The following is a 57,387-nucleotide window of genomic DNA, read 5'->3' on the forward strand; positions in this document are numbered from 1 at the left end:
AAGTTTTGATAAAAACAACTACTTTAGTGTCATTCCCATGCTACGACATGGGAATCTATTGTAAAATTCTAATAGATTATCAACCGAGTTTCTTTTAGAAACATCGCAGAATCTAGCCCGATAATGACATTAAATTATAAAATCGAATTTCAGACAGTTCAAAGCATTCTATAAGAAATTAAACAAGCTTGAATTTCTGCTCAACATAAGGCTCGCGGACAACCATTACAGAACAGTGCGCACTTCCAATTATTTCGCTGTCTTGAGAAGAAATCACATCGCGTGAAAGTGAAGAAAGATGGTCAAGGTTTTTTGCGCCGCCCAAAAGAATGAGATCAGCTTTAAATTCATCTGCGGCTGTAATAATTTCAGACCAAACTGCGCCTTTGCGGATTTCAGTTTCAATCTTTACACCTTTTGATTTTGCAAGGTCAGTCACGTAATCCAAATTTTTTTCGCTGTCAGATTCCAGGCTTTTTGCAATAGACTCGCCTTCCTGCGAAACCATAAATTTCTGCAAAGTAAGATACTTTATGGAAGCAGTGTCTACAACGCTCACAACTTTTACCGCGCACTTGTAAACTTTTGCCATAAGAATTGCGTACAAAACTGTATGAAGAGAAGAGCGGGAGCCATTGTAGCCAACCACAACCCGCTGAAAAAGAGGTTTTATCATTTTTCACCCTGCCTTTTTTTTAAAGACTTCATAACGAAAACATTGTCACGTTCCCGTTCCTCAAGAACACCTTCAATATACTTCACAGTTTCCTTGTCCTGCGGAATAACCGTTTTATCCAAAGCATTTACGCGCCGCTGGGTTTTCTTGACTTCAAGAGCAAGTCTCCAGGCGACAGTTCTTATGCTCGCCATTTTTGTAAGAAGTGTCAAAAGCTCAAAAAAATCCGCCATGACTTCATCACTGTCTGCAAAAGTTCCCATAAAAGAAGAAAACAATCTTCTCTGCGGAAGATTCACATCGATTGTTGTAAAAGACATTCCTGCAATGACAGCTGGCTTTTTTGTAATTTCAAAGTTGTAGTCAATTCCGTGCGCAATCCGCTCAACGCGGTCGCCGCCAACAGATACAAGCATTTTTTTCAGCGCAGGATAGGCTTTCTGAATGCACTTGTCAATCTGATTTTCCAGAAGCTTAACCTGCTCAACAATTCGCATAAGCTCCATTACAAGAATCTCACGCTTTTGCTCAAGCAAGTCATAGCCTTCAGTACTGATTGCCAGCTGCTCTTTTATTGCGAGAAGATTCGATTTTGTCGGAGCAATATTCAGTTTCGCCATAGTCAGTTCTCTAAAGCTTTCGGAAGATACTTATCAATCATCTCATTCTTGATTCTGTAAAGTTCTTCGCGCGGAAGAATACTTAGCATTTTCCAGCCCAAGTCAAGAGTCTGATCTATTGAGCGGTCTTCGTATTCGCCTTGGGTAAAGAATTTCGCTTCAAGCTCGTTTCCGAATTTCAAATAGCACTGGTCAAGCTCAGAAAGTTCCTCTTCACCAATAATTGAAGCAAGGTTTCGGATTGATTTTACTTTGCTGTAAGCGGCAAAAAGCTGGCTTGAAACAGGAGCGTGGTCTTCGCGGGTCATGCCTTCTCCAATTCCGTCCTTCATAAGGCGGCTTAAGCTAGGAAGCCCTGATACCGGCGGATACATTCCCTTCTGGCTCATTTCGCGGTCAAGAACAATCTGGCCTTCCGTAATATATCCTGTAAGGTCAGGAATCGGATGCGAAATATCATCATTCGGCATAGAAAGAATAGGAATCTGCGTAATTGAACCTGTGCTTCCCTGAATTTTTCCTGCGCGCTCATAAAGCTCAGCCAAATTTGAGTAAAGATAGCCCGGATAGCCTTTTCTTCCAGGAACTTCACCGCGTGTTGTTGAAATTTCACGCAAGGCTTCGCAATAGTTCGTCATGTCTGTCATAACAACAAGAACGTGCATATTGCATTCGTAAGCAAGATATTCAGCGGCAGTAAGAGCGCATCTCGGCGTAATAATACGTTCAATAGAAGGAGCATCAGCCAAAGACTGGAACATTACAACTTTTGACAAAACTCCAGATTCTTCAAAAGTATGCTTAAAGAACTGCGCAACATCGTATTTTATTCCCATTCCGGCAAAAACCATAACAAATTCTTCATTGCTATTAAGAATTTTAGCCTGGCGAATAATCTGTGCGGCAAGCTTGTTGTGTGGAAGTCCGTTTCCAGAGAAAATCGGAAGCTTTTGTCCGCGGATAAGCGTGTTCATTCCGTCAATTGAAGAAATTCCAGTCTGAATAAAATCGCGCGGATAAACACGGGCATAAGGATTTATCGGGTTTCCATTTACATTTACTTTTTTGTCTGAAATAATCTGCGGATAGCCGTCTATAGGCTCGCCAAGTCCGTTGAAAATGCGTCCAAGAAGTCCTTTTCCAACACGCAGCTCCATCGGCTCTTCAAGGAATTCCACAGTTGTATTTTCCAAGTCAAGACCAGTCGTGCTTCCGAAAATCTGAACAATCGCAGTTTTTTCATTCAAATCGATAATGCGTCCAGTCTTTTTTTCACCGTTTTTATCGCGGACATAAACAACTTCGTCATAAGATGAATTTTCACTGCGTTTTACAGCTACAATCGGTCCGTCAACAGAAGTCAATCCTGTATATTCAATTCCTTTCATAGTGCAACATCCTTGCGGTACATTCTTTCAAGTTCCGCCATCTGGTCATCAAGGTGATTTTGAATAGTTGTAAGCTCATCAAGCTTGTCGTTTGGAATTTCGCTTTTTGCCCTGATTATTTCATTGCGGACAGGAAGCTCGGTAACTTTCAAAAGCGGACATCCAGATTTTATAACTTTTAATGCTTTTTCATAGAAAGTCATCATAAGCAAAAGTATATTCACTTGTTTTTCCGGAACTGCATAAGCATCGATTGAATCAAACGCATTCTGCTGCAAAAATCCGTTTTTAATCATTTCACAGACAGTAAGAATAAGACGGTCGCTGTCCGGCAAAGCATCAGCTCCAATCAAGCGGACAATCTGCTGAAGACGCTGTTCACGTTTAAGCAAATCCAAAGCCTGAACACGGATTGCAGACCATCGAGGATCAAATTTGTCCCACCAGCCTTTAATTTCCGCGGCATATTCTGAATATGAATCAATCCAGCCAATAGCAGGATAATGGCGCGCATTTGCAAGTTCCCGATCCAATGCCCAGAAACAGCGGATAAAACGCTTTGTGTGCTGGGTTACAGGTTCAGAAAAGTCGCCGCCCGCAGGAGAAACAGCTCCAATAACAGAAACGGAGCCTTCCTTTCCGCAAAGAGAATTAACACGGCCGGCACGCTCGTAGAATTCAGCAAGGCGAGTTGGAAGATATGCAGGATAACCTTCTTCCGCAGGCATTTCCTCCATACGGCCAGAAAGCTCACGCAAAGCCTCCGCCCATCTTGAAGTCGAGTCCGCCATGATTGCAACGTGCATTCCCATGTCGCGGTAATATTCAGCAAGAGTGATTCCCGAATAAAGAGAAACTTCGCGCGCCGCAACCGGCATATTTGAAGTATTTGCAATCAAAATCGTGCGTTCCATAAGAGAACGTCCAGTACGCGGGTCAATCAAAGTCGGAAATTCTGTTAGAACGTCTGTCATTTCGTTTCCGCGCTCACCGCAGCCAATGTAGACAATCAAGTCGGCATCGCACCATTTTGCAATCGCGTGCTGGGTCATTGTTTTTCCAGTACCGAATCCGCCTGGAATCGCAGCAGTTCCACCCTTTGAAAGCGGAAAGAAAACGTCAATTACACGAAGACCTGTAACAAGCGGCTGGCTTACTTCAAGTTTTTGTGCAAAAGGGCGAGGCTTGCGCAAAGGCCAGTACTGGCTCATAGAAATATTTTCACCAAGCTCTGTAGTAGCAATTGTCTCATCAATTGTATAAGAGCCTTTTCCGGCAAAAGTCTTTAAAACACGTCCGCGGATTGTCGGAGGAACCATTATCTTGTGGACAATAGAACCAGTTTCCTGAACAGTTCCTAAAACCATTCCCGGAGCAATGGAAAGTCCTTCGCACATTTCTTTTCCGTCGGAAGGATGAACGGCAGGAATAAATTCCCATTTCTTTTTATTGTCGATAGGTTCTGTGCGCTGGCCAGGAAGCAGGAAAACTCCGCCGTCTTCATACATTTCTTTTAAAGGACGCTGAATTCCATCGTAAATTGTGCCTACAAGTCCAGGACCAAGCTTAAGTGAAAGAGGACGCTCGCTAGAAACAACCTGTTCGCCAACGTGCATTCCAGTAACGTCTTCGTAAACCTGAATTGTCGCTTTTCCTTCACTCTGACGGATTATTTCACCAATAAGCTTCTTTTCGCCAACATCAACAACATCGTAAAGTCCGCATTTTTCAAGACCTTCAGCATAGACTATAGGACCTGAAATTCGGGTTATTTTTCCAGTAATCATTCAGGCAACCTCCCGCCAAAAAGAGTCTGTGCAAGAACTCCTCTTTTTTCGTCCAAAATTTTCTTTATTTTTTCATCAAGCGTCAAACGGCAAGTAACAGAACCGTCCAAAGCCTTCAGTATAATTCCCTCTTTTAAATTGAATCCTTCAAGACTTTCGCGGGAAACAAGCTGAACATCTCCTGCCTCGCAAGAAGAAATATTCTGCGGAAAAACTTCTTTCAGCATAGATTCAGCGTCAGAAAGATTGAATCCAACAACAACCGCTGAAATTTTCTTTTCCTGAATTGCTTTTTTTGCACGCTCGCAAAGGCTTTTTATAACAAGAAGACGTTTTTTGTCTCCGATAGATTCAAAATATTTATCCATAGCTTCTATAATAGAGCCGTAAATATAAGAAACCAGATAACGCTGCTTTTCAAGAGGAAGCGACGCATTTATATTTTTTTCATAAACAGCAATTCCTTCCGCGGAGATTTTTTCTGCGTCTGACTTCGCCTTTTCAACGCGGTCTTGAACTCCGTCAATGAGCTGCTTTGCGCTTTCGTCTGCTTTTGCAAGAATTTTTTCTGCTTTTTTTACACTGTCAGAACGAATTTCTTTGTCCAGAACTTCCGTTGAACGTAATTCTTCCATAAAAAGTCTTCCTTGTATGGTTTCGGTATGAACCTTCCGCACAAAATGTTTAGTTTTATAAGCCCTAAAATTCAGAACAACTAGCAATTTTTCTGCTTTCTCAAAACCTTGCCTCTGGATTTTTTAGGTTTGCTTAAAATCCTAAATTGATGAATAAAAATTAAACTTGAATTCCAACAGCTTCCCGGATTGAATCAGTAAGAGTTTTTCTTCCCTGAATATGTCCCTGAAGCCCAGGAATTTCCACAATAAGAGGAGCCTTTCCGTGCATCTGCCAAGACTGAATTTCCTTGGACAGCATATCGGCTATGTCTTCCGTAAGAATGAGAACCTTTGGTATGTCGCCAACGGAGCCTACGGAAGAATTTTGTCCGGTTGCCTTGTTAAAAGCATCCAAAGCTTCCTGTCTGTTAGAAACAGCCTTGCCTTTTACGCCCGCAAGCATAAAGCCAAGAATCAGTTCCCGTTCTCCAATTACAAAATATTCCATGACTTTGCTTTTATGCCAGACTGAATTTTAAGCAGAAAGAACCTCCCAAAATTCAGCCTTTAGCAAAAAATTTTATTACATTATCATAATGAACAAAGCAACAAGGAATCCCCAAAGACAAATACCTTCAGCAAGACCTACGAAAGGAAGCGCCTTTCCTGAAAGCTCTGCGTTTTCGCTCATTGCGCCCATAGCAGCTGAACCAATTTTTCCAACAGCAGAACCGCCGCCAATACAAGCGATTCCAACAGCAAGTGCAGCAGCTACATATTTTATAGCTCCAGCATTAGAAGACGCCTGTTCTACAGCCTGCTCTTCAGGAACAGAAGAAGCCTGCGCAAAAACACCTGCAACAGCAACCAAAAGCATCATTGAGAGAGCAACCAAAAATTTCTTGTTCATAATAAAAACCTCTTGTTCTAAAAATTCTATAAATAAACTGCCAAAAGCAGCTGTCTACAAACTAAACTGTCTCTTTATAAACAAAAGAGAACGGCTTGAATTCCCGTCCTGTCTCGCTAAAGAATTTCGAGAAGAACTCGTAATACTGAAGGCGCACAACCTGAATTGCAACAATCATTCCTTCAAGAACTACAACAATAGCATTTCCCAGAACGGCTACAGCAATTCCGCCTGCGCCAGGGGCAAGCTCAACAAAAGTGTTGATAATGTATCCCAAAACTGCGTGGGCAAGAGCAAATGCGCCTACACGAACAAAGCTAACTGTATTTGAAAGATATGAAGAAATAACTTCGATAATTTCAACAACCGCGCCAATAACCGCGCTAAAAAGACCGTTTTCCAAAATAGGACGCTCACCGTCAACAAGTCTTTGGAATATTTCGGAGCAAGCAGTCAAAAACAGCGAAACAGATATTACAATCCAGTCATAAGCGGCAGGAGTATGCTTAAACAGCGCAACTCTAACCGCAAAGACAATCACGTACCAGAAGAAAACCGCGCCTGAAATTCCAGTTTTTCCAAACAACGCCTTTCCAATCCGGCGCAAAGAAAACTGGTTTATTATATTTATTACAAGTCCGCAGCTATTGATTATAAATCCTATTGAAATCGTAAAGCCAAAGAACGTAAACATTCTTGTTATAGAAGCCGGATCGCTTGAAGGCATCATGTGCAGAATTGGAGCGCGCGGAGTTCCAAAAAGTCCCGTAACCCACAAAGCAAACGGACGCAGCAAAGTTTCATTTGCAAAAAACTCGCCGGTAAGAAGTCCCATAATCGTGCTGCTCACTCCTATGCAACAGAAAATTCCACCGAATTTTTCCCATCCTGAAATCTTGATTTTTTTAAGGCAGCAAAGAATTCCTATTATAAGGAAGCACAATCCCTGGCCTGCGTCTCCAAACATAATTCCAAAAAGAACCGTAAAGAACAAAGCCACAAACGGAGTCGGGTCAACAGTTCCGTACAAAGGCGAACCGTAACTGAAAATCATGCGCTCAAAGTTAGAAACAATTTTTCCATGCTTAACCTGAACTGGAACTTTTTCCTGCCCAGAAACAACAGAAGGAACTTCGGTTGGCAAAAATTCACGGATTCCAGCGCGGCTTTGTGTAAGCTCGTCCAAATCCTTCATTACTTTTCTAATAAGATAAGCCGGAATCCAACCTGTTATTCTGTATACAAATTCCGTGGATTCAAGAGAATTTTCCACAGAATAAATTTGGCTTCCAATTGAATAAATCTGCAAAAGCCTGTAAAGCTCATCCTTATGAGTTTCCGCAAAATTACGGCGTTCAGTCTGAATTTCCTCAAGGGCAGCGGCGGCTTCAGTTTTATTCCGCTCCAAAGTAAGCAGAACTTCATCTGGAATTCCCTTAAAATCTTTTGGAACCTGAAGCTCTGTAAATCCTGCCTCCTTAAGCTCCCCGTCCAATGCAAAGCGGGCTTTTTTTGACGAAGCCGCAAGAATTCTTGAATCATCATCGCCAAGCCTTACAATAATTCCACGTGAGCCAAGCCGGGCCTTTAAATCATCAATTTTTTCAGGATCTATTTTTCCGATTCGCAAAGTAAGAAAAGAAAGCGACTCAAGGTCCGAATAAGAAACTTTCAAATTTGCAAAAGCCAAAGCTTCTCTATATGCGGAAACAGCTCTTTTTTCCTCGTCAACGGCAGTAAGCTCTTTTTTGTGAATATCTTCAACTGAATCAATAATTTTTGTCGCGCTTTCAAAATCTGCGTCAGAAGGAAGCGGAACAGAACCTTTGTATCCGTCCAAGTCAGGCAAATCCAAAGCCGCCCTAACCTGCTGAAGCCGCTCAAAAACGGAAGCGTCAGGATTAAGCCTTTTTGCAGAATCGGAAGAATCAGAGGCAAATTCCTGCTGGAACTGAAATTCGCCCAGCTCGCCAAGGTATTTAAGAACAGAATGTATGTCTTCCCGCAAAACCATAAGCTCAATAAGACGCATTGTGGTTGTTCTAGCCATTTATTACCTCCAAGGCTCCAGTCATCTGCATAGCCTGCGATGAGTCAATGCTAAGCCGCAGACTTTCAGAAGCCGTGCGGATATTGTCAAGTTCGTTTCTTTTTATGATAAACCAGCAGACAATCGAGCAAGCCGTAAACGGATATTTATGGAAAAGTTTGTACGCTTTTTTTACATAAAGACTTTTATATGAGTTTGAAATCCATCTAGGATCTATTGTCCATATAACGCCTTCTTCATGCGGATTCAAAAGCCTGCTATATTTCCAGTTTTTCCAGGCATCGTAATTGTCCAGTTCCCAGTCCAGCGTTCTTATAGCTTCATAGGCAAGCGGATCTGAACTTTCCTTTTTTTCTGATGAATATGCCAAAAGCGGAATAATTTCTTCTTTTTGCATTTTATAGTAAAAACGAAGCCGGATTGCCCAGACAATATTGTCTATTCTGATTTTTTCACCAATCAGCTTAAGAATTTCTTCCCTGCAAGACGAATGAACCTGCTTAGCGGCATTCCAAATCGACATAATATAATGGCAGTCAAGCTTGTAATTCGCCAAATGCTGCTCGGAAACAGGAGGAATATTATTGTACCAAGAAAGCGGTCCGCCAAAAGTAATCGAAGCAATGTCCGGCCATTTATCGTAATTTATTATATTGAAAGGAGTTATTTTTTGAATATCAGGAATTTTCTTTTCTCCAAGTGAAAGAGAAGCTGAAATGTCCTTTAAATTCTCATAGTCAAAACTTCTAAGCAAAGTTAAAACAATGCCGTCCGGCTCTGAATAGTTTCCGACAAGTTTTTTGTAATCGTAAATAAAACGTTCAAAGGCTTCCTGCTCCAAGGCATGGGCTAAAAGAGTTTCTGGAACAACAGGAACTTCTTTCTTGAACAAAAAAGCCCATAATTCCTGCAATGTGTGAAAAGAAAACAACTGCCTTGCGCGTTCCCCGACATAAGAGCGGGCAAGCATACCGCTGGCTTTTGCATAAACATAAGAATCAGCGGCGGACTTATCCATTGCCATATCGCTCTCCTATGAAAAAAGAATTTTATCCATAAGAGCGTTAAAAGACGAATAATCCTTTTCGCTTGAATTCAAATTCTGTTTATAAGATTCTAGGTCTGCGGAATGCTTTTTTTCTATAGCGGATTTTGTATCTTTTTCTTTCTGCTCAATTTCTGAAACGACAGAGGAATACTTGGTCTTGAATTCAGATTCAGCCTGAGCGCGTGCAGCTGCAATTTTTTCATCTGCCCTTTTTTGCGCGTCAAGCACTGTTGTAGAAGCTTCTTTTTCTACATCAAGAAGATGTGTAATAATATCAATTTCTTCAGCAGCCATTATGTACTCCAAACAAAAGTTTTACACTTACTCTATTGAGATTCAGCCTCACACAAAGCATCGAAGACTTCCTGCGGTGAAGTTTTTTCAAAAAGTTTTGTTATAAACAGAGGATCTTGCAGAACAACGGCAAGCTCTTTTAAAATCTCAAGAAGAAGATTGTTGTCATTCGGACCGCACAAAAGCATAAATACAAGGTTTACAGGAGAACCGTCCAAAGCGTCATAATCAATACCTTTGCGGCTTATTCCTATTGCTCCGACACAGCCTTTTACAGAACTGCAAATTCCATGCGGAACAGCAACACCATGCATTATGCCAGTGCTCATCTGAGCTTCACGTGCATGAAGAACTGCAAGCGCATCGTCCCTGCCTACTTCCGGATGTTCAGAATGGATAACTTGCACCATTTCCTCAAAAAGCTCGTCTTTATCTTCGCTTTCAAGGTTTACAATTATGCTTTTAGGAGAGAATATTTTTGCAAAAACCATATTACCATCCTTAACAATAGAGCCGCCAAAAACAAGCAGCTTTATTTTTCAGCCGGGCTAAGCTCCTCCTGAAGCCAGCTTCCGTTATCCTCAGAAGAAGTCTTTTCTCCCTGAATTTCCTTTACAGTGGAAGACAAGTCTTCTTTTGCAGGAGCTTTGTTCAAAAGTGAAATTCCAAAAGCAGTTACAAAGAACAATGCGGCAAGAACACCAGTTGTCTTTGTAAGAACACTCGCTGAGCGGGCGCCAAAAGCTGTAGACTGTCCGCCGCCAAAAGCGCTTCCCATGCCATTATTTTCTTCATTCTGAACAAGAACAAGAAGAACTAAAAGCACACAAATAATTACAAACGCAATGAGAAGGATTGTTTTTAAAACAGCCATTTTTTACTCCAAACACCGGACATTCCCGGTAAAATTCATTTTTAGTCTCATTATAATAATGAAATATTTCCGTTAGGTCAATTAAGAATCATAAAAACAATAGATTCCACGCAGCAAGGTTGAATCAGCCATTAAAGGAAATTATTCCTAATCTAACGATTTCTTAATCAGGATTTTACAAAGTGAATTTAATTTTTTTCCAGATTAAATCAAAGAGGTTTCTATGAAAAGACAATTATTTTATGCGTTGGCTGCAACGGCCGCATTATTGCTGATTTCCTGCGCTTCAACATCAAAGGCGGGAACAACTGCAAATTCAGCGTTTGAAAAAGTCGGCTTGAACGGAAGCAAAGTTCCTTACACTGTTCTTGCAAAAACATCAGACGGCGTGGAAATTCAAAACGGAGGATACGGCTCAGATGCGTGCGCTCATCCAACAGATTCAAATCTTTTCTATTTACTTACAGACCGCGGTCCGAACATCGACTTTAAGGGAAGCAACGGAAAAGGAAAAATGTTCCCTATTCCTTCTTATGCGCCAAGAATCGGGCTTTTTAAGATGAACGAGGACGGCTCGGTTTCGCTTGTAAAAGAAATTACGCTGAAAACTCCGGACGGAAAAGACATAACAGGGCTTCCAAATCCAGATGGAAAAGGCGCGACTGGAGAAATTGCCTATGACCTTGACGGAAACATTCTTGGAACAGACGAATATGGACTGGACAGCGAAGGAATTGTTGCAATGAAAGACGGAACTTTCTGGATTTCTGATGAATACGGTCCTCACATTGTTCATTACGATGCGGACGGAAAGCAGATTGAAAGAATAAGCCCGTTTGGAATGGACACAGGAAAAAGACACCTTCCGGCAGTTCTTGCGCGCCGCCGTGCAAACCGCGGAATGGAAGGTCTTTCAGTAACACCGGACGGAACAACTTTGGTTGGAATTATGCAGTCAACATTGTTCAATCCTTCAAAAAAAGAAATCAAAAACAATCAGCTTGTGCGCATTGTAACTTTTGACATTAAAACTGGCAGCACAAAGCAGTACGCATATATTCAGAACAAGGAGACAGATTCCACCTGCGGAATTACGGCTCTTTCAAGCACAGAATTTGTTGTAATTGAACGCGACGGAAAGTTTTCTGGCGAGAAGGAAGCGCATAAGTATCTTTTCAAAATCGACATTAAAGACGCGACCGACATAACAGGAGAAAATCCTGAATCGAAAGAAGGACTTTTGATAAACGGAAAAACTCTTGAGCAGTGCAGCACAGATGAAATCGAGGCCGCTGGAATCAAGCCTGTAAAAAAAGAATTCCTTGTTGACCTTGTGGAATATCTTCCGAACAAATATCCCCACGACAAGCTTGAAGGCCTTTGGATTTTGGACAGCAGCACAATCGCCGTGGCGAACGACAATGACTTTGCAATCAATGTTGAAAACAACCAGCTTGTGCAGAAAATACTTCCAGGCACAACAAGCATTGATGACGATGTGATTTATGTAATAAAGATTCCAAAAAGTCTAAAATAGAAAAGTTTGCAACAAAAAAGGAGCTAGCTATAAAAAATAGTTCAGTTCCTTTTTATTAGATTAGAAGATTTTTAGGAACAATTTATTTCTGCAACGTTAAACACATTAAAGAAATTTTTCAGCACGCAATTTTCAAGTTCTTCCATATTCATGCTGCGGAATTCGCAAGTCTTTTCGTAAACCTGCTTGATTTGAAGCGGGGAAGTTTTTTCTTCTCCTTTTAAAGTCTGATACGGAGCGTCGGTTTCTAAAAGAATTCTTTCTAGCGGAAGTTCTTTTACACAGCCAATTGATTTTTTGTTTCCGTTGAGCAAAGGCTTTCCAAAAGAAAAATATGCGTTTATTCTGTGGTTCAAAATTGAAACGGCATCTCTTGCAGTAAAAGCGAATGAATGGAAAACAACCGAAGCGCATTTTTTTAGAGCAGAAGAATAATAAAACGCAAGATCCAATGCCTTTCTGTCGTGAATTACAAGAGGTACTTTATGCTCCGTGGCAAGTTCAAGGCACACTTCAAATGCTTTTTTCTGCTGAGCTGCGCAAGATTTTAGTTCCGGCGTAAAAAAATCAAAACCTGTTTCTCCAACTGCAACAATTCTTTTTTTAATCAAAAGGCTTTCTAAAAAATCAACATTTTCAAGCAAAGGCTTCTGCGGATGAAGACCAAATGCGCATAAAACTTTTCCGCTGCTTTTTGAAGCAATTTCTTCCTGAATAAAAAATTCTTCTTTTGAATGAGCGCATGAACAGCAAAAATGCGCCGGAACAAAATTTTCACATTCAGCAATATGCAAATGGGAATCGCAAAGCATTAAAGCCTCCAGATAAATAAAAAGCTAAACACATTCATTAAAAAACCGAAAATATAATAAGGCTAAGGAATTTTTCCATATTCAAGCAGCATTGCTTATAATACTAAAGCGAGGTGCAATTTATGGCATACTACACACTTAAAACCATAGCAAAGACAAATGACTACATGGCAGTTCTAAGAGAAACAGAAGACGGATACGTTGTGCGCATTGTAAGAGACAAAGACGGCTACGATGAAATAACAACAGACTTCATTTCCCGCACATTGTTCGAATCCTGCCTTAGAACCGGCTATCTTACAAAAATTGAAGAGCCAGCCGTAAAGATGGCAGTAAACGCCTAAGCTTCCGGCACATACTTTTCAATCAATTCAACAGCAGCCAAATACCTAGCTTCCTTGCTTGTTTCGCGGGGAAGCCAATGTATTTTTACGCCTTTACGCTCCATTCCGCGGAACCAAGTTTCTTGACGTTTTGCAAAATGACGTATAGAAGCGCACAGCTGTTTTTCCATTTCTTCTTTTGAACTAATTTTTCCTTCCAAATAGAAACTTACAAATCTGTACTCAAGCCCAAGTTTTTCAAGGCGTTCCCAAGAAAACTGCTTGTGAAGATTTTCAACTTCCTCAATCATGCCTTCTTGAATTCTTTGGCGCAGGCGGATTTCAATATTTTTGTAAAGCTCATCTCTGTCCAATGTTGTGCCAAGTACAAGAGGCTCAATTTTTGGGCGGCTCAAAAGTTCGCTTCTTGCCTTTATTCCTTCAGGGCTTGTCTTAAAAAGCTCAATCTGCAAAGCCTTTACCACACGTTCCTTTATAGCAAGATCGCTTTTGTTGTGCAGTTCAGGCTTAAGAGACAAAAGCATAGCTCCAAGTTCTTCAAGTGATTTTTTTTCAAGCTCTTCTTTCTGCTCAAGATTTTCTGGAACTGTAAGAAGATCATAGCCACGCACAACAGAGTCAAGATACATTCCTGTTCCGCCCGCCACAAATGCAAACTTTCCCTGTGCCTTAAGAGAATTGAATGTTCTATAAAAATCCTGCTGAAAACAAAACACGTTGTATTCAGAGTCCAAAGTTGCAATGTCTATAAGATGATATGGAATCTGCCTTCCGTTTATAGAATATTCAGATAAATCTTTTCCGCTTCCAAGATCAAGACCTTTATACACTTGCCTTGAATCCGCGGAAATTATGTCCCAGCCGAATCTGTCTGCAAGGCGCACCGCAATGGCAGTTTTTCCCACGGCGGTAGGTCCAAGCAGAACAACGCAGTTTACATTTTTTTCCTGCATCAAATTAAATCACCCGGCACACGGCGCACTTAAGATATTCACTCTTAGGATAGCCCAAAAGAATTGGATGGTCAGGAGCTGCTCCAAGTTTTTCCAAAACCTGAACACGCTTGTGGCTGTCCATCGCTGAATGCATGAGCATTGAATAAAATGTATTTTCATCAAAATAATGGGAGCAAGAGCATGAAACAAGGATTCCGCCTTCATTAAGAATTCTCATGGCGCGCAAATTTATTTCCTTGTATCCGCCGTAAGCCTTTTCAATTTTTCCAGCTTTCTTGGTAAATGCCGGAGGATCAAGAATAATCACATCGAACTTTTCGCCGCTAGATTCATACTGCTTAAGAAGATCAAACACATCAGCGCAAACAGCCTTCATCTTGTCTTCAGCACCATTAAGCGCAATATTTTTTTCAACCATGTCCACGGCTTCTTGCGAAATGTCCACGCTTATAACTTCACGTGCGCCGGCTTTTACGGCATTAAGACCAAAAGCTCCTGTATGTGTAAAAGTGTCCAGAACTTTTTTTCCGTGGCAGAACTTTTTAATTTTTTCCCTGTTGAATTTCTGGTCAAGAAAGTAGCCAGTTTTTTGTCCGCGGGCAATGTCAACAAGCAAAAGAACTCCGTTTTCTTCTATTTCAATTATTTCCTGCCCAGATTTTCCAATCCAGCCGGATTTTTCTTCAAGGCCTTCTTTTTCACGCACAGCCGCATCGCTTCTTTCATAAATAAAATCAGGCTTTACAAAATCTTTGAGCGCGCCAAGAATTTCATCTCTGAACTTTTCACAAGCAAGAGCCAGAAACTGAACTACAAGATACACTTTGCCTTTTGAAACATATTTTTCCACAATAAGCCCAGGAATAAAATCTGCCTCGCCAAAAACAAGACGGCAGCTGTCATCGCTTTTAAAGCTAAGATTCCGGACATTTACAGCGTCCCGAATTTTCTTTGCCCAAAATCCTTTCATGTCTTCCAAAATTTTATCCGCGTGCAAGGAAGAAATCATGCGCACAGTAATCTTTGACTTTTTGTTTATCACGCCGCTGCCAAGAAATCCTCCGGCATTAGAGCAGACTTCGACAATAGTTCCGTCCTCCACAGCGCATTCTTCAAGAGATGAAGTTTTCATTCCTTCATCAAGCGGAAACTTTACAGTTGAAATTTCATTATCGTACACCCACGGAAATCCCTGAGAAATCTCACGGTCTTCTTTAGGCTTTAACATAATTCTTACAGTTTTATTCATTTTTAATGTTCCTTAAAAAAAAGCCCTGCGGCTTGCGCAGAGCTTTTCTTTTTCTGCCGGATTCCCCTGTCAGGCAGGAGAATGACATTTTGTTTTAAACGGAATTCCGCAATTATTTTGTAGCCAAGATCGCGATTCCAGGAAGTGTTTTTCCTTCGAGGAGTTCGAGGGAAGCGCCGCCGCCTGTTGAAACGTGGCTCATCTTGTCCGCAAGGTGGAACTTGTTTACAGCGGCAACAGAATCTCCGCCGCCAACAACTGTCATTGCACCGCGTCCTGTAGCTTCCGCAACAAGATGTGCGACTGCTTCAGTTCCCTTTGCGAATGCGTCGAATTCAAATACTCCGACAGGTCCGTTCCAGACGATTGACTTTGCCTCGCCGATTGCTTTCTTGTATTCCTCGACAGTTTTAGGTCCGACGTCCATCGCCATAAGGTCAGCAGGAATATCAACTCCGTCAACTGCGACAGGTTTAGCGTCCGCGCTGAATTCAGTTGCTCCAATGTGGTCAACAGGAAGAAGAATCTTTACGCCCTTTGCGTCAGCGTCTGCAAGAAGCTTCTTTGCTGTGTCGATAAAGTCGTCCTCAACAAGAGATTTTCCTACATTGTGTCCCTGGGCCTTGAGGAATGTGTATGCCATTCCGCCGCCGATTACGAGATACTTCGCGTTCTTGAGAAGAGATTCCAAAACGGCAATCTTTGAAGAAACCTTTGCGCCGCCGATAATGGCAACCATAGGCTTCGGAGGATTTGTAACCATCGGCTCAAGATATTTCACTTCTTTTTCCATGAGGAATCCGCCGACCGGCTGCTCTTTCATGAATTTTGCGATTGTCGCTGTTGAAGCCTGATCGCGGTGAGCTGTTCCGAAAGCGTCGTTTACAAAGATGTCGCCGTAAGTTGCAAGCTCTTTTGCCATTGTCTCGCGCTCAGCTGTATCTTTTGAAGTCTCTTCCTTGTGGAAGCGCACGTTCTCAAGCATTGCGACTGCTCCGTCAGGAAGAGCGTCGATTGCGGCTTTCTGTCCGAGTGCGTCAGGAAGGAATGTAACTTCTTTTCCGAGCTTTTCAGAAAAATATTTTACGACTGGAGCCATGCGGTTCTTGCCGTTGATGAATTTTTCTGAATCTGCTTCAGTCCAAGTCTTTCCGGCTTTCTCAGCCTTTTCCTGCGCCTTCTTCACGTCCTTTTTAGGATCTCCGAGGTGGCTCATCAGAACGAGCGAGCGCGGATTCTGCTCAAGAATATATTTGATTGTAGGAAGAGCCGCCATGATACGTGTGTCGTCCTGAACAACTCCGTCCTTCATAGGAACGTTGAAATCAACGCGCATGATAATGCGTTTGCCTTTAAGATCAACATCTTTTACTGTCTTAATCATATAAAATATCCTCCATGGAATTTTGTACTTAGGTTGCAAAAATAATATAACAAATACGCAATTGTTTCAACTTTTCAATATGAAGAAACTCATATTAAATAATCGTTCTTATCAAGTGAATCAAATCGTTTTCTCTTGAAGCAGGACGAAGCGATTCTTTTAGCGATTCAAGCTCCGCTTTTCTAGCTTCTTCTGTGGCAGGATCTCCGCTTGCATTTGCAGCCGGGCGGTTGTCCAGCGTAGAAGTTTCTTTTTCAGGATTCTTTGTAAGAACAATTTCATCGCCAACATTCAGAGTGTCATAAAATCCGTTTTTCTTATAAACGCCTTCTGAAATTTCCTCGTCCGCATTTTCAACTTTAAATGTTCCAAGAAAATCTTTTTTGTTATACGAAACTCCAGGACCCGAATCCTTTGTAATCACACTTCCCTTTCGAACAATATCAAATTCTGAATCTTTTGAAATGCCGTCATTTTTTCCAAGGTCAACAAGAAGCTGCCCATGAACATTTCGCAAAACTTTTCCGCGGATTGGAAGAATATCCAAAACTCCCTGCCGGAATCTCTGCAAAGCGCGCGCCATGCAATCGTTACCAGTTCTATAAACATGAACTTCGGAAGTCTTAGTTCCAGTTCTAGCCGAATAAATAATGGCATCAAGCGAATATGTGCGTTCAGTTTCAGAAGCAGTCAAAATAACAAAATAGTCGCGCCCGGAATTTCTTGCAAGCCGGAACGCCTCGCCATAGCCGCTAACAGGCTCAGACTGAACATCAACATAAGCGGAAGGAACTCCGTTAAATACATCTTTTGCAGCCAGCGCAGAAATTTCCTCCAAGTCGGCATGAAACAGCTGGACAGGCTTTTTTGTATAATAGATTCCAATATTCCACCTTGTCTTGTCCAAATAAAACGGCTCTACATTCCAGCGTGAAGCAATGTTGTTCCGCAAAAGACTTTCGTAAACTTCAATTGCGTCATCGTTCTTTATCTGCTCGCGCGTTCTTTTTGCCGCAGGAGAATTTTCATTTGTCTGAATTTCTGATTCTGCGGAAGTTTCATTTTCTTTTATGAATTTCAGCTGCTGAAGATAAAGTTCGTAGTGTCCGTCGCGCTCAAGCATATCGGCAAACGACTGCCTGATTTTACCGTTCAGCGGAGAAACAGAAAGCGCCTTTTGGTACTCGTAGCGTTCTGCAATTCCGTCAAAGTTGCGTCCATATTCTTCTGCCTTTGCCGAATGAAAAACAGCCCAAGTATTCCGCCTTGGATCTTCAATTGAAAGATAGCTTCCTGCAAGCTGCTCAAGGGCATTCCGCATAACTTCATCTTGCGGCGCAATTGAAAGTCCAGTTTCATAAGTTTCAATCGCATCTTCGTTTTTGCCAAGCTTTTGAAGTGAAAGACCTTTTAAATACCAGGAGTCAACTGAATCTCTGTTCCGCCCGATTCTAAAGTCGCAAATATCAATAACTTCGTTGTACCGTTTTTGCGCATAAAGAATTCCAGCCAAAAGAGAATAGGCTTTGTCAAAATTTCCATTTATAAGAACTGCGCTTCTTGCGCGCTGCTCTGCAGTTTTATAGTCACCGTTTTTTGCAGAAAGGTAAGCCGCCATATAATGAACTTCCGGCTCACCGCTATAAAAAGAAAGCGCCTGCCTTATATAGTTTTCAGAAACATCGCTCTTTCCCATTTCCGCGCTTACAAGAGCAAGACTTAAAAGAGCTTTTCTATTTGAAGCGTCGCGCTTTAAAGCATCCTGGTAGCGGCTTTCCGCAACGGTAAGACGACCGTCAAGCAAATCAAGCTCGGCAAGTCCGAACCTTGCGTTTACATCGTTTGGATATTTTTTTAAAATCTGATTGAAAACATCTTTTGCCTCGTTCACTCTTCCAAGCGAAATCAAAGACAAGCCTTTTAAATTTTGAATATCGCTGAAATTGCGCGCATATTTTGAAGCTTCGTCCGCATACTGAACAGAAAGATCATAGCTTCCAAGCGCGTAATGGCAAATCGCAAGATTATAAAGAGCGTCTCCGTACTGCGGATTCAGCAAAAGAGCTTCCTGGTAAAGGTCAACCGCGTCAAACCACCTGCTCTGCTGCTGAAGCTCCTGCGCCTGCTTAAAAAGCTCCAATGCGGATTTCTTCTGGGCGCATAACGGATATGCAAAAGTCAAAAGCAAAAAAGCAAGTGTAAAACTATGAAAAATATTTCTTTTCATTTTAACTCCGTGGAAACCTTGGAACAATCAGTCTTCTTTTTTCCGCATTATTTTTATTGTGTCAACCTTGTGTCCTTCCATTTCCTGAATAATAAAATCCCACTGATTCCATGAAATTTTTTCAAACTTTACAGGGATTTTTCCGAACAAGTCGAACACGAATCCGCCCAAAGTATCAAAGTTTTCTGTAGGAAAGTCCGAGCCGATTTCTTCGTTTAAAGTGTCAAGGTCAACACGCGCATCGCAAATCCAGGCATTTTCAGAAAGAGAAATTATGTCCTCATGCTCATTGTCAAATTCGTCCTGAATATCGCCAACAATTTCTTCTATAATATCTTCCATGCAGACAATTCCGGAAACTCCGCCGTACTCATCAATGCTTACCGCAATATGAACGTGCCGCCTTTTAAATTCGCGCAAAAGGCTGTCGATGTGCTTGCTTTCTGGAACAAAATAAGGCTTGCGGATTATTTTTTCCAAGTCAATCGGAAGCTTTTCCGCAAGAGTTTTTATCAAGTCCTTTACATAAAGAATTCCAACAACATTGTCTATTGAGCCGGAATAAACTGGAATGCGTGAATGTCCGCTTTCTGTAACTTTTTTTAGAAGCTCTTCTTCTGGAGTTTCCATTGAAATAAAATCAACATCGATTCTAGGAACCATAACTTCCTTTACAGTTGTTACTGCAAGCTCTTCAACTCCCTGAATCATGTCGTTTTTTTCTTCAGCTAAAATTTCCTGCTGGGCTTCTTCTGCGGCAGAGATTTTCTGGTCGTTTTTCTTTGAATTTTCTTTTTTAAGTCCAAACATACAATTTCCTATTTTTCAGTTTCTTCTATTAAAATTTCCTGCTCAAAATCTTTCATCAGTTTTTTTTGAAGAACAAGCATTTCGCATTTTGGCTCCACATTTTTTTCAACGTGCTCTTCTCCGTGGTCATATCCGTTCAAATGAAGAATTCCGTGGATTATAAGCCGCTTAAGCTCTTCGTTCTGGCTCACTTCAAAATACTCTGAATTCTTTGGCAAAGTGTCAACGCTTATCGCAATGTCGCCAGCCTGAAGCCACACAACATTGTCTTCGTCAGTGTATTTTTCGCCGTTTTCAAAACTCAAGACATCAGTGGGGCTATCTATATTTCGGTAAGTTTTATTTAAATACTGAATATATTCATCGGAGCAAAAAAGAATAGAAAATTCCTCACCGTCCCAGCCGCATTTCTGCATGACTTTTTGCGCGAAAGGCTCAATTTTTTCTATCCAGGCAGGAGAAGTTTTTCCGTCTTCCATGCCCACAAAAATTTGGTTTCCCATTACTTTTTTTCCTTTATAATTTTTTCAGCTTTGTCTTTTAAAGACTTCTTGGAATTTTTATCTTCCTTTACGCTTTTTTCTTTTTCTGTCTTTTCAGATTTTTTATCTTTTTCTTCGGAAGAAGAATTTTCCTGCTGGGCTTGCGCCTGAGGAGGAAGCGGAATCTGATGAACTTCGTTTGTGTCCGGGTCTTTCTGGTCAGGATATTTTGTGCGGCTGTGATAGTAGCCTGCAAGAATCTGAACAAAAGCATCATGAATTTTTGTAAGGTCGCTGAATGTAAGGTTGCAGTTTTCAAGCTGCTTGTGCTCAATTTTTCCGTAAATCAGAGTTGTTATAAATTTTTCAAGGCGCGGAACAGAAGGCTTTTCCAAACTGCGGCAGGCGGCTTCAACTGTATCGGCAAGCATAACAATTGCGCTTTCTCTTGTTGTAGGCGGATTTCCTGTGTAAGAATAATCTTCCGGGTTTGCATCCGGATCAATAGCTTTTGCTTCATTGTAAAAATATGCGATAACTTGATTTCCGTGGTGCTCGATTATTATGTCGATTATCTGCTTTGGAAGACGCAACGCACGTGCCTTTTCAACACCGCGCTTAACATGGCTTCTTATAATGCTCACAGAAAGCGACGGATTTATTTCCGTATGAATATTTTCTCCTGCAGTCTGATTTTCCACAAAGTACTCAGGATTATCAAGTTTTCCAATGTCGTGATAATATGCGCCGACTCTGGCAAGAAGAGGATTCGCTCCGACCTCATTGCACGCAGCTTCAGCAAGACTTGCGACCATAAGCGAATGATTGTAAGTTCCGCTAGCAGTAACAAGCATCTTTTTCATCGTAGGATTATTCAAGTCGCTCAAATCCATAAGACGGAAAAGAGAAGCCGTGTTCAGCAAAAGCTCCAGAGGCGTAAGAAGTCCAAGACAAAGAATGCCAGAAAAGAATCCGTTCAGGGCAACACCAACAATCGCGCCAAGCCCGTCATACAAAGAATCGCTGAAAATAATCTTGAAAATCATCAGGAAAACAACATTCAGCAAAGACTGAAGCACAGAAACAAAAACCATGTCAGTTCTTCTGTTGATTTTTCTTACAAGCCGCGCGGAAGCAAAAGAAGTTGAAAGCACAAACAAGAACGGAACAATCTGATAAGAAGACGCATTTAAAACTGAAAGTGAAATAATCAGCGAAAAGAAAACCGCATTGAGCTGCCCGAACAAAATCGCCACAAGAAACACGCATACAGAAGACGGAATAACAGCGCAGATTGCATAAGGAGACGCAAAGTAAACGGATTTAGAGCCAAAAATCACGGAGCTAAAAATTATAATGTAAAAGCAACACTCGGTAACAAGCTCCTTGAATTCTATCATCTTGGCTTTAAAATAAATTTTGCTGCAGCAGAAGAAAAGCAAGGCGCACATCAATATATGGTAAATTACAGAATTCGCAAAAGCGCGGTAATCCACATAAACGGCGGACTCCGACATTTTCTTTAGCTTTGCGTAGCCTTCTTCTGTAATTGGAAATCCTTTTCTTATGACTTTTTCGCCAGCCTGAACTTCAACAGGATTTTCATAGTCGGAAGGAAGCGACTTTACAGCTTTTATTGTAACATCAGAAATTTGCCCGATTTCATAGTCGTTTATATTAAAGGAAGAAACTGTAGAAGATGTGGAAATCTTTACAAAGACAAGTGCAACTGTAATAAGAAAAGTTGCAAAGGTCAAAATAACCATCGGATAATTCTTTTTAAGATATTTAAAAAAAGCTCCTGTTAAAACAGAAAAAAAAGTCTGTTTATTTTCATCTTTCTTCATTTTCATAAGCCTGTATAATTTTTTTAACCAACCCGTTTCTTACAACGTCTTCCGAAGTCAGCTCTGCAATCGAAATTCCTTCAACGCCTCTAAGAAGATTCAAGGCATGAAGAAAACCAGAAGGAGTCCTTTTGGGCAAGTCAACCTGCGAAGGATCTCCTGTTACAAAAACTTTAGAATTCTCTCCCATTCTAGTTAAAAACATTTTCATCTGCTCAGAAGTTGTGTTCTGGGCTTCATCAAGAATTATAACGCTATTGCTTAAAGTTCGTCCACGCATATAGGCAAGAGGCGCAATTTCTATTATACCGTTTTCTGTAAGTCTTTTTACAGTATCTGAAGGCAAAACCGCATTTATTGAATCAAACAGAGGCCTTATATACGGATTTATTTTATCCTGCAAATCTCCCGGAAGAAAACCAAGACTTTCGCCGGCTTCAACAACAGGACGCGTCAAAACTATGGAATTTACTTTGTGGGAAAGCAAAAGACGCAAAGCTTCCGCAACTGCAAGAAAAGTCTTTCCAGAGCCTGCAGGACCACTTGCAAAAACCAAATCAAAAGTACGCATCTTTAAAATCAATGAAGACTGGCCTTTTGTACGCGGAAAAACTTTTTTTGTTCCGCCCGGAATAGAAATAGACAAATCCAAAGCAGCGTCATTATTCAAGACAGACTGAATCAATTCTGAATCGGAAACATTTTGGCTTGCCGCAGAAAATTCATCAAGAATGCGGTCAACTGCAAAACGGAACTGCTGCTCAATGTAAGAATCTCCGCAGTCAATAGAAAGCTCGTTTCCTCTGGCAAAAACAGGAACTCCAAGAAAAGATTCCATGAGTTTTAAGTTGCTGTCATTTGTTCCGCAGATACGGGCAAGATAAGATGAATCGGGAACAATAATCGTATACGAGGGCACTGCGCAAAAATCTCCGTTCTCTATTTGAAGAATTGTACCATAAGAATTTGGAGAGCGCAAACAAAAGGACTACTCATCCCTTTCTTCTTTCCTGTCGAAATAGCCGGACTTTTCAAGATGCTCGCGGCGGCTTACAACAAGGCTTATAAGCTCCTGGTACATATTGAAATCAACTTCAACGGCAATAGGAAGAATAAAATATTCAGTTTCATCGCAATAGCGTTCAATAAATTCATTGCTCGTTACAAAGCCCAAACTTATCATATTGGAAATTCTATCGGCGCATTTTAGAATTTTTGCGCGCTGGCTTCCGTTGTCTATAATCGACTTTAAGTATTCGCTCTTTAGCTGCCCCGGTCTCTTTGTAACTTCTTTTACAAGCTCAAGAACTTCCGGGCCATCAGAATCTGCATTGCGGATAAGATTTTCATCAAACCCAGGAATATCTTCTATTGTATCATGCACGCAGCTTGCCTTCAAAAGGATATTGTCGATGTAGCCGTAGTCAATAAGAATGCTCATTGTGTCAAGCTGATGGCGGAACATATTTCCCCCTGCGAACCTTGCCTTGCCAATCAAAGCTGTGGCAATCTGCATATAAGGCGCAAGATAGATGTTCTTAAGCTGAAGCATGTGCTCGTTGTCCATCTGCTGTGGCTTTTCCACCGCCATTTCATATTTTCTTTTCATAAGAATCCTCCTGAAGGCAAATCTTTTGAAAAAGTTCCGCTACAAATTCTTCAAGTACGAATTAAGCTTTTCTATGCGGCGCTGGGCTTCTTCCATGCGGTTTCTTTCTTCCTGAACAACTTCAGCTGGAGCGTGCTCGGCAAATTTTCCGTTCAGCTTGTTTGTGCTTCTGCGGACATTTTCCGTTTCGTATTCGATGTCGCGGGTAAACTTCTGCCTTAGCTGCTCTTTGTTCACGCTTTCGTCAACCAAAAGGAACGCTTCGAATCCAGTACCGACTGCGCCAATTGATTTTTCAGGATTTGATTCCACAAAGTCAACCTTGCTGATTCCAGCCAAAAGGCAAACCATGTCAGTCTTTTCTTTTATTACTTCCGCGCTTGAGCCTTTGGAAATTTTTACTGCAATATGGAGTTTGCTTGCAGGATCGATTCCGCATTCAACACGAAGTCCGCGCAAAGTTCTGATAAGCTCCTTTAAAGTTTCAAAACGCTCTGTGATTTCTTTGTTCACGCGGCTTGATTTTTCATCTGGATACGGAGCTGTAACAAGAAGTCCTGTGTATTCATCGGAAGAAAGAATGTTCTGTTCTCCGGCTTTCTTGCGGTTTTCTACAATCTGAGCCAAAGGCAGCTTGGAATAAATTTCTTCTGTAACAAAAGGAATATACGGATGAAGCAGACGAAGGCTTTCTTCAAGAACATTCAGCAGAACAGAAACCGCGCGGTCTTTTTCGTGGTCATCGCCATTTTTAAACGAAAGTTTTGTGGCTTCAACATACCAGTCGCAGAAATCGTTCCAGAAATATTCATAGATTGCAGAAGCTCCGTCGTTGTAACGGTAGCCTTCAAAAGCAGCCCTTGCATTTTTTACGGCGTTGTCAAGACAAGTATAAATCCACTTGTCAAGCTCGTTAAGGTCTGAGTCAGCAACAGGAATAAGAGTTCTGCCTTCAAGATTGCCAAGAATATAGCGGCTTGCGTTCCATACTTTGTTGCAGAAGCGGCTTCCCATCTTGAAAGAATCCTTGTCTACAAGAACATCCTGCCCCTGGGCGCACATATAGCTCAAAGTGAATTTAAGAGCGTCTGCGCCGTAAAGGTCGATAATTTCAAGCGGGTCAATTCCGTTTCCAAGCGACTTGGACATTTTTCTGCCCTGCTTGTCGCGAACAAGTCCGTGAATGTAAATGTCATGGAACGGAGATTTTCCTGTGAATTCAAGACCAGCCATAATCATTCGGCTTACCCAGAAGAAAATAATATCGTAGGCTGTAACAAGAGCCGTTGTAGGATAGAATTGCTCAAGGTCTTCAGTTTTTTCAGGCCAGCCCAAAGTTGAGAACGGCCAAAGCCAAGAAGAGAACCAAGTGTCAAGAACATCAGGATCTTGATTTAGATGAGAAGAATCCGCGCCGCACTTAGGGCATTTTTTCGGGTCTTCACGGCTGACGATTGTTTCTCCGCAGTCGCAGTACCAAACAGGAATTCTGTGTCCCCACCAAAGCTGACGGCTTATACACCAGTCGCGGATATTTTCCATCCAGTGAGAGAATGTGTTTTCCCATTTGCGCGGATAAAAAACAAATTCCTCGTTCTTCCAGGCGGCAAGAGCCTTGTCTGCAAGCGGTTTCATTTTTACAAACCACTGGTCGCTTAAATACGGCTCTACGACAGTTGAACATCTGTAGCAATGTCCAACTGAATGCTTAATTTTTTCCTCGCCCTTGTAAAGTCCAAGCTCCTTTAAATCTTCTATAATAAGCTTGCGTGCTTCTGGGCATTTTAAGCCGCGGTATTTTTCCGGGCAGTTATTGTTTAATGTTCCGTCCGGATTTAAAATGTTTATAACTTCAAGATTATTTCTTTTTCCAACTTCCCAGTCGTTAGGGTCGTGCGCCGGAGTGATTTTTACCATCCCAGTTCCGAATTCCTTGTCAACATAAGGATCTGCAATCAAGTCGATTACACGGTCTGTAAGCGGAAGCTTGAGTTTTTTTCCAACGATAGACTTGTAACGCTCGTCCTCTGGATTTATAGCAACCGCAGTGTCGCCAAGCAAAGTTTCCGGGCGGGTTGTGGCGATTTCAATTTTTCCAGTGCCGTCCTCAAATTCATAGTAAATGTGATACATGAAGCCGTCTGTGTCTGTGTGCTCAACTTCATCATCAGCAAGAGCCGTTCCGCAGCGAGGACACCAGTTTACAAGATAATGACCTTTATAAATAAGACCGCGCTCATAAAGAGTGACAAAAACATTGCGCACAGCCTTAGAAAGACCTTCATCCATTGTAAAACGCTCGCGGTTCCAGTCAACGGAATTTCCAAGCTTGCGCTGCTGCTTAACAATTATGTTGTGATGGTCTTCTTTTACCTGCCAAGTGCGCTCAAGGAATTTTTCACGTCCAAGGTCATTGCGGGTCTTTCCTTCTTTTTTTAGCTGCTTTTCAACAACATTCTGTGTGGCAATTCCTGCATGGTCAGTTCCAGGAATCCAAAGAGTGTCGTCGCCTTTCATTCTGTGGTAGCGCACAACAATATCCTGCAATGTATTGTTCAGTCCATGTCCCATGTGAAGAACGCCTGTAACGTTTGGCGGAGGAATTACGACTGTATACTTTGAAACCGCTGATTTTTTAGACTTGTTCAAGTAACATTCATGCACAGGAGAATCCTTGTCGGACGCAGGCTTAAAACATCCTGTCTGAACCCATTCAGCATAAATTCTATCTTCAAAATCTTTTGGATTGTAGGATTTTTCAAGTTCAATAGCTTTCATCGTAACCTCTATCTACACACATATTTGCATAAAATCTTTTTTTATAAAGCAAAATTATAATATTTTTTTTTGATGTTTGCAATGAAAAGATAAAGATGGGGAACAAGGCTTCAATATAACAAAAAAAGATAAATAAAATCTTAACTGAATATTTTCTTTAATTGTAAGAAAACTTAACATCATGCACCATAGTATTTTTTACGATAAACTTAATATAGCATTTTTTGAAAATTGAAAACTTTAGAATTTTTCAAGGTAAATTATGAAAAAGATTGTTTTTGTTGATATTTCCATGAAGGAAAAACTTGAAGCCGTTTCTTACGAAAACACTGGCAATGCCTGTTGCGCTTACAAAGTACCTGTCGTATATCCAATAAATGCGGTGCTTTCTGAAAAAATCAAAAAAAATGAAGAAATAAAAATTGTTCTAATTCAGACAAAAGGAAACAGCAGCCTTGTAGAAAAAAACACAAAAATTTTTCAGACTGAACTTGAAAACATAAATGCAAACATTGGAGCAAAAATCGAATATTCATTTATTGAAACAAATTACGAAGAGTTAAAATCAAATAATGAAAATCGATTAAAACTAATGCTTTCCCAGATTGAGGAAAATTCAGAACTATATGCAGATATAACTTTTGGTCCGCGCACAGTTCCAATGATTGTTCTATGTGCATTTTCGTTTGCTGAAAAATTCTACAATTCTGATATAAAAAAAATTATATATGGCAAAGTTGACTGGAAAGATGGAAAGCCAAAAAATCCAGAGCTTTATGATGTAACCTCGCTTTACTATCTAAATTCTTTCACTTATTCACTTGCATCAAATTCAAGACAGAAAGCATTAAAAAGTCTGGAAACTTTCTTTTCTCTGTAAATTATATATGAACAGCTCAAGCAAAATTTTTTATTCAAAAATAAATTCCATTTTCTCTGAAATTCAGGAAACTTCAAATCCGCAAGAAAAAAATAACTTGATAAGGAAACTCACTATTATTATTTGGAATGAATTAAACACCAGCTGGAACAGAAAATATAATATAGAAGAATATGCGTTAGAAATAACAAATTGTATTATTCAATGCACAAAACTTTTTGCAAAAGAAAAAGGTCGTGAGTTTTCAAATTATGTTATTGCGGCTTTAAAAAATGAACTTAAAAATACAAGGAAAAAAGAAAAGTCCTATTCGAAAAATCAAATCCCAATAGTTTCATGCAATGAAAAAGATGAAGAAAATTATATAACCGATTTTTTTCCACTTTCTGTAAATTATAAGAAAAACATTTCAGATGAAGAAAAGTATTTCATCTTTGAAGAATTAAAACAATCTCTAAAAATTTTAAATTCAGCTATTCAAAAAGAAAAAGAGAACAAGGAACTAAAATCAGCGTTTATAACAAAAGATGTTTTAACACAACTTGATAAAAAAAACTTTCTGGAAATAGACTTAGAGAAAATCATTGCACTAGAAAAACAATTTTCGTTTTTAAACAAAAAGATTTGGCAGGATTTTTTTTCAGAAAAAGAACTTCCTACCCAAGAAATGATAGCAGCAGTTTTCGGATGTTCAAAATCAAATGCAAGCAAAATGATGTCAAGATTCTATGAAAGATTAAAAAAAACTATATTAAAGTAGATTCATGTTTAATTTAAATTTCATAAAAACTATTTTTCATGTTATACTTTTAATATGTACAGTTTACAGGATTTAAAAACCCATCTGCAGGAAAAGCATAATCTGAAAATCAATCCAAATCAGGAAAAAGACCTTAGGAAAATCGGATATTACCATGGCTACAAAGGCTACCGGTTCGTAAGAAAATCAAACAATCCTATTTCCTTTACAAATTTTTCTCAGGTAGTCGCGCTGAATGATTTTGACATGCAGTTGAAAGGTCTTTTTTATCCGAATCTTATGTTCATTGAAAATGCCCTGAAAAATTATGTTCTTGAGGCAACTCTTGCCGACAGCCAAAGCGAAAACCTTCAGGAAGTTTTCAACAAGTCGCTTACCTATTATAAGGAATTTAAAACCGGAACCGCGGCATACAAAAAAGAATTCAAAAGAAAAATGGATCTCCAGATGAAAATAAATTCCGCCCTTATCCGAGATTATATGTCAGGAAAAGAAATCGAGACTCATTTTTACGAAAACGGACGTGAAGTTCCTGTCTGGGCTGCGTTTGAAAGCTTGTCGCTTGGAGAATTCGGCACATTTTTCGCCTGCTCAAATAAAACAATAAGGCTTGAAGTTTCAGAACTTTTAAAGCTTCCGACAAACTTAAACGCTGATGGATTTTTACTGAAAGACATTATTTTTGTTCTGAAGGATTTGCGAAATGCAATTGCCCATAACGGAATAATTTTTGACACACGGTTTGCCACAAGCGAAGCCGGAAAAAACATCAAGACTCTTCTGGAAAACGAACTGAAAATAAAACAAATTGATTTTAATTTTATCATTTCTTATGTCGCACTTGTCTGTTATATTTTAAAACAATTGGACGAGTCAAAAAGAATAAAAAGTTTCGTGAATGAATATCAGAAAATCCAAAAAATGACTGAAAGGCTTCCTGTAAGTCAAAACCTGATTTTCGGAACACAGGATAAAAGCATCGCAGAAAAACTGCATTCATTGTGCAAATAAAATGCTTGATTTTTTTGATTTTCTTTTGTAATCTTATAAATGAATTGAGTTAGGATGTCTTCGGACACTTAGCTGTGGGGGCGGATTTGTTCGGCCCCTTCATTTTTTTAAATTCATTCTTGCCTATTTTTTACAATATTCAGCTGCTCAACTAAATGATATTCTGCCCTAGAATCATTCATGTTATAAAACCAGTTATGATTAAAGCGGTTTATTGTTTCTTGATTTCCGCCTGAACCGATTACAAGACTAAAAAAATCTGTATTCTTCTTTTTTTCAATTTCAATTTTATTTTCCAAATCTTCATCAAGATTGTCCATAACAAAATCACTAATCATAAGCACATCTGCATTTTTCCAGTTTTCAGTTTGCAAAAGTTTTACAGCATGTTCAAGAGCTAAACAGGGATCAGTTCCGCCGTTAAATGATTTTCTCAAAAACTTAACAAGAGTAGATAAAACTTCACTGTTAGTTTTGTCTTTAAAACTCAAATCCAGTGTTTCAATATCTGTAGAAAAACTGATTAAATAACAGCTGCATTTTTCTTGCAAAGCAATTTTAGAAAGCGCAAACGTTATTGTCTTTGCTATATTTTCTGGAGTTCCGTTCATAGAACCGCTTGTGTCTACGCATATTACAACAGGACCTTTTTGCTCTTGTTTTTCCTTGGTGATTTCTTCTGTTTGAATTTCATTTTTTTCTTCAGGAACGAAAGTTTCATACTTGAATGACATAAGCTGATTTTGCGCAAACTTTAATTCAAAAAGTTTTTTTGTCGCTGGACTTGAAAACATTGCAAGTTCAGAAGGCAAAACAGAAGAAATATCGCTAGACATTCTAATGCCAGAGATTTGGCCTTTGTATGCAGGCTTGGGGTTCCATTCATTTTTTACAATTACTTTTTCACTAACTTCTTTTTCATATATCCGCTGAATTCTATTATGTTTTCCTAAAATTGCTGCAAATTCATTTAGAGATTTATCTTTCTCAAGAAAATCCGCATACTGTCTTAAAATTTCAAAACCACTTTCATTAAAAAGTCCTTTTGACAAGTCCCACAAAAATCCAGTTTCGTCAAAAATTCTGCAAAGAAGATTTTCAAGTTTCTTGAATTTTTCCAATTTCTCAAAAAATTCTTTTATAAATTTTTTCCGCATTTCTTCAATCAATTCAAGCTGCCATGCATTTTTTCTTTGTATCAAACTTGACTCAAAATCTTCAATCAACTTATCTGAAACTGCTTGAATTTTTATTTTCAGTTCTTCTTTATACTTTTCAGATTTTTTTGAAATTTTAATTTTTTTGTTTACAAACTCTTTTTTCTCTTTAATCTCTAAAAATTTCTTGTTATAAAAATCAAAATTAAATTTTTCATCAGATATTTTCTCATAATCCTTTTGAATCTGCAAAATAGAATCCGCAATTTCTTCTGACTTTTTATTTTTCAAAGAAGAAACAAATGCCGCTTCCTTTTCAAATGGATTTTCTTTTGAAAGACGGCTGTCAACATTTTTTATCCACTCAAGCAAATCATCTTGAATATTTTTTGCAAGCCCTTCATGCTTTTGAATGTATGCAGAATTTTCTTTTCTTGTGAATATTTCTTCAAGACTTTGCTTTGCAGCTTGGGAAAATTTATTTTCAGGAAAGTCAATTTTTTCTGATTCTGACAAACTTGAAGAACTGCAGAAATCCTCAATTGCGTCTAAAAGCTGCTGGCGTTCAGTTTCATCTCCACAAACAGGAGTTCCAAATTTTCTAAAACGACGGCGATTAGAATTTGAGTTTTCTTTTGGCAAAAGATTTTCAAGTTCCGATTTTATTTTAGGCAAGACAGGAAAAACATCCTTCCACAAATTCTCAAGTTCTGGCTGTGAAAATTCCTCTGTATTATGAGAAATGTTGTTTCTGATTTTTCGGAACATTCCAAGTTCTTTGATATTCGTCTTTTTGCGGACAAGTGGATTCTGAAGATTTTGCACCAAAATTCTTATTTGATCATTTATATATGCAGAATCTTTTTCATTTAATTTTTCTACACTGGAAATTTTATCCGAATACTCCAACAGTTTATTCAAAGGGTTTAAAGTTTTATATATCTGATTTTTAAATTCTTTGTAATTTTGTTTCATAAAAAAGTTTAAATATATTGCCCGCGGATTTTATTCAAATCACATCCTGCCTTTTCAAGTTCCAACCTAGGCTTTTCAACTGCCTTTAAAATAACTTTACGCATTTTTTGATCTGCAAAAAGATTCTCTCTAAAAGGAGCAGATTTTTCAGAAATATAATTATCAACTTCTTGGATGCTCGTTTTTATAGATTTTAAAATTGAATTATATTTTTCATCAGCTTTTTTTTGACGAGTTTCTTCAAAATCTGGATATTCTTCAAAAACTGGATTTTTTACAAGTTTATCTGAATAATCATCTTCTACATAAAACTCTTTCTTTATTTCATTCTTAAACTCTTCTATCTCATCACATATATCATTAACTGCAATGTCAACTTCTAGTCCGTTCTGCTCGACACAATCTTTTACAATTTGTTCTGCTTCTTCAATTTGATTTTCTGTGTTCCAGATACAATACTCAATAAGCTGACAGTCCATTAGGTCAACTGAATTTCGTCCATTCAGAAAGGCAGAAGTTTTTAGGATTTTTATAATTTTTTTCCAGCGGCGATCAGAAACATAAAACTTTTCGTTTTCTTGTCGTTTTTTTTCTTCATTTTTGCGAGACAATTCATGCCTTATTTTACTGATAACATTGCGGACTTCATCAGGAATTTTAATTTTTTCTATTTTCTCTGTCCAGTCTTCAAGCTCAGAAGTTGAAATAAGATTTTTTTTCATTGAATCAGTCGGCTCAAGTTCCGCTTTTACTTTTTCGCCATAAAGAAACTTTTCAAAACCCTCATCATCCTGAATTGGATTTACAATCGCACGAATCAAAAATCTGTCCCATAAAGCTTCAAGACCTTGATTTTTTACAGGAAGTTCGTTGCTTGCTGAAATCAAGGCTTTTAATGGAACTGCATTTACATTGTTTCCGTTGTGAAATTTCTTTTCATTCAAGATTGTCAAAAGAGTGTTCTGAATCGCAGGACTTGCTTTCCAAATTTCATCCAAGAATGCAACATTTGCTTCTGGAAGAAAACCTTGTGTAATTCGCTCATATTTATTTTCTTCCAAAGCCTTTAGCGACACCGGTCCAAAAATTTCATCTGGTGTAGAAAACTGGTTCATCAGATATTCAAAATAAGAAACTGACTTTTCATCTTCGTCTTTAAATGCCAACTTAAGGCGGCGGCTCACTAAACTTTTGGCAGTTCCTGGAGGTCCAAGAAAAAATATGCTTTCTCCAGCAATGCTTGCTAAAAGCGCCAAACGAACAGCTTCATCTTTTTCAATTAAATCTTTGCCTATAAATGAAAGAAGTTTTTTTATTCTCTCACGCAATGGAATTCTATCTTCTTTGTTTGTTTCTTTTTTCAAAACTTGACTTTCAGACTTTTGAATGTTTTTTACAGAATCATCTTGTTCTAAAGAATTTTTTAGTTTTACATACGATGTGCCATGCTCATCTTTTTCAAAATAAATTTCTGGAATTGCTTTTAATATATCTGTAATGCTTTTTGTGCCGAACACCTGCTCTAAATTTTCAACAGTTATGCCTTTCTTTTTTAATTCATCTTTTATTGTAGACGGATTGCATTTTTGCTTTCCTGAAAGAAAATTTTTTATTTCTATTATAATTTCTTCTTTTTCCATATTTCTACTTCCTGCACATTTCTTCATTATAGTAAAACTTTTTCGGGGGGGGGCAAGAGGTATTTTGTTTTTTTATAAAAATTCAAAAATAATAAAAATTTGTGTCAACTTTTGAAAAATGCACAGCTATATATATTTAGAAATAAAAACGGGAGGTTATATGTTTCTAAATATTTTGGTCTGGATTGGAATTGGAGCATTGTGCACACTGGGAGTTGCATTTGTAATTTTTTTAACAAAAGTTTTACGCACTTTATATGAAAAAATTTTTAAAACCGACAAAAACGAACCTGAGTTTCAAATAGATTTTAAATCACAGTCAAAAAACATTATCATCCTGCCGCCAAACTTTCACGCGTTTCTAAAAGAAACAGGACGAATTAAGCAAAAAGGATTTTCTGAAAGCATTTTGGAAATTGAAAGATTACGTTCAGAGTTTTGGAAAAAAGATGTTGTCTTGCCACAAGTAAGACTTTGTTATTACAACACAGAAAAATTTGAATTGAAAATCAAAATTGAAGGCAACGAAATTTTCAAAGGGAACTTCAAAGAAAATTTAAGCGATGAAGAAAAACTTCAATTTATTATACAAAAAATAGAAGAGTATCTTCTAAAAAAAGAAGAGCGTGTTAAAGATTGTGTTAAAGATTTAAACATAAATATTATTAAAGAACTATCATACAAAGGATGGTAAAAAATGGATTGCACTTCAATTTTTGAAAAGAACGGACTGTTCTTTAAATGTTCACATTTAGAATCTGATATTTTCTTAAGCAAATTTAAAAACAATGATGCTTTCAGTTTTTGCAAAGGTTTACTTGAAGCTGGAAATGACTTTATTTTTGAAAAAACAATTTACGACATAAATAACTATTGGAACTATAATTTCATTTTTGGAATAAAGATAAAACCAGAGTCAAAAATTAAAGCACAATTTTTATTGAAGTATAAAAAAATTAAAGAAAAGTTTTTTGAAGGCTTCTGGAAATATCCCGGTATCGAAGTTCAAAATTGTTATTCTGGAACATTTTCAAGTATTTTAAGGTATGAAATTCCCAAAGAAGAATTTTCCAGTGAATTTACTAAAATTAACAAAGCTTCAAATAATATTAATTTTGCTCATACTCATTTTTCTTTTGAACCGAAAAGCAAAATGATTTTAGTTGAAAATATTTTTTTAAGCTATGATTTATACGAGTTAAAACTTTCAGAAAAATTATTGTGCAGGAACGATGAAAAACAAAAGAAGTTTTTCCTGCAAGGCAATGAAATTATGCCGGTATTAGAAAAAATTCAGAAACTTGAATTTTCAAATATTGAATAAATTTTCAACTGCAATACATGAATAAAACAGTTTTCCCCATCAAAGCTGTTTTTTTATAAATAACTTTTATCCATGGAGATGAATTATGAAAAATTTAAAATCACTTTTTTTATTAACAACACTTACAATATCCTTATGCTTCAATTCTTTTGCATTAGAAACAAGCAACAGTAAATTCAAGACTTCCGTAGTATACAGCTCTTCAGAAGTAGTTGAATATGTTGATGAAATTGAACTTCCAATCAGACAAATGGATTATGGCATTTATTTTGATGACTTCAATAGAGTTGTTGCAAAATCAATTCGTAAAGAAGCAAAAAAGCTTTTTGAAGAACAGGAGAAATCAAAAGAAGTTTCAAGAATTGAAGACATTGTTACACCTATTTACAAAATCACTGAAGATCAAACTTCGTATTCAGACTGCTATAATTGCAATTATGAATATTTGAATTGCGACAAAAAAAGAGACATAACAAAACCAGTTCATTTCTATGATGATTTGGGCAGAAAGATTTCTGATAACTTGAATATTGAAGCAAATAAAATTTATAACAAACAGCTTCGCCAAGAAGAATGGGAAAGCTGGAAAGATATTGATTTAAAACTGCTTTGGAATGGATTCTGGACTGTTATATCATTCGCACTCTGTACCGCAATAATAGTTCTTGGCATAACATTCGTAATAAAAAAATTAAAAGAAATAGACATCATAAACGAATAATAAAAAAACTGAATAATATGATGGGAAGTTATTCAAAAAAGAGCTGCCTTTTACAACTTAAAAATTAACAAGGCAGTTCTTTTCTTCTATCAACAATAAACACTTTGCTTTATGACCTAGAAAGCCTGCCTGTGCTTCAAAATTTCAAACTATTACTTATATGTCATTCCCGTGCTCGATGCGGGAATCTGTCTTTTTTTTACAACAGCACCTGCCCGCCATTACTTACCTGTGTTGCGGACAATGCGGAAGCCCAGGTTGAGGTAGGCGTTACAGGCGTAGTACCAGCCCTTGTAGCCCACCTCGCAGTAGTCGGCGTCGTCGTACCAGCTGCCGCCGCAGTCATAGCGTCCGCTGCTGTTGTTGGGGTTGCAATCCCAGAGATACTCGTCCAAATCTCCGCACCATTCCCACACGTTTCCGCTCATGTCATACAATCCGTAGCCGTTAGGAGCTTTCTGTGCAACGGTGTGTGTTTTTTCTTCGCTGTTGTCATTATACCAGGCAACTTCATCTAAGTTGTCGCTTCCGCTGTATTTGAAATCCTGTCCGCCTTTTTCCGCGTACTGCCATTCTTCAACTGTAGGCAGACGGTAGCCGTTTGCTGTAAAGTCGCAGGCAAAGTCTTTGTTGAACTTTTTCCATTCGTTTTCCGACCAGTTGCCCATTTCATCATTGTCCAAATCCCATTGAGCAGCGTTCGCGCTTTCCTTGTATGAGTAGCAAGGATTCAAGCCGTCTTTTTCACTCAGTTTGTTGCAGAACTTAACTGCGTCAACCCAGCTCACGTTTTCCACAGGAAGGTTCTTTTCGCCATTGAACTCGCTTGGATTCTCGTCCGTTACAGACTCGTAAAGTTCCTGTGTAACTTCCGTTGCAAGAATAGAATAGTTCTGCCCCGGAACCGCAATCATAAGATCGCTTGCCTTGTAGTTTCCCTTTTCAAGAACTTTCTGCACGTCAAGCTTTTTCTGCCCGTATGCAGTACAGAGCGGAACTGCAAGCAGCGCAAGCCCGCACAACAGCTTTGCAAAAGACAGCCTACTCTTGTGGTTGCCAGCCAAGCTAAAAGATTTTTTCAAACTTTTCATTTTTTTACTCCTCTTAATCAGCTGCTTTTTTTATAGAATAAACAACCAGCGACAACAAGTCAAATTTTTCTGTCTCTGTCATAAGATAAGACTCTTTGTATCCACTGTCCTTACGCTAATAACAGTCTCTTCACTCCCTTACATACTGCTTTGGTTGCCCCTCTCCACTGCTTGTGAATCCCTAAAATCAACTTAATTTTGTTTTGTTTTTAACTTAATTTCATTTTAATTTTAAGTTGATTTCACTTTGATTTTAAGTTGATTTCATTTTTATTTTAACTTAATTTTGTTTTGTTTTTAAGTTGATTTCATTTTGTTTTTAACTTAATTTTGTTTTGATTTTAAGTTAATTCCATTTTGTTTTTAAGTTGATTTCATAAACCATACATACCTCGTTCTATACATATAAAGCATAACTGTGCAGACTAGAAAGCTTGCCTGTGCTTCAAAAGTTCAGCTTACTTGCGGAAAGAGCTAGATTCAACTAGAATGCTAAAAAGACTTTCAAATGTCTGTTAGTATTTGAAACTGTCCAAATTTCATAAAGCGAGGTGAGTCCAATGCCTACTCCACTTGAAAACTATGTAAAGGAATGCGGCGGAAAATTGAATCCTGCCATGACTTCCTATGTTGCGAATCTTCAGCTTGTTTCTGATGTAGCCCCGGAAATTGCAGAAGACATTGTAAAGGAGCTTGCAACCCAGCGCCGCCATTTAAAGCTTGTGGCAAGTGAAAACTACTGCTCTCTTAATGTTCAGGCCGCAATGGGAAATCTTCTTACAGACAAATACGCGGAAGGATTTCCAGAGCACCGTTACTACGGCGGATGCGAAAACATCGATTCAGTAGAAAAAACTGCCGCAAAAGAAGCCGCAGAGCTTTTTGGAGCAGACTACGCTTACGTTCAGCCTCATGCCGGATGCGACGCGAACCTTGTCGCTTACTGGGCAATCCTTTCAAAGACAATAGAAACTCCGACACTTGAGGAAATGGGCGTAAAGTCCCTTGCAGAGCTCAATGCCGAGCAGTTCGATATTCTGCGCAAAAGATTCGGCAACCAGCGTCTTATGGGACTTGACTATTCATGCGGCGGACACCTTACCCATGGATACAAGATGAATGTCTCTGCCCGTATGTTTGAAAGCCATCCTTACGGAGTTGACAAGGAAACCGGCCTTTTGGACTATGACGCAATCGAAAAGCAGGCAATGGAAGTAAAGCCTCTTATTCTTCTTACAGGATTCAGCGCGTATCCAAGAAAAATCAACTTTAAGAAATTCCGCGAGATTGCAGACAAATGCGGAGCAGTTCTTATGGTGGACATGGCGCACTTTGCAGGACTTGTGGCAGGAAAAGTTTTCACAGGCGACTATGATCCTGTAAAATGGGCTGATGTCGTTACAACCACAACACACAAGACTTTACGCGGACCACGCGGCGCGCTCATTCTTTGCAAAAAGGAATTTACAGACTACGTGAACAAAGGCTGCCCTATGGTTCTAGGCGGTCCTCTGAACCACATTGTAGCGGCAAAGGCTGTGGCGTTCAAAGAAGCAAAAACTCCTGCATATCAGACTTATGCGCAGAATGTTGTAAAAAATGCCCAGGCACTTGCAGCAGCCTGCATTGAAAAAGGAATGAAGCTTCAGACCGGCGGAACAGACAATCACCTTATGCTCGTTGACGTTACAACTTACGGACTTACAGGAAAACAGGCGGAAGCGGCACTGTTCAAATGCGGTGTTACAGCAAACGCGAATGCTCTTCCTTATGACAAGAACGGCGCCTGGTGGACTTCTGGAATCCGCATTGGAACTCCAGGGCTTACAACTTTGGGCATGGATGAAAACGACATGAAGAAAGTTGCGGAAATTATTGACCTTGTTCTTAAGGGAACAAAGCCTGGACTTACAAAGGACGGAAAGCCTGCAAAAGGAAAAATTGAACTTGACGGCTCTGTTCAGGCAAAGGCAGAAAAAGAAGTCCAGGAGCTTCTTTCAAAGCACGTTCTTTATCCAGAGCTTGACCTTGACTTCCTAAAAAAAGAATTTGTAAAAGGATTTTAAGCCGTTATCCTGAAAAAAATTGCCGCTAGGAACTAAAACACCTGGCGGCTTTTTTTTGCAGATAGAATAAAAACTTGCCGGAAGAGCGTTATAAGTTCCATTCATTTTATCAAATGGCACAGTTTCTTTTGTTATGAAAAATTATTCTATTACTCCAAAATTCTTAAAATAATCTTCGCGATTGGATATATACTCTCCAAATATCCAGCATATAGGATATCCATCCAGTTGTATTTGATACCAACAATTATTTTTGCCATCAGCTATATATGGTTCTGATTGCTTTATTATTTTTACATTTGTTCCAGTTTGTACCTTGCCTAAAACAAGACTTTTCGTATTTGGTTCAAGCCTAATTCTTACATTTAAATCATTTACAACGCCGTCTTCCATTTTTATACTTGAATTCTTGCCGAAACTCTTTCTATACAAAGTTTTTCTGTATATGCAAAGCGGAGGATTTACAAGAATCAAAGTATTTTCATTCTGAATATAAACTGTACATATATTAGGTTCAGACAGTTTTACAGGTTTCTCATTTTGGTCGCTGGAAGAAGGAAAATAGCCATATTCGAAAATAAATTTATTTTCATCTTTTTTTGATACTGAATAAATAGCTCCGACTCCTCCTATTCCCGAAATACTGTAATATCCCCAGTCTTTATAATCAGGCGAATTATTTTTCTTAGGAAACCTAAAGCTTACAATATCGTATTTATCAAAAACCGGCTTTTGGTAATTAATGATGTATTCCACAGATATATTATCAAACCATTCACAATCTGAAAAATCGTTAATTTCATACGCAAATACCTTTGAGAATAATAAAAGTGCTAATATGAAATTAATGATTTTTTTCATGTATTTTCCTCCCGAATCAATTTCAATATATAAAAAAATCCATTCATTTTTTCAAATCCGTGTGGCAACTTTTATTCAATCGTATAACAGTCTATGCCGGCATTTTTTAGTTTTTGACCCATTGTCATGCTGGAGTTTTCGTCTACGGCGACTATAAAATATGTAGTTCCACTGGAGCGGGTTTCTGTGTAGCAGTATGCATCGAAGCCTTTTTGTTTTGCTTTTCTTATGCAGTCGTCAGCGTTTTCTTTTTTCTTAAAAAGACCAAGCTGCTGTTTTTTTCCAGGATGTTTTTGCGACAAAGGAATTTCAGACTGAACAGAAGATTCTTTCGCTGGCACTTCTGAATTTTCAGCGTAGCGGTTTTGTGAAGATGAAGCGGAATTTTCTTTCGGCACAAAGTACCAAAACGGAACGCGCATTATCTGGCTTTTTCCATTTGCAACAGAAGATTCCGGGCTTAAAGGAAATTCGCGGTTAAGTTCTTCCGCATATACTCTTGCAGAAGTCAAATGCCACAAAGTAAAAAGAACCTGCGCCTTTACACTTTTCATGGACTGCATTGAACTGTACGCTTTTAAAAGCTCCACAGAATCTGAAATATCCGCGCCGGGAACAGAAGATGCCTTGCACAGATCGCTCCAAACAGAATAAAGCTTTACTGTGGCTGAAACTGTTTCATTCTTGGAATTCCTGACCGCGCTGTTCAAGTAAGAGTCGGCTGTTTCCCAGTTGCCAGCACAAAGATTCGCGCGCACTGCATTCAGCACAAGTTGCTCAGAAGTAACCTTTGGCATATTTGAAGCGTCGTGCGCCGCAATGCCAGCTGCCTTTGCATAGGAATTTCCGGCGTCAGTATAAAGCCCAAGCTGTTCCTGCAAAGTTCCTGTATAATATAGAAGAGAACGAGTGTCCGCAGCAGTATCGGCAAAGTCAAGATTGCGCTTTAAATAGTCAATTGAATCAAGGACTGTTTCCTGCTTTAAGGCTTCCCGTTTTATTATTTCCGCGGATTTTTTATTCTGCGCAAAAAGTGAGACGGAAGAAACACAAACGAAAAATGCAAGCAATAATTTTTTCATTCAGCGTTTTCCTGCGGCTGCTGCAAAGGAACTTCTTCTTGCAGAATATTCTGCTTGGATTTTTTTTCTTTCTTTTTTGTTTCAGGAAGAGATTCCGTTTTTCTTTTTTTTCCAAATGTGAACGGAAGCGTAATTACAACGCCAGCTAAAAAAGCGGAAAGCAGAGCTGCAAAAACCGGAATATCTTCAAAGCTATGAAAAAACCAAATTGAGCATTTGTTCGAAAGATTGAATCCAGTAAGAAGAGCGACAAGCACAACCAAAAATAAAATTCCTATAAGTTTTAACGGCATACAAACCTCGCAAAAATTCAAAATTAGAAATCAATTAAATTATAATTGCATTCAAGGAAAATTGCAATTTTATATTTATCATGCGCTTCGTTGCCGTTACTTTTCTGCGTCTTCTTTTTGTCCGAGGTATTTTCCAGTTGCTTCAAACAAAGCATTTTCAATTTCTTCAATTCTGAAATTCCGCTTCTGGATAAAGTCCCTGATTGTCATGTCGAATTTGCTTTTTTCATCAAAAGCGTAGCCCGCACTGAACAGCAGCTGCTCGGTCTGTTCAACTGTAAGGTTCATTCCAAGGGCAAGGAGAAAGACAGTGTTCTTTTTGGGATGATAGTTCGGATTTTTCTGGCTTCTGATTTTTGAGAAGGCTCGCTTGTCAATTCCACCCTCGCCGCCGATGCTCGTGTTCTTGTAGATAAGGCTTGGTTTTCCGCGTCCGTTCAAAGTGAACTGCGAAATAAAATATTCCAAAGTCTGGTTAAAAGTAAGCTTTGCTTCTGGAGTTTTTGAGTTAAGGCAGATGTTGTCAGTCCGTGCGCCCGCATCCCGCAGTATTTTTATTATCTCGGTATAGCGGTCGTCCTTGTTGTTCATAATTGCAAGAAGAAGAATTGAAGTGCCGCGGTTCGTGCAGTAATTCACGTCCGAACCATTTTTTATAAGAAACTCAACCATCTCCTTGTTTCTGTTGAAAACCGCAATCATAAGCGGAGTAATGCCATCATTGCCATGGCAGTTCACATCATTTTTTTCAGCGATATATTCTTTTACAGACTCTTGCGAATTCATCATTACGGCCATCATAAGAGGAGTCCAAGAATTTTGCTCTGCAAGCTTCTTAAGATTTTCAGTTCCCGCTATGTCTTCTTTTATCCGATGCATTTGTTTTTCCAGCACAGAATTAAAAGGAAGAAGCTCATCAAGCCGAACATAATAAGGGCGAGGAGAATTCTTAGTCCAGAAATTCAGGATACTTGTGCCATGGGAAAACGTCATAGAAAAACAGCAGCCAAGCTCAACCATTTTGTCTCGGACAGATTGTGCAAGCGATGAATTAAGCCTCCAGTCAGATTCTTTAACATTGCGATAACCTAGCTCGCAAAGTTTACCACAAAGAACATCGATATCATCCGTCATAAAATATTCATAGCTTTTGCCGCGGTCTTCAATGCAGACCTTAACATTTTCAAAAACAACAGGCTCTTTTTTCTTGTCAGTTTTTTCAGCATTCTCGGACATAAACTAATCTCTCTTTTCTTTTAAGTTTTGACAAATTGTACGGCAATGCAAACTAAAAAAGTCGCAAAACGGGGGACTTTTGAAAACTAATCATTCTGGAATTTTGCAGACGAGTTTTACAAGTCCTGATGTTTTCCAATTTCTATATTTAGTTGAATGAATGTTTCCCAATAAATTTGAATCAACTTTAAAACTATATGCATTCCAAAAATCTTCTTCAGTTTGACCATTGTTATAATACCAAAAACGTTTTGCAGATTTTTTTTGTAAAAGTTTGTCTTTAAATTCCCTAGGCTCAACTTCTCTGTCTCCAATTAACAACACTACTTCAGGCGGAGTTTCATTTTTATTGTAAGATGAATTTCCCGTATTTTGTATTATGTTTTTCAACATTCCAGCATCATTCATACTCTTTCTTTCGGAGCAAATAAATGAAAAACCTTTCAGCGCGGACTCAACGACATCTTTGTCATAAATTTTTATGAAATGTTCCGTCAAAAGATTTTTTACAAGCTCCTCTGAAATTTCTGTTTTTATGTTGGAAATATCATTTTTGTTTTTGGTTTCAGATTGAATAAAATCTCTTGCCTTCTCTACATCAAAATTGTTTTTATTGAAAAGCTCCATGAATTTTATTCCAAGCTCGTTGTCCTTTTCAAAAGGAATTTCAAGGCAATCATTTTTGTTGTCAGAATGATTGTAGAAATACAGATAAAGTTTTTCACAGACAAGAACACCGATTGAAAGTCTGAGATCTGTGTGACTCATGTAGTTTAAAAGTTATTTTTCAAAATCATCATTTTTTGCAAGAGAATACTGCTTCAGCTCCACAATGAATAAATCTTTACTGTCTTTTTTCAGAATTATGTCAGGAATTTCTCTGTCACTAGAGCCGATATGAAGTTTTCGATGGGAGTCGATTTCATTAAATATCTTGCTAAAGCCGAATATTTCAGAAAAGTAACTTTCCCAAATATTTTGAATTTTACATTCAGGCTGATTATAGAATTGTGAATGCTGAGATACCAACAAATTCCAATTTTTAATATAACTGCCACTCATCGCCAATCATCTCCTGTTTCTATGAGTTGAAAATATAAAATCAGTTTTTAAATAAATGAAATATTTTATAAATCAGTAATTATAAGTTACTATTCTTGATTGACTAAATCCGTATTCACTTGGAATTTCCATTCCTAGATATGGAGAATCATCAACAATTTCGCCAGAAAACGCATATCTGGAAAGCAAACTAGGACATTCAATTATTTCAGCGTCATTCTTAAAACCATTTCTTAACTGACTGTCCTCTGAAATTTTTCTCCAGCCTCTGTTGTCCATTTTGCATACTGCTACAATTTCTTTGTGGCAAACACCCAAGATGAAATCTGCCTCGTTCGCCTTTTTTACGTCATCAATCGGCCAGTATTTGCGAACACAGTCCCAACGAGATGCCCTTCCTGCAACTTTTATTCCTTTGCTCAATTTTTCGTATGATTTGTTTATACATACAAAAATCACCTTTCCATTTTTTGAATCAAAAATACCATTTGCCATATTTACCTCCGTATAAAATACATAAATATTAATTTCAATGAAACTTATAAAACAACATTGCCATAATTATTTACAAAAAATGTCCGTCCGCAAATAGAACAACGATAAACCGAACACATTTCATTTCCATAAAAACTCATGCCACTAAAAATCATAAGTCCAGGACACGGAAAATTAGTCATTGGATTGATATGTGAAATATTCATGGCTTACTCCTTTTGTGAGGTATTATTATTTTTGAAGAAATTCGGATCTTTTAAATATTGAAGAGAATAAATAGCTCCGTCATCACCTTGTTCACCAGCTTTTTCAAACCACTCAATTGCTTTGTCTATATCTTTTTCAACATGCAGACCAGTTTCATACATTTTTCCTAATTCATACTGAGCTTTATCATATCCCATTTCTGCTGATTTTTTAAGGAAACGTATGTATCTTTCAGGATTCCTCTCACCCTTAAAACCTGTAAATTCTTGAGAAAGGTAATAAAAAACAGCAGGGGAATCAATGCAATTTTCAATATCTTCTAAATCTTTGTAATCTTTTATTATGTGTAAAGCTTCATCAAAATTATAGTGCTCTGGATATAATATTTCTATATTTAGTATTTCACAATATAACTTTATTGCTTTTTTTATATTTTTCTCCACTCCATTTCCTTTTTCGTAGCATCTAGCAAGTTCCATAACTGCTGATGAATCTTTTTGCTTTGCAGCTCTTTCTAAATAGAAGAAAGCTTTTTCATAATCTTGTTGTACATTATCTCCATCTAAATATCTACTTCCAAGTTCAGACTGCGCTTCTGAATCTCCCATTTCAGCAGCAACAATAAGATATTCCAAACCTTTTTCAAAATTCATATATATTTCATCTCCATACATATATTCAACTCCAATACGTGTGTAAATTTGAGCAATCTTCAACATATAAGTCCCGTCATCAACTTCATTAAGTATTTCTAAAAAAGAAATAGCCATTGAAAAATCATTTTTAGATACAAAAAATATAGCAAGTTGTAATAAAGCTTTTTTATCACCAAATTCTGCAGCTTTGTATAAATAATCTTCTGCTTTTTTTATATTCTTTTTCACTCCAATACCATGCTCAAAACAATTGCTAAGCATAAAAAAAGCACCAGCATTATTTTGTTCAGAGGATTTTAAAAACCAGTAGAAAGCTTTATTATTATTTTTAATCACGACCACAGCATCATCAGTATCTATCCCATATCCATTTAGATATAACTTTCCAACTTCTAATTGAGCATAAGAATTTCCAGATTTAGCTAAACGCAAACTTCTTTCAAACGCATCTTCTCGAATTGATACAACCAAATCAAGCGCTTTGTCAAAAATACTACTTCCAGTTACTTTCATAAAATCTACACACCTTTTTTCATTGATTTTCAAATTTTTCATTCAAATATAACGCAATATGTTCCATTTCAGGATACATTGTGCATTCATTTATATTCATGGTATTAAGCTCTTCAAGGATTTTCTTTTTGCAGTCCGGCGGAATAAAAAACACGATGCGTTTTCCATTTTTATCAGTGTAAAAAAGACGTTTTAAGTCAAATGGATCATCTCGGAATTCTTTGTATTTGTTCTCAAGAGAATACGGTTCAACCTTGCGAAAAAGAAACTTCCACCGTTTAAAGTCCTTGAATTCGGAATGAAACTTGTTTTTACAGTTTTCCTGAATATCAGTAAAATTCGACTTTCTGCCCTCAGTCATCATCCATTTCATGAAGTCAGCAGAAGAAACATCTGATGGCTTTTCATTGCTATTCTCAATTTTTATAAGTTCATTTGCATTTACAAGAATAAACGCGCCGCTCTGATTTATTATTCTTGGATTTTCGCAAGATGTGCGGATTATAATTGAACGACGGACAATATCCTCAAAATAAATAAAATCACGAAGCCACTCTGCAGAATAGTCCTCATAAAAACGTTGTTGAAGTTTTTTATAGTCAAAATCTTGCTCCACAAGAGCGGTATTCGCAATCACCTTTGCTGTAAGACTATTCGGATATTTCAATTCGTCAGGATTCTGCTCGTAAAAAATCATGACGCATCCGTATTTAGAGTCCTGTTTTTCTATTGGAAATTTCTGTTCTTGATAACAGGCAAAAAACAAGGCGACCAGTGGATTTTCCGTAATATCCAGAAGTCTTGTATTCAATCTGTAATGCTGCATCAGAATCAACTTATCCAAAGTTGAAGGCAGAACGTTTATTTTTGAGGAAAAACGTTTGGAAAATTCATTAAATAACAAATGTTCATTTTTCATGCCATTCCGCATGATTCCTGGAATCGGAATATAATTTGAATTGTTGTGACCACGATAGAAAAAAGGATTTTCGTGAACGCCATTCAACTCACTTAGCTTTGAACAGAAGTCAGCCAAACTACGGATTTCAATTCCTTTAATATCACTTTTTAACTCGAGAGAACTTCCAGAATATTCTTTCTGCTGCCATCCATTTATACGAAAGGACAGTTCGCTTTGGAATTCAGAATTTAACATATCGAATTCCATTTTCTCTTGCATAGAGTTCCGCATCGGAGCCATCTTTTACAGCAAGCGTAAGATTTTCTGCGCCGGAAAACGCCCCGCCGCTTATTTTACATTCAGAAGAATTCAAATAGACTGCACGCAATGATGTACAGCCTTCAAATGCACCTTTTTCAATTGTTAATTTCTTCAGAGGTTTCTTCAATCCGAAAATTACAGAGTCAAGTTTTTCACACTCCTTGAAGGCATTTAATTGGATTGTAAGTTCAGACTCTTCTTTTCCTTCAAATTGGACAACTTTAAGGGATTTGCAACTTTTAAAGGCTTCTTTTTCTACGATATGCAGATTGGAAGGCAGTTTTATTTCCGAAATATCAGGTTCATTTGCAAAAGCAGATTCAGCAATTCTTCTCAATGTATCATAAATGGTCAAATCAATTTTGTTTCCTGCATGATTTTCCTTTACTTCAGAATTAAATTTTCTAATATAAAGCTTAAGCTTTTTATCATTTTCAGAAAAAACAAACTTATAATTTTCTGCATCACTCATACTCACATCCTTGATAAAAATTATATCTCACTCACTTTATCAGTTTCAATAAAAAATCTTCTGCATGGCTTCTTTTTGAGGAAACCATGCAAAACAAAAAAACTAACTTTGTTTTTTTAAGTATATAGATTTTCCATCTTTTGAAAGTATCATTGTATCACTAGAAATTTCATAAGTATAATAAATAGAAACAGGTGATGTTATATGTATAGTTTTTGTGGACTCATCATAAGTTCCTGGCTGAGCCGATCCTGCCACCAAAGAGCATATCCCATCCTCATATAAATACAGGTATACACCTCCAACTTCCCAAACAGTTCCAGCTAATGATGATGTGGAATTTTCATCACTACTGTCGCCCCCCCCCGGAACTTCCGTTGGAACAGCTAGCAACCATTACAGCAACAAGAAAAGCCGCCATAATACTTTTAAAAACTTTAATCATAAAATTCTCCTTGCGTTCCTGCATTTTCTATGCAACCACGCCGTTTTATTAGCTAATAGACTATATTTTAGCACAATTTAACCATGCGTCAAGCGTATACAAAAAGAAAAAAGTAGCTTTTAGAATATAAACAATGGATTTACAAGACACATTTATTAGCAATCTGAAAAGATTCCGCAAAGAACAGAATATGACGCAAGAAAAACTTGCGGAACTCTGCAAGACAGATACTTCCTACATCGGGCAGATTGAAACAAAGAAACGTTTTCCTTCACTTTCATTTGTTGAAAGAATCGCCGCCTCACTTAAAGTTGAGCCTTACAGACTTTATATGCCGCAAGACTCAAATAGTTCAGTTTCAGCAGAAGAACTAAAATTGATTGAATCTGAAATCCTGCGCGCATTAAAGACCGACATAAAAAAAATCGTAAAAAAGCACGGTCTGTAAAGACGCAGAATTTTCAATCCTAGAACTTCGCAGTTCCGCCGATTTTTATAAGCTGAGGATAGCCTACTTCAATATTCGCACCAAATTTTTCAGTAAAGAAATATGAAGCTCCAAGGTTTATTCCCGCATAAAAATTTGTTCCGTTTTTCTTGATTGATTCTTTTTCAGTTTTATATTTATAGCTGGAAATATAGCCATAACTATTATAAACTGGTTCGTAACTAGGCCATTTGTAATCGACTTTCCAGTTCCAGAATTCAAGTCCAACGCGAAGTCCAGCATAAACATCAAGTTTTTCTACAGGAACTTGAATATGATAATTTGCAAGCACGCCCAAGTTGATGTAATTCATCTCGCCTTTCCATTCGTAGTCAGGAACTCCATCCACTCCGAATGAAGTGGTTTCTTTCATCTTGTCCTGCGAATATCCGATGAATCCGCCGAATCCAAAAGGAAGCTCATTGATTTTTTTTGTGTACTCAACGGACGCTTCAAGATACGGAACTTTCATAGAGCCGTCATAAGGCAGCGCTTTCCAGTGCCTAGAAAATCCAATGTCGCCACGGACAATAAAATCTCCTTCCTCAATTCCAGCTCCATAGTTCTTCCAGTCAACATTCTGCGCCTGCATAAAGCACAAAACTCCCAAAAGACAAAACCCAGCAACCAATAGCTTTTTCATAAAAGCCCTCCAATAAAAATAATATAACTTCATTCTACCCCCCCCAACTTTTGTCAAGAGGAAGAAATCGATTTTTTACAAATTATAAGAACATTTTTTCATAAAAGGTCGCAAAACAAGCGACTTTTTTACAATTAAACTGGCAATTTCAACCTTGACGATAAAAATTCTTTTGAATAGACTAAAAGAATGAAAGATAGAATTTATTTTAACAACGGCTGGGAATTTTCTCCGTCATTCAATGAAAAAATGTTGGATTCAAAATACAAGGGAAAATTCGAGCAAGTAAGAATTCCACATTCGGTTTGCGAAACTCCTTTTAACGGCTTTGATGAAAGCGAATATCAAAAACTTAGCGTTTACAGAAAAATTTTTAAAACAGAAAAAGAATGGGCAGGGAAAAAAATTCTTCTTACAATAGAAGGCGCGGCTCATCAGTGCGATGTTTTTCTAAACGGAAAATTTCTTGCAAGGCACAGCTGCGGCTACACGGCTTTTACTGTTGATCTAACAGATTCACTTTTGCCGGCAGGAAGAAACAACTTGCTTGCATTAAAACTGGACAGCCGCGAGTCTTTAAACATTCCGCCGTTTGGATTTGTAATCGACTACATGACTTATGGAGGAATCTACAGAGACGTTTATCTTGATATAAAAAATCCTATTTATATAGAAGACATTTTTATAAAAACAAAGGCGAGCCATTTTGAAACAGAAATAACTTTGAATTCTTCTGACGCGGAAGGATATTCAATTGTTCAGCGAGTTGAAAGCTCAAGCTCTGTTGTGGCGCAAATAAACACAGGAGTTCCGGGAAACAAAATTCTTACTGCGGCGGACGCACAGCCGGTTCATCCGTGGACTCTTGAGCAGCCGGTTCTTTACAATCTTGTTACAGAGCTTATAAATCCAAAGGGAAAAATTGCAGACAGAAAAACTGTAAGATTCGGATTCAGGGAAATAAAATTTGATGAAACAGGATTTTATCTCAACGGAAAAAAAATAAAGCTTCGCGGACTGAACAGACATCAGTCATACCCTTACGTGGGATACGCAATGCCAAAGAACATCCAAAAAGAAGACGCTGACATTTTGAAATTCGAGCTTGGCGTAAACTACGTAAGAACTTCGCATTATCCGCAGAGCAAATATTTTATAGACAGATGCGATGAGCTTGGAATTCTTGTGTTCACGGAATTTCCGGGTTGGCAGCATATTGGAGACGATGCCTGGAAAGCACAGGCTCTGGAAAATGAAGATGAAATGATTTCGCAGTACAGAAACCATCCTTCAGTCTTTATGTGGGGTGTAAGAATAAATGAAAGCAAGGACGATGACGAATTCTACAAGGCAACAAATTTCCTTGCGCACAAAATAGATTCAACTCGTCCAACTGGCGGCGTAAGATGCATCAAGAACAGCAACTTGCTGGAAGACGTATATACTTACAACGACTTTAGCCATTCAGGTAAAAACGCCGGAAGCCTTGACAAAATCAAAGTTACAAAAAGCCACGGCGGATATTTAGTAACAGAACATTCAGGCCACATGTTCCCAACAAAATCATTCGACACTGAGCAAAGAAGAACAGAACACGCAATAAGGCACGCTACGGTTCTTGACAGCGTTGCAGGACACGATGACTGCGCAGGCTCAAGCGGCTGGTGCGCCTTCGACTACAACACTCACAAGGAATTCGGTTCCGGGGACAGAATTTGCTATCACGGCGTAATGGATATGTTCAGAAATCCAAAGCTAGCGGCGGCAGTCTATAAAAGCCAGGAAGATTTTACCGGGGATTTTATTGAAGTAAATTCCAACATGAGCATCGGAGAATACAACGAAGGACTTTTAGGCGACCTATGGATTTTTTCAAACGCTGATTCCGTAAAACTTTTTGTAAACAACATTTTTATCAAGGAATTCAAAGCATCTGATTCGCCGTTTAAAAATCTTGCGCACGGACCGATTCTTGTTGACGACATAATTGGAAATAGGCTCGTCGACGAAGACGGAATTTCTGCAAAGCACAGTGAAAAAATAAAAGAGCTAATTTTTGCAATAAAGAAATTCGGGCAGAACAATCTCCCTGCAAAGTATAAGCTGGAAGCCGCAAAACTTTTTGCAATGCGCATTATTTCAAAAGAAAAACTCATCGCGCTCTTTGGAAAGTACATAGGCAACTGGGGCGGAGAATCTTCTTCTTATAAATTTGAAGCGATTAAAAACGGCAAGACTGTAAAAACGCTCGTAAAGTCAATGTGCAAAAATGCCTCTTTAAAAGCGCAAGTCAGCCGCACAATTTTAATAGAAGAAGAAACTTACGATGTTGCAGAAGTTCATTTGCGGGCAGAAGACGAAAACGGAAATCTTCAGCCTTTTATGCAGGAAGCTGTAATTGCAGAAGCGGAAGGCGCAATTGAAATAATCGGTCCAAAAGCAGTTTCTCTTAAGGGCGGAATGTCTGGCATTTACGTAAAAACAACTGGAACTGCCGGAAGAGGAACTTTAAAGATAACCGACTGGCAAGGAAAAGAATCCAAGATTAGTTTTACTGTAAAAATTAAAAAATGACAAAAAAATTGCCGTGCATATCAACTTTGCGATTTGCACGGCAACAATATTTAAATACCAATAACAAAAATATTATTCAGTTATTTTGCTTCTGGATGTTTTTTAAACCAAGCGTCCCATGCAGAATCAACATTCTTGCAATAGTTATCTTTTTCTTCTTGAGAAATAAAAGCAGCCTTGTAGCCGTTCTTTATAATCTCTTTTATTTCATCCAAAGAGAAATTCTGATCTTTATAAATATTCCAGTATTCATCAATAAGCGAAACTTTAAAGAATGTAGGATCATCTGTATTCAGCGTAACAAAAACACCTGCATCGTAAAGTTTTTTTACAGGATGATTTTTCATATCGCCGTTGAATTCTTTTAGGATAAAAATGTTGCTTGTAGGGCAAACTTCAAGCGGAATTTTATTTTCTGCAAGATACTTCATAAAATCTGCATCCTGCGCTGCGGCGATTCCGTGGCCAAGACGTTCAGCCTTGCAAAGCTCCAAACTGTCTTTCATGGAAAAAACGCCGCAGCTTTCTCCTGCATGAGTTACAACATGAAGTCCGTTTTCTTTTGCCTTTACAAAAACATCTTTGTATTCCGCGGCAGGTCCTTTTTTTTCATCGCCCCCAAGCCCGATTCCAACTATATAAGGACTTTTTTCAGCAAGCACAAGATCCAAGTTCTTCATTGCGTTTTCCACGCCAAACGAACGGCTCACATCAACAATGAGTTTTACAGTGCGCCCGGAATTTTCTTTTATGCGCTCAATGCTTTTTTGAACAATGCTGATCATGTCATGGAAACTCCAGCCTTTCTTTAAATGAGAAGTCGGACTGAAAAAAGTTTCGCAATAGACAATATTGTTTTTATCCAAGTAGTCTTCAAAATCCTTGAACATATATTCAAAGTCATTTATGTTTGTAAAATAAGATTGAATTTTTATAAAGGAAGAAAGAAAGCCCGTCAAATCATCGTATTCAAAAAGAGAGTTGAATTCCTCATCTGACATATCCTGATTAAAATTACGCTTATAAACTTTCTTTACGGTTTCCCTGCTTAAAACAGCCTCCTCATGAACATGGAGCTCGGCTTTTGGAATACTTTCCAGCAAATCATAAAATTCTTCTTTCTTCATGTAAAAGATATTATAACACAGAATGTTAAAAATCAACAGGATAAATTTATCAAAGGCAGGGCAAACGCATTATAAATAATTTAAGTAAAGTTTGCGGGAAGGAACGGTTCCCGGGGCAAAAACACTCTGATTGTTGCGACCGCGTGAGCGGGCAATTCTATAGTTGCTTTGCAACAATCAGCGTGCAGCGCATTATTGCGCGGTTTTGAACCAGGAAACCGTGCATGGCAGCCAGTTTTGTGCTGAATACATTTATAATGCGTTTGGTCCGTTTATCAAAGGCAATTTTACTTGACAGCGCATTTTTTCCATAGTATTTTAATATTGCATGATTCCTTGCCAAGGCTTTGTGAATCTGCAAGGAATTATTTATGTCAAAAAGACTTTACGTTGGAAACTTGAGCTATGCAACAACACAAGATACATTGAGTTCATTGTTTTCTGCTTACGGAAATGTTGTTTCTGCAACAATTATTATTGACCGCGACACAAACCAGTCAAAAGGTTTCGGCTTTGTTGAAATGGAAAATTCTGCGGAAACAGACAAGGCAATTGCCGAGCTTGCAGGAAAAGAAGTTGACGGACGCAAAATCCGCGTAAACTATGCAGAAGAAAAAAAGCCTCGTGAACGTTCAGGATTTTCAAGAGACGGCGGAAGAAGATTCGGTTCAAACGATCGCCGCAGAAACGGAGACTACTAGAATAACATGGGATTCCTTCCGAATGAGTTTTCAGAATATCTAGCTCAAGACTGCAACCGGGCGGACTTTATACAGGAATGGCTTGAAAGCCGCGGTGTAAATTCCAACCGAGTTGTAATAGACGGAAAGAATCATATTTTAGTTCAGTTCGCTCCTTCAAGCTACAATCCCCAGTTTAAAATAAAAACTGTAATTGCCCACCATGACAGAGTTCCAGAAAGTCCCGGTGCAAACGACAACAGCGCGGCAGACTGGCAGCTCATGAACTGGGCAGTGTGGCTTAAAAATTATCCTTCGTTCCATAATGTAAGAATTTTTTTTACAGACGGAGAAGAGCTTGGCTGGACTGTAACAAACCAAGGCGCATTTGGAATTGCAAAAACTTTTCAGCGTCTTGGAATTACAAACGATGATGTTTATGTTTTTGATGCTTGCGGACGCGGTGAAATTCCAATTCTTTCAAAAAGCGGATTAAGTTCCCTTGCTTCTGCAAAATTCAAATCGCAGTTCAATGACCTTTACACAAGAACACAGAATATTTTAAAGCGCGCCACAGACGGCAGATGGATGACGCTTCCTGTTCCGTATAGCGACAACGCATCTTTTCTTGCCTGCGGAATTCCAGCAGTCGCAATCACACTTTTGCCAGCAGAAGAAGCTTCTCTTTATGCAAGAAAAATCAACAGCGACAAATCTCTTGAAGATGCGGTAATGAACAGAGAATCTTCAAAGCAAAAACGTCTTAAAGAAAACATTCCAGACTTTTCATACAAAGAGCACCTGCCCTACACTTGGCGGCTTTTCCACACACAGAATGACAATATAGACTCGCTGACTCCTGCAAGCTTTAAGGTAATGGAATCAATTTTAAAATCCCTTGCAGAAAGCAAAACTCCCTGTTAATTTTCGGCCTGAGTTTTAGCCGCATTTTTTGAATTGTAAATAAAAACAAGAACTGCAGTTCCGATTATAATAAAATATCCTGCAATGCTAAAAATGTCTGGAACCTGCCCAAGAAAAATAAATCCAAGAATTCCCGCAAAAACAATATTCGAATAATCATAAATTGAAATTTTTGAAGCCGGCGCATTGAAGTAAGCGTTTGTCATTCCGAACTGACCGCAAGCAGCTCCAATTCCTGCGCAAAGCAAAATCAGAACTTGAGGCAAACTCATAGGCGCATGGAAAAAGAAAACAAAAGGAACTGCAAGCAAGCTCGAAAAAAGCGAAAAGAACACAATTATAAAATCGCCGCAAACATTGTACGAATGAAGTTTTCTTACAAAGCAAGACGCAAAGCCAGCTCCCATTCCGCCGACAAAAGCAAACAATGCAGGAAAAACTTTTACAAAATCAAATGTAGGTTTAATTACAAAAAGCGAGCCTGCAAAAACAACAATCAATGAAAATGCCGAAACAAAATTTGGTTTTTCACCAAGAATAAAAATGCTTGCAACCACCGCAAAGAATGGAGACATTTTATTCAGCATGGCGGCATCAGAAATATTCATAAAACCCAAAGCATAAAAGTTTCCAAAAATCCCAAGAGAGCCGACAGCCGATCTTAAAAGCAAAAATTTCCAAGCTTCACGCGGAACATAAAGAACCGACTTGTCTTTTTTAGCCTTCATGCACAAAGTTGAAAAAGCAACAAAAAACGCAATGAGATTTCTAAAAAGAGTTTTTTGAACAAAAGGAAGATTTCCCGCCAAACGCACGCAAAGTCCCATTACAGCAAATCCAAATGCGGAAAATAAAATCCAGCAAACTCCAAGCTTTAAATTTTCTTGCTTTTCCATATCCGAAGATTATAAAACCTTGCATTTTTTTTGTAAATTAAAAACCGGCGGAAATTGAATTTATTCAAAATGCAGTTTATTATAAAATGATGATTGAAAAAATTTGGACAGCAAACAAAAAAGAAACCCTAAATGAATTTTTAAGGCAAAAAATTCCAGAGCTTCTTGAAGGTGAAATTTCCAACAGCAAAATCCGGCGCTTAATTGTTTCCGGCGCAGCTTACATAAATTCCAAGCAATGCAGAATTCCTTCGTTTAAAATAAATTCTGGAAGCACAATAAAAGTTTTAATTGACAAAGATAAATTCTTTTTTGAAAAGCAGCCCGAAGACGCAGACTTTGAACTTACAGAAAACGATGTGCTTTTTGAAGATGAATATTTAATCGCAATAAACAAGCCGCCTTTTCTTCCGACTGAACAGACAATTACAGGCCAAAGAAAAAATGCCCACGACTGCACAGTAGAATATTTGTGGAAAAAAAATCCTTCGCTTAGAAATCCGCCTTACGTTGGAATAATGCACAGGCTAGACAGAGAAACAAGCGGAATTCTTTTGTTCACAAAGAGCCGGAGCGTAAACAAAGACATTTCTGAAATGTTTAAAAACCGCGGAATAAAAAAAATTTACAGAGCGGTTTGCACAGGAAAAATTCCTGAACAAAAAGAATTCACAGTTGAAAATTTTATTGCGCGAATTTCACCAAAGAGCTCGGCTTGCAAAATGGGAATTGTTCCAGAATCAAAAGGCGGACTTTTTGCAAAAACTGACTTTAAAATAATTTCAGAAAAAAATGGTTTTATTCAAATTGACTGCCAGCTGCACACAGGGCGGACTCACCAAATAAGAGTTCAGCTTTCAAGCTTGAATCTTCCAATTGCAGGCGATGAACTTTACGGCGGAATAAAGTCAGACAGAATAAAACTTCATGCAAGGAAAATGGAATTCGTGTATCCAGTTTCAAAAGAAAAAATTACAATTGAATCAGAAATTCCAAAAGACTTTTTCAGCTGAAAAATTAGTCGCCCCAAACACCAGTTTTTAATTCTTCAAAAGTTTTTTTCCAGCTTTCGTAGCGCGCCTTTGAAATTTTTCCTTCTTCAACAGCTTTGCAAATTGCGCAGCCTTTTTCTTTTATATGTGAACAGCTCATTCCAAAACTGCACTTTCCAATAAATGGGAAAAATTCTTTGTAATAAAGCGCAAGATTTTCCGCAGAAATTCCATGCAGCAAAAAAGTTTTTACGCCCGGAGTATCGATTATATTTGCAACTGCATCTTTTCTTCCGCCCATTAGAGCTTCATTCAACTGAAGATGAATCAAAGTTCCTTTTGTTGTCGTGTGAGTTCCCTTGCCGTATTTTTTAGAAAGACTGCCAGTTTTTAAAACAACATTGTTGTCAAGAACATTTATTATAGAGCTTTTTCCAACGCCGCTTTTTCCAACAAAGGCGCAAGTTTTATTTTCAATGAAATTTGCAAGCTCCTCGATTCCTTCTCCAGTTTTTGCGCTTGAGCGGATTACCTTGTAGCCCATTTCTTCCCAGTTCAAAAGCCTCTCTTTGAATTCGTCCGTCTGTGGAAGCTCGTATTTATTGCAGACAATCACTGGAGTTATTTTTTGAAAATCAGCCTGGACAAGAGCACGGTCAATAAAACGCGGCTTAAACGGAGGCTCGTCTGGAGTTGTAACAATCAGAAGATAATCCAAGTTCGAAGCAAGAACCTGAGGCTGCCTTTTTTTTACATTCCAGCGGACAAATTCATTTTTCCGGGGAACAAGATTTTTTATAAGACCTTTTTCTTCTTCAAGGGAATCATCGTCAAGCACAACAATGTCTCCCGGCGCAAGCGGATTGTAATAGCCTTTTCCGTCCTTTAAGATTTTTCCTTTTAAAGAACATTCACGGATAAAGCCGTCATCGCATTCAACCTGAAAAACATTTTTACTTCCGTCTAAAACAAGTCCATTCATATAACTAATAAAAGTAAAAAAGAAAACTCGAACTGTGTCAAGGGGAAAATTTTGTTAGAATTATTTTGAAAAAACGATAAAATGCTCTTGACCAAATTTGTTTTAGAGTATATGATACTAATCACGTTGAAAAACGGATGGGCTACTAGCTCAGTAGGTAGAGCAACGCCCTTTTAAGGCGTGGGTCACTGGTTCGAATCCAGTGTAGCTCAGAAAAAGGACTTCTGGTATCAGAAGTCCTTTCTTTTTGTTTAAATGCAAATAATACAATAACTTAGGTAAGTTTTACCTAAAATTTTAGTGAACCTTCCTTTGTCGGAACGGTAGCTAAAACTGCCAAATCTAACAAAAAACGCCCCTATTGGATAGTAAACTGGACAGTTCATTGGATAGTAGCGTTGGACAGTGAGGTGTTTTATGCAGCCGTTCTATCTCGCTAAAAACTCAAGTGGGTATTACAAAGTTTGTTTTGTAAATACTGAAACCGGTAAAGTAACCAACACAAAAAGCACTCATTCTAAAAACAAGTTTGAAGCTAATATGATTGCTTCTTCCTGGGTTACTAAAGGTGCTCCTGAAAAACGTACTTCTCCCAGCCGTGCTTTTAATTTGCAACAGGCTGATTCTTCGAGTATTGATCTTAATTCTGTTGCGCAACGATTGACCCGCGAAGAAGCCTCTTTGCTTATTGATTTACTTAATAAGCGTTTTAATTTTGTTTCTTCTGCTGATTGCTTAAATACGATTCCTAATAATTCTGTAAATCTTGTTCCAAATGTTCAATCTGCAAACGCAGAAAAAGTTTCTGATTCGACAAAGCCTATTTTTCTGATTGAAACCCTTAGTAATTTCTGGGATTTTGAAAATTCGGAGTATGTAAAAAAGCGTATTGCGCGCGGTTATGATATTAAGCAGAGAAACTGCAAGGAAAAGCTTGGAATTGTAAAACGCTATTGGGCAAAGTATTTTGATGCTGACAGGACTGTGCAGAGTTTGACTTCGCGAGAATTGGATGACTTTTTGATGTACCTGCGTATTGAAAAGAATCTTAGTGCTGACACTGTTAATAAAACAATGACTGCCGGAAACATGGCTTTTGAGTTTTTGATTAAAGAGGGGCTTATTACTTCTAACCCACTTACGAGTGTTGAACGCTTTAAGGTAAATGCTAAGAAACGTGGAATACCAACAGAAACTGAAATGAAAAAGCTGATGGAGCTTAATTGGGATTGGACTGACAGTGTGAACAAACTTGCCTTTAAGGTTGCTGCTTTGTTTGGACTTCGTGCTGGTGAGATTAGTGGTTTACAGGTTTGCGATATAGACGCAAATGCAGATTTGCTTTACATACGTCACAGCTGGAATGATACGGACAAACTGAAAGACACAAAAAACGGTGATGACAGAATTATTCCGATTGAACATGGTGTTGCACTTGAACTCCTTATGAATGCAAGACGGAATCCGGATTATTCAGATACGAGCTTTGTTTTCTGGTCTCCAAAGGTTGCGGGACAGCCTATGTGGCCTAGCAGTTTCGAAGATGATTTTTATATTGCGATGCAGAAGATTGGCATAAGCGAAGAACAGAGAAAAGAGCGCAATATTGTATTC

Annotated in this window: 55 protein-coding genes and 1 tRNA gene (1 of these 56 running past the window's edge); 16 read left to right on the forward strand and 40 right to left on the reverse strand. The window is 38.4% G+C overall.

Translation table 11 applies throughout. The annotated features are described in order from the left end of the window. Positions 1-178 precede the first annotated feature (178 nt). The 12 genes from Q0N70_RS00510 to secG form a co-directional block, all read right to left on the reverse strand. On the reverse strand, positions 179-676 hold the full coding sequence (locus tag Q0N70_RS00510) for a universal stress protein (RefSeq protein WP_294012182.1): 498 nt from the start codon (positions 674-676) through the stop codon (positions 179-181). Continuing rightward, entirely contained in the window at positions 673-1,296 is a 624-nt protein-coding gene (locus Q0N70_RS00515) for a V-type ATP synthase subunit D (RefSeq protein ID WP_294012186.1), read from the reverse strand. Before Q0N70_RS00515 ends, Q0N70_RS00510 begins: the two co-directional genes overlap by 4 nt. Before the next feature lie 2 nt (positions 1,297-1,298). After that, the gene (locus Q0N70_RS00520; protein WP_013701799.1) at positions 1,299-2,684 is read right to left on the reverse strand and encodes a V-type ATP synthase subunit B; all 1,386 of its coding nucleotides are present in this window, start codon (positions 2,682-2,684) and stop codon (positions 1,299-1,301) included. Continuing rightward, the gene (locus Q0N70_RS00525; protein WP_294012191.1) at positions 2,681-4,471 is read right to left on the reverse strand and encodes a V-type ATP synthase subunit A; all 1,791 of its coding nucleotides are present in this window, start codon (positions 4,469-4,471) and stop codon (positions 2,681-2,683) included. The genes Q0N70_RS00520 and Q0N70_RS00525 overlap by 4 nt, the downstream gene beginning before the upstream one ends. Next, positions 4,468-5,106, reverse strand: coding sequence for a hypothetical protein (locus Q0N70_RS00530; RefSeq protein ID WP_294012194.1), 639 nt, complete (start codon positions 5,104-5,106; stop codon positions 4,468-4,470). Before Q0N70_RS00530 ends, Q0N70_RS00525 begins: the two co-directional genes overlap by 4 nt. Positions 5,107-5,266: 160 nt before the next feature. Beyond that, the gene (locus tag Q0N70_RS00535; protein ID WP_013701802.1) at positions 5,267-5,596 is read right to left on the reverse strand and encodes a V-type ATP synthase subunit F; all 330 of its coding nucleotides are present in this window, start codon (positions 5,594-5,596) and stop codon (positions 5,267-5,269) included. Positions 5,597-5,671: 75 nt separating this feature from the next. After that, positions 5,672-5,998 (reverse strand): ATP synthase subunit C, encoded by a 327-nt coding sequence (locus tag Q0N70_RS00540; protein WP_294012198.1) that lies wholly within the window; start codon positions 5,996-5,998, stop codon positions 5,672-5,674. A gap of 61 nt (positions 5,999-6,059) precedes the next feature. After that, the gene (locus Q0N70_RS00545; protein ID WP_294012201.1) at positions 6,060-8,048 is read right to left on the reverse strand and encodes a V-type ATPase 116kDa subunit family protein; all 1,989 of its coding nucleotides are present in this window, start codon (positions 8,046-8,048) and stop codon (positions 6,060-6,062) included. Next, positions 8,041-9,072: a V-type ATPase subunit gene (locus Q0N70_RS00550; RefSeq protein WP_294012203.1), complete on the reverse strand. Its 1,032-nt coding sequence runs from the start codon at positions 9,070-9,072 to the stop codon at positions 8,041-8,043. Before Q0N70_RS00550 ends, Q0N70_RS00545 begins: the two co-directional genes overlap by 8 nt. A gap of 9 nt (positions 9,073-9,081) precedes the next feature. Then, the gene (locus Q0N70_RS00555; RefSeq protein WP_013701806.1) at positions 9,082-9,390 is read right to left on the reverse strand and encodes a hypothetical protein; all 309 of its coding nucleotides are present in this window, start codon (positions 9,388-9,390) and stop codon (positions 9,082-9,084) included. 32 nt (positions 9,391-9,422) lie between these two features. Then, on the reverse strand, positions 9,423-9,881 hold the full coding sequence (locus Q0N70_RS00560) for a PTS sugar transporter subunit IIA (RefSeq protein WP_013701807.1): 459 nt from the start codon (positions 9,879-9,881) through the stop codon (positions 9,423-9,425). 41 nt (positions 9,882-9,922) lie between these two features. Next, positions 9,923-10,264 carry a preprotein translocase subunit SecG gene (gene secG / locus Q0N70_RS00565; RefSeq protein WP_294012207.1) on the reverse strand — a complete coding sequence of 114 codons (342 nt, stop codon included), beginning with the start codon at positions 10,262-10,264 and terminating at the stop codon, positions 9,923-9,925. A gap of 223 nt (positions 10,265-10,487) precedes the next feature. Here secG and Q0N70_RS00570 point away from each other — a divergent pair, with 223 nt between their 5' ends. Beyond that, positions 10,488-11,801: an esterase-like activity of phytase family protein gene (locus tag Q0N70_RS00570; RefSeq protein ID WP_294012209.1), complete on the forward strand. Its 1,314-nt coding sequence runs from the start codon at positions 10,488-10,490 to the stop codon at positions 11,799-11,801. Between the two features lie 71 nt (positions 11,802-11,872). Here the strand turns inward: Q0N70_RS00570 and Q0N70_RS00575 are convergent, their stop codons facing one another. Next, positions 11,873-12,613: a TatD family hydrolase gene (locus Q0N70_RS00575; RefSeq protein WP_294012211.1), complete on the reverse strand. Its 741-nt coding sequence runs from the start codon at positions 12,611-12,613 to the stop codon at positions 11,873-11,875. Positions 12,614-12,735: 122 nt separating this feature from the next. On the opposite strand from Q0N70_RS00575, the gene Q0N70_RS00580 reads away from it, so the two are divergent. Beyond that, entirely contained in the window at positions 12,736-12,957 is a 222-nt protein-coding gene (locus tag Q0N70_RS00580; RefSeq protein ID WP_294012214.1) for a hypothetical protein, read from the forward strand. Here the strand turns inward: Q0N70_RS00580 and miaA are convergent. The 10 genes from miaA to Q0N70_RS00630 all read right to left on the reverse strand — a co-directional run bounded on the left by miaA (position 12,954) and on the right by Q0N70_RS00630 (position 26,299). Continuing rightward, positions 12,954-13,910 (reverse strand): tRNA (adenosine(37)-N6)-dimethylallyltransferase MiaA, encoded by a 957-nt coding sequence (gene miaA / locus Q0N70_RS00585; protein WP_294012217.1) that lies wholly within the window; start codon positions 13,908-13,910, stop codon positions 12,954-12,956. The genes Q0N70_RS00580 and miaA overlap by 4 nt on opposite strands. A gap of 4 nt (positions 13,911-13,914) precedes the next feature. Then, entirely contained in the window at positions 13,915-15,162 is a 1,248-nt protein-coding gene (locus Q0N70_RS00590) for a class I SAM-dependent rRNA methyltransferase (RefSeq protein WP_294012221.1), read from the reverse strand. 112 nt (positions 15,163-15,274) lie between these two features. Continuing rightward, complete coding sequence (pgk, locus tag Q0N70_RS00595) at positions 15,275-16,546, reverse strand: phosphoglycerate kinase (protein WP_294012223.1); 1,272 nt, start codon at positions 16,544-16,546, stop codon at positions 15,275-15,277. A gap of 94 nt (positions 16,547-16,640) precedes the next feature. Beyond that, positions 16,641-18,773 carry a tetratricopeptide repeat protein gene (locus tag Q0N70_RS00600; protein ID WP_294012225.1) on the reverse strand — a complete coding sequence of 711 codons (2,133 nt, stop codon included), beginning with the start codon at positions 18,771-18,773 and terminating at the stop codon, positions 16,641-16,643. Positions 18,774-18,800: 27 nt separating this feature from the next. Further along, the gene (locus Q0N70_RS00605; protein WP_294012227.1) at positions 18,801-19,583 is read right to left on the reverse strand and encodes a hemolysin family protein; all 783 of its coding nucleotides are present in this window, start codon (positions 19,581-19,583) and stop codon (positions 18,801-18,803) included. Positions 19,584-19,591: 8 nt separating this feature from the next. Then, entirely contained in the window at positions 19,592-20,086 is a 495-nt protein-coding gene (gene ybeY, locus Q0N70_RS00610) for an rRNA maturation RNase YbeY (RefSeq protein ID WP_294012229.1), read from the reverse strand. After that, on the reverse strand, positions 20,086-21,918 hold the full coding sequence (locus Q0N70_RS00615; RefSeq protein WP_294012232.1) for an HDIG domain-containing metalloprotein: 1,833 nt from the start codon (positions 21,916-21,918) through the stop codon (positions 20,086-20,088). Before Q0N70_RS00615 ends, ybeY begins: the two co-directional genes overlap by 1 nt. Continuing rightward, a complete protein-coding gene (locus tag Q0N70_RS00620) occupies positions 21,899-22,831 on the reverse strand; it encodes a PhoH family protein (protein WP_294012754.1) in 933 nt (310 codons plus the stop codon). Before Q0N70_RS00620 ends, Q0N70_RS00615 begins: the two co-directional genes overlap by 20 nt. 69 nt (positions 22,832-22,900) lie before the next feature. Then, entirely contained in the window at positions 22,901-23,503 is a 603-nt protein-coding gene (locus Q0N70_RS00625) for a hypothetical protein (RefSeq protein ID WP_148228326.1), read from the reverse strand. A 57-nt stretch (positions 23,504-23,560) separates the two neighbouring features. Then, positions 23,561-26,299, reverse strand: coding sequence for a valine--tRNA ligase (locus Q0N70_RS00630; protein ID WP_294012234.1), 2,739 nt, complete (start codon positions 26,297-26,299; stop codon positions 23,561-23,563). 262 nt (positions 26,300-26,561) lie between these two features. Here Q0N70_RS00630 and Q0N70_RS00635 point away from each other — a divergent pair, with 262 nt between their 5' ends. Genes Q0N70_RS00635 through Q0N70_RS00645 form a run of 3 tightly spaced genes read left to right on the forward strand, consistent with a single transcriptional unit; the run spans position 26,562 to position 28,950 of the window. Beyond that, positions 26,562-27,179 carry a TM1812 family CRISPR-associated protein gene (locus Q0N70_RS00635; protein ID WP_294012237.1) on the forward strand — a complete coding sequence of 206 codons (618 nt, stop codon included), beginning with the start codon at positions 26,562-26,564 and terminating at the stop codon, positions 27,177-27,179. 7 nt (positions 27,180-27,186) lie between these two features. After that, positions 27,187-27,939 (forward strand): hypothetical protein, encoded by a 753-nt coding sequence (locus Q0N70_RS00640; RefSeq protein WP_294012240.1) that lies wholly within the window; start codon positions 27,187-27,189, stop codon positions 27,937-27,939. Between the two features lie 54 nt (positions 27,940-27,993). Beyond that, positions 27,994-28,950, forward strand: a complete 957-nt coding sequence (locus tag Q0N70_RS00645) for an Abi family protein (RefSeq protein ID WP_294012243.1) — start codon at positions 27,994-27,996, stop codon at positions 28,948-28,950. Positions 28,951-29,063: 113 nt separating this feature from the next. Here the strand turns inward: Q0N70_RS00645 and Q0N70_RS00650 are convergent, their stop codons facing one another. After that, positions 29,064-31,028, reverse strand: a complete 1,965-nt coding sequence (locus Q0N70_RS00650; protein WP_294012246.1) for a VWA domain-containing protein — start codon at positions 31,026-31,028, stop codon at positions 29,064-29,066. A gap of 62 nt (positions 31,029-31,090) precedes the next feature. Further along, positions 31,091-32,722 (reverse strand): AAA family ATPase, encoded by a 1,632-nt coding sequence (locus Q0N70_RS00655; RefSeq protein ID WP_294012249.1) that lies wholly within the window; start codon positions 32,720-32,722, stop codon positions 31,091-31,093. A gap of 160 nt (positions 32,723-32,882) precedes the next feature. On the opposite strand from Q0N70_RS00655, the gene Q0N70_RS00660 reads away from it, so the two are divergent. From Q0N70_RS00660 to Q0N70_RS00670, 3 genes are all read left to right on the forward strand, one after another. Then, positions 32,883-33,416 (forward strand): hypothetical protein, encoded by a 534-nt coding sequence (locus Q0N70_RS00660; protein WP_294012252.1) that lies wholly within the window; start codon positions 32,883-32,885, stop codon positions 33,414-33,416. Positions 33,417-33,419: 3 nt separating this feature from the next. Next, on the forward strand, positions 33,420-34,046 hold the full coding sequence (locus tag Q0N70_RS00665) for a hypothetical protein (RefSeq protein WP_294012255.1): 627 nt from the start codon (positions 33,420-33,422) through the stop codon (positions 34,044-34,046). 85 nt (positions 34,047-34,131) lie between these two features. Then, positions 34,132-34,767, forward strand: coding sequence for a hypothetical protein (locus Q0N70_RS00670; RefSeq protein WP_294012258.1), 636 nt, complete (start codon positions 34,132-34,134; stop codon positions 34,765-34,767). A gap of 221 nt (positions 34,768-34,988) precedes the next feature. On the opposite strand, the gene Q0N70_RS00675 is transcribed toward Q0N70_RS00670, so the two are convergent. Then, on the reverse strand, positions 34,989-35,858 hold the full coding sequence (locus Q0N70_RS00675) for a formylglycine-generating enzyme family protein (RefSeq protein ID WP_294012260.1): 870 nt from the start codon (positions 35,856-35,858) through the stop codon (positions 34,989-34,991). 560 nt (positions 35,859-36,418) lie between these two features. On the opposite strand from Q0N70_RS00675, the gene Q0N70_RS00680 reads away from it, so the two are divergent. Continuing rightward, positions 36,419-37,924 carry a glycine hydroxymethyltransferase gene (locus Q0N70_RS00680; RefSeq protein ID WP_294012263.1) on the forward strand — a complete coding sequence of 502 codons (1,506 nt, stop codon included), beginning with the start codon at positions 36,419-36,421 and terminating at the stop codon, positions 37,922-37,924. A 141-nt stretch (positions 37,925-38,065) separates the two neighbouring features. On the opposite strand, the gene Q0N70_RS00685 is transcribed toward Q0N70_RS00680, so the two are convergent. The 10 genes from Q0N70_RS00685 to Q0N70_RS00730 form a co-directional block, all read right to left on the reverse strand. Beyond that, complete coding sequence (locus Q0N70_RS00685; protein ID WP_294012266.1) at positions 38,066-38,785, reverse strand: SH3 domain-containing protein; 720 nt, start codon at positions 38,783-38,785, stop codon at positions 38,066-38,068. Between the two features lie 71 nt (positions 38,786-38,856). Then, the gene (locus Q0N70_RS00690) at positions 38,857-39,867 is read right to left on the reverse strand and encodes an SPOR domain-containing protein (RefSeq protein WP_294012269.1); all 1,011 of its coding nucleotides are present in this window, start codon (positions 39,865-39,867) and stop codon (positions 38,857-38,859) included. Then, complete coding sequence (locus tag Q0N70_RS00695; RefSeq protein WP_294012272.1) at positions 39,864-40,160, reverse strand: hypothetical protein; 297 nt, start codon at positions 40,158-40,160, stop codon at positions 39,864-39,866. The genes Q0N70_RS00690 and Q0N70_RS00695 overlap by 4 nt, the downstream gene beginning before the upstream one ends. Positions 40,161-40,256: 96 nt before the next feature. Then, complete coding sequence (locus tag Q0N70_RS00700; protein WP_294012275.1) at positions 40,257-41,396, reverse strand: ankyrin repeat domain-containing protein; 1,140 nt, start codon at positions 41,394-41,396, stop codon at positions 40,257-40,259. Between the two features lie 90 nt (positions 41,397-41,486). Beyond that, positions 41,487-42,164: a hypothetical protein gene (locus Q0N70_RS00705; protein WP_294012278.1), complete on the reverse strand. Its 678-nt coding sequence runs from the start codon at positions 42,162-42,164 to the stop codon at positions 41,487-41,489. A gap of 12 nt (positions 42,165-42,176) precedes the next feature. Beyond that, a complete protein-coding gene (locus Q0N70_RS00710) occupies positions 42,177-42,458 on the reverse strand; it encodes a hypothetical protein (RefSeq protein ID WP_294012281.1) in 282 nt (93 codons plus the stop codon). Between the two features lie 72 nt (positions 42,459-42,530). Continuing rightward, positions 42,531-42,953, reverse strand: coding sequence for a hypothetical protein (locus tag Q0N70_RS00715; RefSeq protein ID WP_294012284.1), 423 nt, complete (start codon positions 42,951-42,953; stop codon positions 42,531-42,533). A gap of 209 nt (positions 42,954-43,162) precedes the next feature. Further along, entirely contained in the window at positions 43,163-44,371 is a 1,209-nt protein-coding gene (locus tag Q0N70_RS00720) for a tetratricopeptide repeat protein (RefSeq protein ID WP_294012287.1), read from the reverse strand. Then, positions 44,349-45,485: an FRG domain-containing protein gene (locus tag Q0N70_RS00725; RefSeq protein WP_294012290.1), complete on the reverse strand. Its 1,137-nt coding sequence runs from the start codon at positions 45,483-45,485 to the stop codon at positions 44,349-44,351. The genes Q0N70_RS00720 and Q0N70_RS00725 overlap by 23 nt, the downstream gene beginning before the upstream one ends. Continuing rightward, positions 45,472-46,023 carry a leucine-rich repeat domain-containing protein gene (locus Q0N70_RS00730; protein WP_294012293.1) on the reverse strand — a complete coding sequence of 184 codons (552 nt, stop codon included), beginning with the start codon at positions 46,021-46,023 and terminating at the stop codon, positions 45,472-45,474. Before Q0N70_RS00730 ends, Q0N70_RS00725 begins: the two co-directional genes overlap by 14 nt. A gap of 578 nt (positions 46,024-46,601) precedes the next feature. Here Q0N70_RS00730 and Q0N70_RS00735 point away from each other — a divergent pair. Continuing rightward, positions 46,602-46,916, forward strand: a complete 315-nt coding sequence (locus tag Q0N70_RS00735) for a helix-turn-helix transcriptional regulator (RefSeq protein ID WP_276779140.1) — start codon at positions 46,602-46,604, stop codon at positions 46,914-46,916. A 19-nt stretch (positions 46,917-46,935) separates the two neighbouring features. Here the strand turns inward: Q0N70_RS00735 and Q0N70_RS00740 are convergent, their stop codons facing one another. Continuing rightward, positions 46,936-47,598, reverse strand: a complete 663-nt coding sequence (locus Q0N70_RS00740) for an outer membrane beta-barrel protein (protein ID WP_294012306.1) — start codon at positions 47,596-47,598, stop codon at positions 46,936-46,938. Between the two features lie 189 nt (positions 47,599-47,787). On the opposite strand from Q0N70_RS00740, the gene Q0N70_RS00745 reads away from it, so the two are divergent. Beyond that, on the forward strand, positions 47,788-50,172 hold the full coding sequence (locus tag Q0N70_RS00745; RefSeq protein ID WP_294012309.1) for a glycoside hydrolase family 2 TIM barrel-domain containing protein: 2,385 nt from the start codon (positions 47,788-47,790) through the stop codon (positions 50,170-50,172). A gap of 80 nt (positions 50,173-50,252) precedes the next feature. Here Q0N70_RS00745 and add read toward each other — a convergent pair whose 3' ends face one another. After that, on the reverse strand, positions 50,253-51,299 hold the full coding sequence (add, locus tag Q0N70_RS00750) for an adenosine deaminase (protein ID WP_294012312.1): 1,047 nt from the start codon (positions 51,297-51,299) through the stop codon (positions 50,253-50,255). 371 nt (positions 51,300-51,670) lie between these two features. On the opposite strand from add, the gene Q0N70_RS00755 reads away from it, so the two are divergent. Continuing rightward, positions 51,671-52,000, forward strand: coding sequence for an RNA-binding protein (locus tag Q0N70_RS00755; RefSeq protein WP_294012315.1), 330 nt, complete (start codon positions 51,671-51,673; stop codon positions 51,998-52,000). Positions 52,001-52,006: 6 nt separating this feature from the next. Further along, positions 52,007-52,903: a M28 family peptidase gene (locus Q0N70_RS00760; protein WP_294012318.1), complete on the forward strand. Its 897-nt coding sequence runs from the start codon at positions 52,007-52,009 to the stop codon at positions 52,901-52,903. On the opposite strand, the gene Q0N70_RS00765 is transcribed toward Q0N70_RS00760, so the two are convergent. Next, on the reverse strand, positions 52,900-53,799 hold the full coding sequence (locus tag Q0N70_RS00765) for a DMT family transporter (protein WP_294012321.1): 900 nt from the start codon (positions 53,797-53,799) through the stop codon (positions 52,900-52,902). The genes Q0N70_RS00760 and Q0N70_RS00765 overlap by 4 nt on opposite strands. A gap of 89 nt (positions 53,800-53,888) precedes the next feature. Here Q0N70_RS00765 and Q0N70_RS00770 point away from each other — a divergent pair, with 89 nt between their 5' ends. Further along, entirely contained in the window at positions 53,889-54,812 is a 924-nt protein-coding gene (locus Q0N70_RS00770) for an RluA family pseudouridine synthase (RefSeq protein WP_294012324.1), read from the forward strand. A gap of 4 nt (positions 54,813-54,816) precedes the next feature. Here Q0N70_RS00770 and rsgA read toward each other — a convergent pair whose 3' ends face one another. After that, complete coding sequence (rsgA, locus tag Q0N70_RS00775; RefSeq protein ID WP_294012327.1) at positions 54,817-55,773, reverse strand: ribosome small subunit-dependent GTPase A; 957 nt, start codon at positions 55,771-55,773, stop codon at positions 54,817-54,819. A gap of 139 nt (positions 55,774-55,912) precedes the next feature. On the opposite strand from rsgA, the gene Q0N70_RS00780 reads away from it, so the two are divergent. Next, a tRNA-Lys gene (locus tag Q0N70_RS00780) sits at positions 55,913-55,985 on the forward strand. Positions 55,986-56,190: 205 nt separating this feature from the next. Continuing rightward, positions 56,191-57,387, forward strand: partial view of a site-specific integrase gene (locus Q0N70_RS00785; RefSeq protein WP_294012331.1) — the 5' portion only. It continues 186 nt past the right edge of the window; the window shows 1,197 of its 1,383 coding nt (coding positions 1-1,197); its start codon is at positions 56,191-56,193; its stop codon lies off the right edge, out of view.

Origin of the sequence: uncultured Treponema sp. (genome assembly GCF_945873775.1) — a bacterium.
GTDB lineage: Bacteria > Spirochaetota > Spirochaetia > Treponematales > Treponemataceae > Treponema_D.

Excerpts from the sequence above, each read along its gene's own strand:
- Q0N70_RS00550 (WP_294012203.1), bottom strand. The coding sequence starts at position 9,072 with ATGGCAATGGATAAGTCCGCCGCTGATTCTTATGTTTATGCAAAAGCC.
- Q0N70_RS00675 (WP_294012260.1), bottom strand. The coding sequence starts at position 35,858 with ATGAAAAGTTTGAAAAAATCTTTTAGCTTGGCTGGCAACCACAAGAGT.
- Q0N70_RS00705 (WP_294012278.1), bottom strand. The coding sequence starts at position 42,164 with ATGAGTCACACAGATCTCAGACTTTCAATCGGTGTTCTTGTCTGTGAA.
- Q0N70_RS00510 (WP_294012182.1), bottom strand. The coding sequence starts at position 676 with ATGATAAAACCTCTTTTTCAGCGGGTTGTGGTTGGCTACAATGGCTCC.
- add (WP_294012312.1), bottom strand. The coding sequence starts at position 51,299 with ATGAAGAAAGAAGAATTTTATGATTTGCTGGAAAGTATTCCAAAAGCC.
- Q0N70_RS00725 (WP_294012290.1), bottom strand. The coding sequence starts at position 45,485 with ATGTTAAATTCTGAATTCCAAAGCGAACTGTCCTTTCGTATAAATGGA.
- Q0N70_RS00525 (WP_294012191.1), bottom strand. The coding sequence starts at position 4,471 with ATGATTACTGGAAAAATAACCCGAATTTCAGGTCCTATAGTCTATGCT.
- Q0N70_RS00690 (WP_294012269.1), bottom strand. The coding sequence starts at position 39,867 with ATGAAAAAATTATTGCTTGCATTTTTCGTTTGTGTTTCTTCCGTCTCA.
- Q0N70_RS00515 (WP_294012186.1), bottom strand. The coding sequence starts at position 1,296 with ATGGCGAAACTGAATATTGCTCCGACAAAATCGAATCTTCTCGCAATA.
- rsgA (WP_294012327.1), bottom strand. The coding sequence starts at position 55,773 with ATGAATGGACTTGTTTTAGACGGAAGTAAAAATGTTTTTCAGGTTGAA.
- Q0N70_RS00605 (WP_294012227.1), bottom strand. The coding sequence starts at position 19,583 with ATGTTTGGACTTAAAAAAGAAAATTCAAAGAAAAACGACCAGAAAATC.
- Q0N70_RS00575 (WP_294012211.1), bottom strand. The coding sequence starts at position 12,613 with ATGCTTTGCGATTCCCATTTGCATATTGCTGAATGTGAAAATTTTGTT.
- Q0N70_RS00745 (WP_294012309.1), top strand. The coding sequence starts at position 47,788 with ATGAAAGATAGAATTTATTTTAACAACGGCTGGGAATTTTCTCCGTCA.
- Q0N70_RS00655 (WP_294012249.1), bottom strand. The coding sequence starts at position 32,722 with ATGGAAAAAGAAGAAATTATAATAGAAATAAAAAATTTTCTTTCAGGA.
- Q0N70_RS00600 (WP_294012225.1), bottom strand. The coding sequence starts at position 18,773 with ATGAAAAGAAATATTTTTCATAGTTTTACACTTGCTTTTTTGCTTTTG.
- Q0N70_RS00535 (WP_013701802.1), bottom strand. The coding sequence starts at position 5,596 with ATGGAATATTTTGTAATTGGAGAACGGGAACTGATTCTTGGCTTTATG.
- Q0N70_RS00765 (WP_294012321.1), bottom strand. The coding sequence starts at position 53,799 with ATGGAAAAGCAAGAAAATTTAAAGCTTGGAGTTTGCTGGATTTTATTT.
- Q0N70_RS00590 (WP_294012221.1), bottom strand. The coding sequence starts at position 15,162 with ATGAATAAAACTGTAAGAATTATGTTAAAGCCTAAAGAAGACCGTGAG.
- ybeY (WP_294012229.1), bottom strand. The coding sequence starts at position 20,086 with ATGGGAAACCAAATTTTTGTGGGCATGGAAGACGGAAAAACTTCTCCT.
- Q0N70_RS00665 (WP_294012255.1), top strand. The coding sequence starts at position 33,420 with ATGGATTGCACTTCAATTTTTGAAAAGAACGGACTGTTCTTTAAATGT.
- Q0N70_RS00540 (WP_294012198.1), bottom strand. The coding sequence starts at position 5,998 with ATGAACAAGAAATTTTTGGTTGCTCTCTCAATGATGCTTTTGGTTGCT.
- Q0N70_RS00555 (WP_013701806.1), bottom strand. The coding sequence starts at position 9,390 with ATGGCTGCTGAAGAAATTGATATTATTACACATCTTCTTGATGTAGAA.
- Q0N70_RS00700 (WP_294012275.1), bottom strand. The coding sequence starts at position 41,396 with ATGTCCGAGAATGCTGAAAAAACTGACAAGAAAAAAGAGCCTGTTGTT.
- Q0N70_RS00615 (WP_294012232.1), bottom strand. The coding sequence starts at position 21,918 with ATGAAAATGAAGAAAGATGAAAATAAACAGACTTTTTTTTCTGTTTTA.
- pgk (WP_294012223.1), bottom strand. The coding sequence starts at position 16,546 with ATGATTAAGACAGTAAAAGATGTTGATCTTAAAGGCAAACGCATTATC.
- Q0N70_RS00685 (WP_294012266.1), bottom strand. The coding sequence starts at position 38,785 with ATGAAAAAAATCATTAATTTCATATTAGCACTTTTATTATTCTCAAAG.
- Q0N70_RS00545 (WP_294012201.1), bottom strand. The coding sequence starts at position 8,048 with ATGGCTAGAACAACCACAATGCGTCTTATTGAGCTTATGGTTTTGCGG.
- Q0N70_RS00770 (WP_294012324.1), top strand. The coding sequence starts at position 53,889 with ATGATTGAAAAAATTTGGACAGCAAACAAAAAAGAAACCCTAAATGAA.
- miaA (WP_294012217.1), bottom strand. The coding sequence starts at position 13,910 with ATGCAGGAAAAAAATGTAAACTGCGTTGTTCTGCTTGGACCTACCGCC.
- Q0N70_RS00670 (WP_294012258.1), top strand. The coding sequence starts at position 34,132 with ATGAAAAATTTAAAATCACTTTTTTTATTAACAACACTTACAATATCC.
- Q0N70_RS00630 (WP_294012234.1), bottom strand. The coding sequence starts at position 26,299 with ATGAAAGCTATTGAACTTGAAAAATCCTACAATCCAAAAGATTTTGAA.
- Q0N70_RS00570 (WP_294012209.1), top strand. The coding sequence starts at position 10,488 with ATGAAAAGACAATTATTTTATGCGTTGGCTGCAACGGCCGCATTATTG.
- Q0N70_RS00715 (WP_294012284.1), bottom strand. The coding sequence starts at position 42,953 with ATGGCAAATGGTATTTTTGATTCAAAAAATGGAAAGGTGATTTTTGTA.
- Q0N70_RS00635 (WP_294012237.1), top strand. The coding sequence starts at position 26,562 with ATGAAAAAGATTGTTTTTGTTGATATTTCCATGAAGGAAAAACTTGAA.
- Q0N70_RS00680 (WP_294012263.1), top strand. The coding sequence starts at position 36,419 with ATGCCTACTCCACTTGAAAACTATGTAAAGGAATGCGGCGGAAAATTG.
- Q0N70_RS00645 (WP_294012243.1), top strand. The coding sequence starts at position 27,994 with ATGTACAGTTTACAGGATTTAAAAACCCATCTGCAGGAAAAGCATAAT.
- Q0N70_RS00625 (WP_148228326.1), bottom strand. The coding sequence starts at position 23,503 with ATGGCGGTGGAAAAGCCACAGCAGATGGACAACGAGCACATGCTTCAG.
- Q0N70_RS00530 (WP_294012194.1), bottom strand. The coding sequence starts at position 5,106 with ATGGAAGAATTACGTTCAACGGAAGTTCTGGACAAAGAAATTCGTTCT.
- Q0N70_RS00735 (WP_276779140.1), top strand. The coding sequence starts at position 46,602 with ATGGATTTACAAGACACATTTATTAGCAATCTGAAAAGATTCCGCAAA.
- Q0N70_RS00760 (WP_294012318.1), top strand. The coding sequence starts at position 52,007 with ATGGGATTCCTTCCGAATGAGTTTTCAGAATATCTAGCTCAAGACTGC.
- Q0N70_RS00720 (WP_294012287.1), bottom strand. The coding sequence starts at position 44,371 with ATGAAAAATTTGAAAATCAATGAAAAAAGGTGTGTAGATTTTATGAAA.
- Q0N70_RS00660 (WP_294012252.1), top strand. The coding sequence starts at position 32,883 with ATGTTTCTAAATATTTTGGTCTGGATTGGAATTGGAGCATTGTGCACA.
- Q0N70_RS00730 (WP_294012293.1), bottom strand. The coding sequence starts at position 46,023 with ATGAGTGATGCAGAAAATTATAAGTTTGTTTTTTCTGAAAATGATAAA.
- Q0N70_RS00520 (WP_013701799.1), bottom strand. The coding sequence starts at position 2,684 with ATGAAAGGAATTGAATATACAGGATTGACTTCTGTTGACGGACCGATT.
- Q0N70_RS00755 (WP_294012315.1), top strand. The coding sequence starts at position 51,671 with ATGTCAAAAAGACTTTACGTTGGAAACTTGAGCTATGCAACAACACAA.
- Q0N70_RS00560 (WP_013701807.1), bottom strand. The coding sequence starts at position 9,881 with ATGGTTTTTGCAAAAATATTCTCTCCTAAAAGCATAATTGTAAACCTT.
- Q0N70_RS00640 (WP_294012240.1), top strand. The coding sequence starts at position 27,187 with ATGAACAGCTCAAGCAAAATTTTTTATTCAAAAATAAATTCCATTTTC.
- Q0N70_RS00695 (WP_294012272.1), bottom strand. The coding sequence starts at position 40,160 with ATGCCGTTAAAACTTATAGGAATTTTATTTTTGGTTGTGCTTGTCGCT.
- Q0N70_RS00740 (WP_294012306.1), bottom strand. The coding sequence starts at position 47,598 with ATGAAAAAGCTATTGGTTGCTGGGTTTTGTCTTTTGGGAGTTTTGTGC.
- Q0N70_RS00710 (WP_294012281.1), bottom strand. The coding sequence starts at position 42,458 with ATGAGTGGCAGTTATATTAAAAATTGGAATTTGTTGGTATCTCAGCAT.
- Q0N70_RS00580 (WP_294012214.1), top strand. The coding sequence starts at position 12,736 with ATGGCATACTACACACTTAAAACCATAGCAAAGACAAATGACTACATG.
- secG (WP_294012207.1), bottom strand. The coding sequence starts at position 10,264 with ATGGCTGTTTTAAAAACAATCCTTCTCATTGCGTTTGTAATTATTTGT.